Raw genomic sequence first — 55,558 nt, forward strand, 5'->3', positions numbered from 1 at the left:
AGCAGAGCACGAGTGACGCAGAGAACGGGTGACCCAGTGGCCGACCAGATCCGTCCGGTGAACCGCCCGCGGTTGTACGAGGTGATCGTCGAGCAGTTGTGCGACCACATCGCGGCGCGCGACATGCAGGTCGGAGAACGATTGCCGGCCGAGCGCGAACTCGCCGGCCAGCTCGGCGTCAGTCGCGCGTCCCTCAGCCAGGCCCTGGTGGCTCTCGAGGTGCAGGGCATCCTGTCCGTGCGGCACGGCGACGGAGCAGTACTGGTTCGTAGACCGGTGGGCGACATGGCCATTCGGGCGCTCCGCGAGCACGCCGATCGCCTTCCCGAGGTCATCGAGGCGCGTGAGGCACTCGAAGTCAAACTGGCCGAACTGGCCGCGGCCCGGCGCAGTGACGACGAGATGCGCGCCATCGACCACGCCCTGGACGTCATGGAGGCGGAGATCTCCGGCGGTGAGCGAGGAGTGTCGGGGGACGAACTGTTCCACCGGGCCGTGACGGCCGCGGCGCATTCCCCGCTCCTCGCCCGGTTGATGGGCGAGATCGCCGAACTGATTCGCGAGACCCGCATCGAGTCGCTGTCGCAATCGGATCGCCCACGATCGTCTCTCGAAGGTCATCGGCGTATCGCCGAGGCCATCCGGCGCGAGGACACCGTGAAAGCCGGACGTGCGATGGCCGATCACATCCGCCTGGTCTCCGACGTGGAACTACTTCGGGCCGAACGCTAGCGAGCGCGGTCTCGCGCGAGAGAGGCCGCGACGCAAGGGCTGGAGTCGCCGCCGCGCCGTTTCCGAACGACCGACACGGGTAGCCGACCAGGATGCCCGTCGTCAGAGTCGCGTCCGATCCCGGCTTCGCCGCCGCCGTCGCCGACTCCGTCGCGGCCGATCTCGACGGATCGGCCACGCGCGACGGCGACGTGCTCACCGTCGACCAGGTCGCGATCCCGTTGCCACCGGTACAGAGCGGCAGCCCCGACCTGGACACCTGGGCGTCCCTGCTCGGCCATACCGGGGGCAGCGAGGACATCCTCACCGTGTGCGTGTCCGAGATACCGCGGCGCGTGCGGTCCCGCCCCGTACTCGCCGAGATCGTCGGGCCGTCGATGGTGGTCGTCTACGTTCCGTCGTTCGGGACCCACCGAGTCGCGCCGCGGGCGCGCGCCGTCACGCTGGCCGCGCTGGAAGCGCTACGCGACGCCACCGGTGTCGACAGGCCCGATCCCGCCACGGGTCTCGCGCACTGGTCCACCGTGTCCGGCCACGACGCCCTGGTGGCGCCCGCCCTGCTGGGGCGTGCGCGGGTGGTAGCGGGCATGATCCGCACCAACCGCCCGTGGCGGTTGATGCCGACGTTGTCCGGCGCACTCGCCGCGGCGACCGCGACGTCCGCGTTCGGCCTCTTCTACTCGAGCATCTGGCAGATGGCGGCCTCGATGTCGATCGTGCGTCTGTCAGCGGTGTCCGCCACCGCCCTCGTGGCCGTGACGACATGGCTCATCGTGCCGAACGGACTGTGGGAGAGGCGCGCTCGACGCGAGCGTGGGTTCGATCGCACGATGTACAACCTCGCCACCCTCGGTACGGTCGTGTCCGGGGTGGCCGTCATGTACGCGGTCCTGTTCGCGGTGGTCGGCGCGGCGGCCGCGGTGGTGATCTCTCCGTCGTTCCTGTCCGAACAGATCGGGCGTGCGGCGAACCTCTCCGATTACGTTCGCCTGGCCTGGCTCTCGGCATCACTCGGCACCGTGGCGGGCGCCGTCGGCAGCACCGTGGCCGACCGGGAGCAGATTCTCCGTGCGACGTTCGGACACCGCGAGGTCCTTCGTCGACGCGCAGCTGCCGGCCGACTGGACGACACGCAGGACCACGTCGACTCGTGACCGGTCCCGAATTCCGATGAAAACATCAGGAGTGGCACCGACGCCTGTTACGTTGCCGCGGAGCCGGGGGGACGGCTTCCGCACACGGGGGGAACGACGATGGCGACACGACGACAGGCTCTGCAGACTCTGATCGGCGGAGGCGTGCTCGGCACGGGGCTGCTCGCGGCCACGGGACCGACGGCCTCGGCCGCTCCCACAGGCGCGTATCGAGTGGACCTACACGCGCACATGATCCCGCCGATGTATCGGGAGGCCGTGCTGCGCGCCGGGCTTCTGGTTCCGGGCGGCCTACCGCTGCCCGCGTGGTCGCCGGAGTCCGCTCTCGCGTTCATGGACGAGTTCGGCATCGCGGCCCAGGTGCTCTCGATCTCCGACCCCGGAGTGCGGTTCGTGCGCGGCCTCGAGGCGGTGCGCCTCGCGCGCTCCTGCAACGACTACGCGGCCGACCAGGTTCGACTGCATCCCACTCGTTTCGGCTCCCTGGTCACCGTGCCACTTCCGGACGTGCCGGCGTCCCTCGCCGAGATCGCGTACGGCCTGGACGTGCTGGGAATGGACGGGGTGGCACTGCTGTCGTCGTACGACGGCATCTACCTCGGTGACCCACGCTTCGAGCCGATCATGGCGTTGCTCGACGCGCGGTCCGCCCTCGTCTTCGTGCACCCCGGCGAGCTCCCCGCGGGTTCGGCTCCCCCACTGCCGCTTCCGAGCTTCCTCCTCGAGTTCCCGTTCGAGACCACACGGACCGCGGTCGAGATGATCGCGGCCGGCACCCTCGACCGGTATCCGAACATCCGCTTCGTCCTCGCTCACGCGGGTGGTTGCCTGCCGTACCTCGCCACGCGGCTGAATGCGCCCCGCGCCGTCGCACCGGATCAGATCCCGTCCGTGTCGCTGCTCGGCCTCGAGGGTGCACTGCGACGCTTCCATTACGACACCGCACTGTCCGCCTCGGCGTCGTCGCTGCGATCGGTGCTCGAAGTGACCGACATCGACCACATCGTCTTCGGAACCGACTGGCCCTTCAGCGGACTCACCTACTCCGCCTCGGACACGGACGACCCGGCCCCCGGCCTGTCCGACGTGTTCGACGGCGACGGCCGGGCACGGGTGGAACGCGCCAATCCCCTCGCGCTGCTCCCTCGGCTGGCGGCGGAGCTGCGGTAGCCGGTCGAGGTTCTGCCACCATGGGGGTATGGCCACGAGCACCACTGCCCCACTCACCGGATATCTCAGCGACAATGCCGCGGGCACCGCCCCGGAGATCCTCGCGGCCATGGCGCAGGCATCGACCGGGCTCGCAGCCCCGTACGGCAACGATCCGACGTCCGCTCGTCTCACGACGCTGATGGCCGACGTCTTCGAGCGTCCCGTCGACGTGTTCGTCGTCGGAACCGGTTCGGCGGCCAACGGACTGGCGCTGGCCGCGTGTACACCGCCGTGGGGCAGCATCCTCACTCATCCCGACGGCCACATCACCAACGACGAGGCCGGCGCTCCGGAGTTCTTCACCGACGGCGCCAAGATCGTCCTCGTGGACGGCCCCCGTTCGACGATGGATCCCACCGCACTGCGCGCCGCGGTCGTGCGACGACGCGGCGACGTCCACAGTGTCCAGCCGTCGGTGGTGAGCCTCACGCAGGTCACCGAGACGGGCAGCGTCCACACCCTCGACGAGGTGCGTGAGGTGTCGTCCATCGCGCACGATGCCGGACTCCGCGTGCACATGGACGGCGCCCGGTTCGCCAACGCGCTCGTGGCCCTCGAGTGCACGCCGGCCGAGATGACCTGGCGAGCAGGCGTGGACATCCTGTCCTTCGGCGCGACGAAGAACGGCACGATGACCGCCGAGGCCATCGTGTCGTTCGATCCCTCGTTGTCCACCGAACTGGCGTTCCGACACAAGCGCGGTGGCCAGCTGACGTCCAAGATGCGGTTCCAGAGCGCGCAACTGGTCGCGTACCTGGAGAACGACCTCTGGATGCGTCATGCGCGGAACGCCAACGCGATGGCCGCGCGGCTCCGAGACGGGCTCCGACAGATCGGGGGCATCGAGGTCGTGGGCGACGCGTCGGCGAACATGTCCTACTTCCGCTTCCCCGCTGCTCTGACACAGGCACTGCACGACCGCGGATTCACGTTCTACGACGACCGGTGGGAGCCGGGGGTCGTGCGTCTCGTGACGTCGTTCGCGCACACTGCGCGCGACGTGGACGCGTTCGTCGATGCCGTGCGGGCGCTCGCCATTATTGACTGATCAGTCTAGAATGGGTGCATGCCGAGACCGCGCGAGTTCGACACGGACACTGTGCTCGCGGCCGCCGTCGACACGTTCGTCCGTCACGGTTACACCGGCGCGTCCGTCGATCAGATCCTCGACGCCGTCGGCATCCGACGGGCGAGCCTCTACAACGCGTTCGGAAGCAAGCGCGGACTGTTCCTCACCGCACTGTGCTCGACGCACTCCACGATGCCTCTGCTTCTCGTCGCTCTCATGGATCTGGCCCCCTCCGATCCCTCGGTGAGGCAGGAGATCCGCGAGAAGTTGGTTGCCGAGAACATCGACGCACGGGCACTGGGCGACGCGATACTCACGCGCGCCTGCATCGAGAGAAAGGGCACAGCATGAACACCGTGACCATCGTCGACGGCCGACTGGTCGTCGAACCACGCGGCCTCGACAAGCTCTGGAGCTTCACGCGCCGACTCGACATTCCGCTGTCCGAGGTGAAGGGCGCCACCGTCGACACCGGTGTACGGCGTGAGCCCAGGGGCATCAGGGCTCCGGGCCTCTCGATACCGGGAAAGTACGCCGGCACCTTCCATCGTGACGGCGAGAAAGTGTTCTGGAACGTCGGGGACCCGGTGCGCAACATTGTGATCGAGCTCGACGGCACCGGACGGTTCGATCGACTCGTCCTGACGGTGGACGATCCGACCCGAACGGAGAACGCGGTCAACGCCGCACTCGCGACCTAGTTCTCACAGGTCCGCCCATGCCTCCGGATTGACGGCGTGGGGCGGCATCGTGCCGGCGGCCATCGCGACGGCGTTCTCCGCGCACAGACGCGCCATCTCGCTCCGCACCGACACCGTCGCGCTCCCGACGTGCGGCAGCAGCACGGTGTTGGCCAGCTCCGACAGGCCGGGTGCCGTGGCCGGTTCGTCCTCGTACACGTCGAGCCCCGCACCGGCGATCACGCCGTCCCGCAACGCCTCCACCAGAGCGGACTCGTCGACCACCGGCCCGCGCGCGGTGTTCACCAGAATCGCGGAGGTCTTCATCGCGCCGAGAACCCGAGCATCGACGAGGTGGTACGTCGCCTCGGTCAGCGGAACGTGCAGGGACAGGAAGTCGCTCGTCGCCACCAACTCGTCCCACGAGACGTGCTCGACGCGACCGCCGAACTCGTCGAGCTCCGCATCGTCGACGGGCCTGTCGGACGGGGGCCGTGGGCAGAACCGCACCGTCATACCGAATCCGAGAGCGCGCCGCGCCGTCGCGCGAGCGATGCGCCCGAATCCGGCCAGTCCCAGCACCCGTCCGGACACGTCCGTGCCGAGCATCAGGTCCGGTGCCCATCCGGTGAACTCACCGGCGCGCACCGTCCGGTCCGCCTCGAGCGCCCGACGCGCGGTGGCCAGCATCAGCAGGAGAGCGATGTCCGCCGTGGAGTCCGTCAGGACGCCCGGAGTGTTCCCGACGACGATGCCTCGGACGGTGGCGGCGCCGACGTCGATGTTGTCGACACCCACCGCGTAGTTGGAGATCCCACGCAGCCGCGCACCGGCGAGCAGTGCGCTGTCGAACCGGTCCCGGAGCTGGGCCACCACCACGTCGTAGTCGCCGGAGGCGCATCGCTCCGCCAGCGCGACGTGATCGAGCGCGATCACGTCGACGTCGACGTCGACGTCGGCGGCGCGGCGCAGAATCTCCATACCTGGTTCGGGAATCGGCAGGGTGACCAGAATCCGTGTCATGCGTCGTGCTCGCTCTCGGTGCGTCCCAACAGTTCCCGCAGTACTTCGGCGGTGTGCTCGCCGAGGTCCGGTCCGAGCGATCGGATGGGAACGGACGCGTCGCCGATGACGGGCACCACACCGACGAAACCCACGTCCACCGGAGTCTCACCACCGACGTCCACGGGGAACGTCTGAATCATGTTGCGCGCTCGGTACTGTGGATCCCGCACGATGTCGGCGGCCGTGTAGATGGGCCCCGACGGCACACCGGCCTGATCGAGCACCGCCAACGCCTCATCGCGGGAGTGCAGCATGGTCCAGGCGGAGATGGCCGCGTCCAGTTCGTCCCGACGTCGCCAGCGGCCGGCGTTGGCGGACAGCTCGGGATCCGCGCCGAGATCCGGCCGACCGATCGTCTCCATGTAGCGCTGGAAGATGGCGTCGCCGTTGCCGGCGATGATGATCGAGTGACCGTCGTTGCACGGGTACGCATTCGAGGGCGCGATGCCTTCCATCCGCCCACCGGTGCGTTCGCGTTCCACTCCGTAGGCGAGGTAGTCGGGTACCAGCGATTCCATCATCGACAGAATCGACTCGTTGAGCGCGACGTCGATCGAGCGTTGCTCGAGCGAGAGCTCGCTCGACGCGGTCTGGCGTCGGAACAGAGCCATGACACAACCGAAGGCGGCGTAGAGGCCGGCGATGGAGTCACCGATCGACACTCCGACGCGAACCGGTGGTCGGTCGGGGTCGCCGACGAGGTTGCGAAATCCCCCGTAGGCCTCCGCGACGGCGGCGAAGCCCGGACGCTCGGCCATCGGACCGGTCTGCCCGAAAGCGGAGATGCGGGTGATGATGAGATCGGGGTTCCTCTCGCTCAACTGCTCCGGCGAGAGTCCCCATTTCTCGAGAGTGCCGGGCCGAAAGTTCTCGAGCACGATGTCGCACTGCGCGGCGAGATCCAGCACGTCCTGCCGCCCCTGCTCGGTGCGCAGATCGAGCACGATCGACTTCTTGTTGCGGTTGATCGTCCGGTACAACATCGACGTGGTACCGGAATAGAGACGCCAGTTCCGGATCTCGTCGCCGGTGCCGGGTCGCTCGACCTTGATCACCTCCGCGCCGAAGTCCGCGAGCATGCGTCCCGCGGTCGGCGCGGCGATGTAGTTGCCGAGCTCCAGCACTCGAATGCCGGTCAGCGGTAGCGACATGGGGTCCTCTCCGTCAGTCCCGGTCGTCCGGGCGCACGTCCTGCTCGGGATACCGGTCCATCAGCATCCTGTGGACCGCCGGGTTCGCACCCTCGAGCACCCGGCCCGCGAGTCGCCCGAGCTCGAGTGCGTCCTCACGACCGAGGCGGTCGACGACCAGTTCTCGCACCTGCGCGACGTGACCGGGAGCCGCGCGACGAACGATCTCCATGCCCTCGTCGGTCAACGTCACCGCGGTCTGCCCACCGGGGCCTCCGCGTGGCCCCCGTTCGACCCACCCCCGCGACTCCATACGCGTGAGTGCGTGGGAGACCCGAGAAAGTGATCCTGCGGCGAAGGCAGCGATCTCACTCGTCGGCGAACTCCGACCAGGCGACTCGGACAGACCGGCCAGAAGCATGTATTCGAAGTGGTTGACCCCCGCGTCGTTCTTCAATTGCGAGTTCAGTACTGCGGGGAGCGCCTCGAGGAGGCCTGCGACCGCGAGCCACGCGCGTACCTCGTCGGGTCGCAGCCACTCGACGTCGTCGTTCACGCACCCAGCCTAGGTGTCGTGAACCTTCGCTACCCTCACTTGAAGGTTCAACTCGACGACACCACAGAGTGTTGACACTTCACTACATCGGCAGAACGGCACCAATGCACATCGGGATCGGCAACTTCGTGTCGGCCGTCGTCGAGTACGACACCGGCCACCGCGTCACCGCTCGCGAGCGGGTGGCGCATCTCTTGGACGGACCATGCTGCGGGGCATCGAGTTGCTCGGCACCGAGGTCGCGCCGCTGGTGAAGGCACGCGTGAGCGATCGCCTCCGAGCATCACGACCGGAGCGCCTCCGCCAGCATGGGCACCACGGTGTCGAGTGCGTACTGCAGCGAGAGCGCCGAGTTGGTGGAGTAGGACTTCGCCACCGCCGGGTCGTCGAACACGATCGCATGCCCCTGCGCCACGGCCGGGATGCTGCGGAACAGCGGGTTCTGCTCGATGTCCTGCGCAGTCTTGCCGATCGGAAACATGACGACGAGATCCGCGTCGAGCAGACCCAGCTGCTCGTCCGCGATCGGTACGGAGAACCGCACCGGGGTCATCGATGCGATGGTCGGGTTCTGCCGGAACCCGAGCCGCATCAGGAACTGCACCCGCTCGCTGTCCTCTATGTAGGCGCCGTAGCCGGTTCCGCTGAGGGCGCCCACCGTCACGGTCTTCTCTGCGAACTCCGGATGGTCCGCAGCGGCCGTGCGGAAGCCGTCGTCCAGCCCGGCGATCAGCTCGGCGCCCTTCTCGGGCACACCGAGCGCCGCGGCCACCATGGTGACCTGATCCTCGTAGGACGTCGTGTAGTTCTCCGCACCCTCCGGGATGCCGACGGTCGGGGCGATGGCCGCCAGCCGGTCGTGCCGGCCGACGTCGCCCGAGCTCTTGGTGTCGAGGATCAGATCCGGCTCGAGTGCCGCCACTGCTTCGTAGGACGGTTCCAGGGTTCCGATGATCTCGGGTGGTGTGTCGTAGAGACCCTCCGCCCACGGACCGACGCCCTCTCCGCCGAAGTCGAGCCAGTCGCTGGCACCGACCGGCTGGACCCCGAGGGCCAATGCCGTCTCCGCGTCCCCCCACCCCAGCGCCACGACGCGCGTCGGCGCCGATTCGAGGTCGACGGCGCCGAACGCGGTGTCGACCGTCGCGGGATAGACGCCGCCGGCCGCTGTCTGCGCCGCGTCGCGGCCGTCCTCGGTGGCGGCCGACGAGCACGACACGGTGAGGGCCACCGTCGCGACGAGTACAGGGATCAGTCGCCTCACGGGCGCACACACGGTGAGAAACATTGCGTTAGCCTAACCTCACCTGAGGCCCACGGGCGCACTGCGATCCAGCTCACAATCTGCATCACCGCAGGTGAGACCCGTTCTCGACTGGTCGCCGAAAAATATCTCGGCAGATCGGTAATGAAATTCGGGATGGGCGCGATTCAGTAGACATGAGCATTGCAACCGACTTCGCCACCGCAGACGTCACGCGCAACCACGGTGCCGACACCGCCCACGACATCGACTCCATGCACGACGAGATCGAGCGTCTCGACGCCCAGATCCTGGCCGCAGTGGCACGACGCACCGAGCTCACTCGCACCGTCGGCATGATGGAGCCCCGCTCGGCCGCATCGTCCGCACGCGAGATGTCGGTGCTCCAGCACTTCGGTGATCTCGGCCGCGAGGGCCGCACCCTCGGCATGCTCCTCCTGCGTATGGGCCGCGGACAGATCGCTCGCTAGTCCCGCCCGCGGTAGAACTACCGCATGGTGTGGTTCGTTCTGGCGGCGGCCGTGGTGGCCGAAGTGTCCGCCACCCTGTCGCTCAAAGGTTCCGAGACCCGTCCCGTCCTCTATGTCGTGGTGATCTTCGGTTATCTGCTGGCCTTCGTCGGACTCGCGTCCGTACTGCGCCGCGGTATGGCCCTCGGTGTCGCCTACGGTATCTGGGGAGCAGGCGGTGTCGCTCTCACCGCCCTTCTCGCCTCAGCGCTCTTCGGTGAACCGCTGACCATCGTGATGGGTCTCGGAATCGGACTGGTCATCGTCGGTGTACTCCTCGTCGAGACCGGGTCCCACCCCGCAGAGCGGGAACCGTGACGCAGTACCTCTTCCTCCTCGGCGCCATCCTCCTCGAGGTGTCGGCCACGCTGTCGCTCCGCGTGGCGGCCACCGGACGCCCCGCGTTCTACGGGGTCGTCGCTCTCGGCTATCTCCTCGCGTTCGTCGCCCTGCTCGGTGCGCTCCGTTCCGGTCTGGCCCTGGGAGTGGCCTACGGCATCTGGGCCGCGTCCGGAGTTGCCCTCACCGCCGTGGCCTCCCGGTACCTCTTTCGAGAACCCCTGACCCGCCGCATGCTCGGCGGGATCGCATGCATCGTCATCGGCGTCCTGCTCATCGAACTCGGTGCCGCGGCCGCTCGATGAACCTGCCGAGCAGTCAGTGACCGGTGACGTCGAGTGCGGCCCGGACGATCGAGTCGGTGTCGATCTGATGGTGGCGGTACACCTCGTCGAGTGCGCCGACCTGACCGAACTCACTCACCCCGAGAGACGTGGACGGCACCCGATTCACCGTCGCCAGGAACGCGAGCGTGTGGGGATGACCGTCGAGGACCGTCACCATCGGCGTCGCCCGCTCTGCCGGCAGCAGATGATCGAGAATCCACGACTCCGCCTCGAGATGCCCCTGCCGTGCCTGCACCGCCCGATACAGCTCCCCCGGACTCGTGACGCACAGGACGTCGGCAGCGAGCCCGATCTGTTCGAGCCGCTCCGCCGCGTCGAGGGCCTCGGTGACCATCGCGCCCATCGCCGCGATGGTCACCACCGCACCGTCCCGCCGCACCAGCGGGTATCCCCCGGCGACCACCTGCCGCCGTCGGCGCTCCCGCGCCGCCGGATCCGCCGGAACATTCGCCAGCGACTGATCGACCGGCCTGGTCGACAGGCGCAGATACGCCGACGTGCCGCCCGGGCGCCCCAACCGCCCGATCGCCGCCAGCAGAGTCCACTCGACGTCGATCGCGAACGCCGGTTCCCAGCTCACGCACCCGGGCTGCTCCAACCCGATCGACGGCGTCTTGATCGACTGGTGCGCACCACCTTCCGCCGCCAGGGTCACTCCCGAGGGGGTGCCGACGAGGATGGACTGTCCGCCTGCGTAGATGCCGTACGACCACGGCTCGAGCGCGCGCTCGACGAACGGGTCGTACATGACTCCGATCGGGAACAGCGGCTCTCCCCACCGGCTCCACGTCGCACCGAGCTCGCCCATCAGTCCGACGAGGTTGGTCTCGGCGATGCCCAGTTCCATGTGTTGCCCCGTGGGGCTCTCGCGCCAGTGCATGATCGTCTCGGCGTCGTCACCGAACCAGTCGTGGCGCTCCGAGGACGACCACACTCCGACCTTGTTCACCCAGCCGCCCAGGTTGGTGGTGGAGCTGACGTCCGGGCTGACGGTCACCACACGTCGGGCGGCTTCCGGCGCCGCTCTGGTCAGGTCGAGCAGGACGCGACCGAGCGCGGCCTGCGTCGTCGCCGTTCCCTTGGGCGTGCGCCCGATGTCGGTGGGCACCGAGGGAGGCTCGGCCGTGTGTATCGGTTCCCGGCGCAGCCGGTCCGCGGTGTCCGCGCACACCCGCCCGGCCGGACTGTCGTCCGAGAATCGTGCCCAGGGCGCGTCGGGGTCGGTGCCCAGCGTGCCGGCGAGTGCGGCGTACTCCTCGACCGTCAGCAACGACGAGTGATTCTGCGGATGACCCTGCGTCGGCAACCCGAAGCCCTTGACGGTGTACGCGATGATCACGGTGGGACGGGTGTCGTCGATACGGGCGAACGCGGCGCGCAGTGCGGCGAGGTCGTGTCCGCCCAGGTTGCGGACGGCCTCCGTCAGAGCGGCATCGTCCAGATCGGCGACGAGGGCACGAATCCGTTCGGCACCGGGCCCGGCGCCGGGCAGTCGGGTGCGCAGTTCGTCCGCCGTGCAGCGCAGGAGGCGTTGGTACTCCGGGTTCGGCATGTCGACGATGCGTTCGCGCAGGGCCTCGCCGCCGGGACGGGCGAACAATGCGTCGAGAAGGGTGCCGAACGAGACCGTGACGACCTGCCAGCCGGCGGCGTCGAACATCTTCTCCAGCCGCCGCGCAGCGAAGTTCGGCACCACTCGATCCAGCGATTGGCGGTTCAGGTCGACGATCCACACGATCTCGCCGAGGTCGGCGATTCCCGGGTCGATCACCGCTTCCCACACCGCGCCCTCGTCCAGTTCGGCGTCGCCGACGAGCGAGTACTGCCGCCCCCGGAATCCGGTCGCTGTCCGGGCGTCGTCGTGCGCGTCACCGAAGGCGGCGTCGACGTAGCGGCGCGACATCGCACCCCAGATCGGTGCGGTCGCTCCGATTCCCACGGACCCGGTGGAGTAGTCGACGGTGTCGGGGTCCTTGGCACGCGAGGGGTAGGACTGCAGACCGCCGTAGGACCGCAGCGTCGTCAGGTACTTCTCGTCCAACTCACCGAGGAGGTAGTTGATCGCGTGCAGCACCGGAGACGCGTGCGGCTTGACCGACACCCGGTCCCCGGGCTGCAACTGTTCGAACCACAGGGAGGTCATGATCGACACCATCGACGCGCACGAGGCTTGATGGCCTCCGACTTTGAGTCCGCTGGGGTTGGGCCGAATTCGATTGGCGTGGTGGATCATCGAGGTCGACAGCCACAACACACGCTGTGCGATCTCCTCCAGGGTCTCCACCGTCTGTGGCGCTCGATCGTCGACATGCTCGTTGCTGGTCATGGCGCTGCCCCCTCAGGACGTCATCTCCGGCTCGATGCTTCGCGGAGGTCCCCAGGTGACCACGGTCTTGCCGACTGCGCAAGATCCGGCTCCGCGACCGAGCATTCTGCGCACAGCACCGCATGTCGTCGTGGGTCTTCCGAGCGTGTCGACCACTCGGGTGACCGCCGACACCCGGTGAGTGGGCGCCCGTGTTCGAGGACACCGGCCGGATGTGGTGTGCGGAGCCGACGGACGGGTACACGATGAACGGCGAGACACACCCTCAGCTGCGGTCCACGAACCGGTTACACGAACGCAGCGAAGGACGCCCCATGGCATCGAACTCGGCCCGCGAGCCCCATCCACCCGACGAACGCGTCACGGGCGCCCTGCGGTCCGGACGCACTGCGGAGACATGGCTGGCCGCGTGCGTGCAGTGGTGCCGGGCGGACGGAGCCGCCGTGGTGGCGGAATCGGCGGCCGATGCCGACGTCCGGCTCGTCACGTACGCGACGGACGACCTGGCGGAGCGGCTGGCCGACCTCCAGTACCTGCTCGGCTGCGGACCGCACACCGAGTCGATGGCGGGAGCGGGACACAGCCGACTCGATGTCGAGGACCCTGACCACGGCGTCCGCTGGACCACTCTCGTCGACGAATTGGCGACCCTCGGAGTCGTCGAGGTCGCGACGTTCCCCATCGGTACACCCGCCACCCCCCTGGGAACGCTCCAGATGTACTGGCGTGGTCGACGCCGCAGCAGCACGCACTCCGACGCCGCCATCGCAGCGCTCGTGGAACGTCGCCCGGAGTTGCTGGCGCCGCGAGTTCCCCTGTGCGACGACCTGGACGGAGACACTGTCCTCACGGCCGTCGACGGCGGGCCCGACCACGGCTTCGACCTGTCGACCGTGCACCTGGCGATCGGCGTGGTGGTCGCTCGGCACCACCTCGGCGTCCAGGCCGCGTCGGCACTGCTGCGAGCACAGGCCTACAGCGCTGGGACCACGGTCACCGAGCAGGCTCGACGGGTGCTGGACGACCAACGAGGCTGACGACCGTCGTCGCCGACACCCACTAGGCTCCCCTTCATGCTGTCGAGCGACGTCCCCACCGCAGTCGGACTCACCACAGCGGAAGCGGAGACCCTCGCATCGCAGGGTCGGTCCAACGACGTGCCGGCCCGCTCCTCGAGGTCGGTCGCAGACATCCTGCGCGGCAACATCTTCACGCGCATCAACGCGATTCTGGCGGTACTTCTCGTCATCGTTCTGTCGACCGGATCGATCATCGACGCGATGTTCGGTCTGCTCATCGTCGCCAACAGCGGGATCGGCATCATCCAGGAACTGCGCGCGAAGCGCACCCTCGACGCGCTCGCCATCGTGGGCCAGAGTCGGCCCCTCGTGCGACGAGACGGCCGTGCACGGGACCTCGCTCCCCACGAGGTGGTGCTCGGCGACGTCGTGGAACTCGGTCCGGGCGATCAGATCATCGTCGACGGCGACGTGATCGAGGCGGACTCGCTCGACGTCGACGAATCACTGCTGACGGGTGAGTCCGACTCGATGACCAAGACCCCGAGCGACTCCGTGTTCTCCGGGTCGTTCGTCGTCGCCGGCCGCGGAGCCTACCGCGTCACCAAGGTGGGGAGGGAAGCGTACGCGGCCCAGTTGGCCGAGGAGGCAGGCAAGTTCACGCTCATCGACTCCGAACTCCGGTCCGGTATCGACCGCATCCTCCGCCACATCACCCGGGTGATGGTCCCGGCCGGCATCGTCATCGTCATCAACCAGCTCGTCGTCACGGGCCAGCCGCTCGGCCCCGCGCTCAACGGCATGGTGGCGGCGCTGGTCCCGATGGTGCCGGAAGGACTGGTCCTGCTCACCTCACTGGCCTTCGCCGTCGGCGTGGTCCGCCTCGGACGTCGACAGTGCCTCGTGCAGGAGCTTCCGGCGGTCGAGGGGCTGGCCCGTATCGACGTGGTGTGCGCCGACAAGACCGGAACGCTGACCGAGAACGCGATGGTCATGTCGGACCTCCTCGTGCTGTCGGCCGAGTCCGACGAGGACGTCCGGCGCGACCTGTCCGCCGTCGTCGCCGACGACGATCGACCGAACGCCAGCATGATCGCCGTCGCCGACGCGCTTCCGACCGCACCTGCCCGGACGGCGTCCGCGCGGGCTCCGTTCTCGTCGGAGAAGAAGTGGAGCGGAGTCTCCTTCCCCGACGCGGGCAACTTCCTGATCGGTGCTCCGGACGTGCTGCTGGACCCGGTATCGGAGGCCTCCGCACGCGCCACCGAGCTGGGTGCGGCCGGAAAGAGGGTGCTGCTCTTCGCCACCAGCGACCTCCCGATGGATCACGCCGACGCGCCGGGTGTCGTGACGCCCCGAGCCCTCGTCGTGCTCGAGCAGAAGATCCGGGCGGACGCCGGCGACACACTGAACTACTTCGCGGATCAGTCCGTCCAGGTCAAGATCATCTCCGGCGACAACGCGGTGTCCGTGGGCGCGGTGGCCGGGTCGCTCGACGCGCTGCCGTCGGGCGATGCGGTCGACGCTCGCAGTCTCCCGTCGAACACGGACGATCTCGCGGACACCATGGAGCGTCATGCCGTGTTCGGACGGGTACGCCCGGAACAGAAGCGGGACATGGTCACCGCCTTGCAGAGCCGTGGTCACACGGTGGCCATGACGGGTGACGGCGTCAACGACGTTCTCGCACTGAAGAAGGCCGACATCGGTGTCGCCATGGGCGCGGGAAGTCCCGCGGCGCGGTCCGTGGCGCAGATCGTGTTGCTGGACAACGCCTTCTCGACGCTGCCCCACGTGGTGGCCGAGGGTCGACGAGTCATCGGCAACATCGAACGGGTCTCCACGCTGTTCCTCACCAAGACGGTCTACTCGGTGGTGCTCGCGGTCCTCGTCGGGCTGTCCGGTCTGCTGTCCCTGGTCGTGAACGTCGACCCGCTGCCCTACCCGTTTCTTCCCCGCCACGTCACCATCGCGGCGTGGTTCACCATCGGCATTCCCGCGTTCCTGCTGTCGCTGGCGCCGAACAACGAACGGGCCCGCTCCGGCTTCGTCCCTCGGGTGCTGCGCAAGGCGGTCCCCGCCGGACTGGTGGTGGGTGTCGCCACGTTCGCGACCTACCTCGCCACCTACGACGGACCCGATGCCTCGCGGGCGGACCGGATCCAGTCGAGCACCTCGGCGCTCATCACGCTGATCGTCGTCGCGATGTGGGTCCTCGGGACGGTGGCCCGGCCCATGCAGTGGTGGAAGGTGACTCTGCTGACCGTGTCCGTGGCGGCCTACGCGGTCATCTTCACCGTGCCGCCGCTCGCCCGCTTCTTCGAGCTCGATGCGGGCAACGTGTCCTACACCGTGCTCGCCTTCGTCTCCGCGGCAGTGGGTATCGCGGTCCTGGAGGCGGTACGCCCCGCCATGCGGCGCCGCGCGCACCGCACGGCGTAGCGCGCACAGCACCGCGCGCTGCGCATGATTGGCGACGATGGTAATCGGGCATTTCACAGGTGTGCATTTCACGCCGGCCCGGGTCGAGCGCATCGTCGCAGTGGTGCCCGCCCACAACGAGGACGCGTCGCTGTCTGCGTGCCTCGATGCCCTGCGCACCGCTCGCACGCTGTCGCCGGTCCCCGTCCGACTGGTGGTGGTGCTGGACGCCTGCAGTGACCGCACCGCGGAGGTGGTGGGTGGGGGCGTCCGGTGCGTCACGACGGACGTCGCGAACGTGGGAGCTGCACGGGCCCTGGGGTTCCGGTCCGAGACGTCGAGCGCCGGATCGTCCACCTGGTACGTCAACACCGACGCCGATTCGCTGGTCGACCCCGGCCACTTCCGATCGATCGTGGCGTGCGCTGCGCAGGCACACGTCGTCCCCGGACCGGTGCGCGTCGACGAGGGCCTGCGTGATCCCGTCGTGCTCCGGCGATTCCGGCGCGACTACGCGGACCGTGAACGACGCGGTCTCCTGCAGGTCCACGGAGCCAACCTCGCGGTGCGCGCCGACGCCTACCGTGCGGTCGGCGGATTCCGTGCGCTCGCCGTCCACGAGGACGTCGATCTGGTCGAGCGACTCGGACGCCGGGGGTACCGCATACGCCGCACCGGCGCTCCGTGCGTGACCACGTCGGCCCGCACCAGTACGCGCACCACAGGTGGTTTCGCCACGTTCCTCGACGAGATGGCGACTCCCGTCACCGCCTGATCAGTGTGCGCCGGTACCCCGCGTGAAGACGTCGACGAGAACGTCGTCGTCGCGGTACTCCGCCCGGAGGAGCAGGTGCGGTGACGCGCGGAACGCGGTGTGCACCTCGGCCGCAGTGCTCGGGTACTCCGGAACGTCGTGGCGCCAGTGCGCGACGCACACGGTTCCGCCGGGCTCTGCCGCATCGACCGCCTTCGACACCAGAGCGTCGAGCTGCGTCGGGTGGACGTAGTAACACATCTCGCTCAGCACGACGAGATCGAACTGCTCGTCCGGCCACCCGTCGTGCAGCGACTCTCGGCGGAACTCCACGTTCGGAATCCCACGCTCCCGCGCGCGACGCAACGGTGCCTCCGCGATGTCCGTGGAGAGCAGGCGATCGGCTCGGCCCGCGATGAGTTCGGACAGAACTCCGACGGAACACCCCGGCTCGAAGGCCGACCGGTACCGCTCGTTCGGAAGCATTGCCATCGTGAGGGCGTACTTGCGTCGCTCGTACCACCGGCTCTCGAACCCCCACGGGTCCGGATCGGCCTCGTACATGCGCTCGAAATAACTCACCGGGACACCTCTGGCCTGCCCGCCCGATTCCGACCGGCCTCCGGCCTGCCCGCCCGATTCCGACCGGCCTCCGGCCTGCCCGCCCGATTCCGACCGGCCTCCGGCTTGCCCGCTCACACGAACACCGTCTCGCGAGAACGCAGGAGCCGCTCCAGAACCCACGGCGGGAGGATCTCGTCCTCGTTCCCGTCCCGAGTCGTCTGGCTGACGAATCTGCTCACCGCTACCTCCTTGCGCGCGATCGCGTCCGCGTCGAGCGTGATCGTGCGGGCCGATTCCCAGTCCACGGCCTCGTCCCCCGGTTCTGCCCAGTGCCACATCCACACCGGGTACTCGACGAGCGTGCACCCGTTCCGGCTCGCCGCCGCGGCCGACGCGCGCCCGACCGCTTCGTGATCGGGGTGGCCGTCGCCGCGCAGCGTCGTCGCGCACCACACCGTCGTACCGCGCCCCACGGTGTCGAGCACGTCGACGAGAGCGACGACGAGGGCGCGCTCGTACTCGGCCACCTGTCCGTCGGGCACGCTCAGCCGACGGACGTCGACGATACCGAGATCCACCAGCGCCGAGGCACTCTCGGCTCTGCGCACCGCTTCCAGGTCGGCGCGCGACCGCGCGGGCGTGGGGGTGTGAGACGCGCCCCCGTCAGTGACGGCGACCACCGTCACCGGGACACCGGACGCGGCCAGCATCGATGCCCAGCCGCCCAGACCGAGGACCTCGTCGTCAGGGTGCGGAGCGACGAGGACCAGATGCGCCAGCCCGTCGTGGACAAGGTCGGGGTACGTCGGACCGTTCTCGCGCCACACGGACTCCGGCGTTCCACGCTGTGCCACCGGGCGCTCCGCGAACCTGCCCACACTCACGATGCGGAACCCGACGCCGCGACCGCCCGGCCCAGGTTCTCCAGATCGACCTCGGCGTGGCTCTGGCGAAGATACGTCGTCAGGTCTGCCACCCGGCGGGAGTGCTCCGCGTCCAGACCGAGGGGTGCCGCACCCAGCGCGCGGCCGACCCGGTCGAGAACTTCGGTGCAGGCCCGCTCCACGATGGCGCGAACCCGCATGGCGCGGACTCTCGCCTCGTCCAGAGCCAGTGGGTCTCGGTCCACCTCGTCGGCAGCGACGTCGAAGGTGTTGACACAGGCCGTCAGTGCCGCGTCCACTGCTCCGAGGTGCGCGAGCGCATGCGGTCCGGCCCGGTCCGCAGCGGCCCGGCGGTAGAGCGGGTCGGCGACGGCGAGTGCCACCCCGAACCAGCAGGCGGCCACCCCGATCGCACCGTGCCAGAATCCGGCACGCGCGGTGTAGTCACCCGGTTGCCCCACCGCGACCGCGGGCGTTCCCGCGAGAGACACTGCGCCGGAATCGCTCTCGCGCATACCCGTCGCGTGCCACGTGTTCGGTTCAGGGGTCACGGTGCCGCTGTCCAGCGCCACGGCGAACAAGGCGGAGTCCTCCCCCGCCCGTGCCGTCACCAGCGCGTGCGAGCAACTGTGGGCGCCCGAGCACCAGATCTTCCGGCCGGTCAGCGACCAGGAACCGTGCTCGTCGGAGACCGCGTTGACGGGCGGCGGCGTCTCTGCGGCCCACACTCCCCACATCTGCTCGGACGAGGTCGCGGGACCACCCAGCTCCGCGCAGATGGCGACAGCGTCGAAGTGGGCTTCGAGCAACCGGCCGACCACCGCGTCGTCGCGGCACCACGCGGCCAGCAGATCCCAGCGTCGCCTGGTCGCACCGGACCCCGGTAGCGGGATCTCACCAGCGGACGCGATGCGGGACCGTACGGCCGCGGCGACACCGGGGTCGAGATCGTCCGTACTCACGTGAGTTGCTCCTGTCGTCGTTCCGCGGGGTACCCGATCAGCGTCAGGCCTACGCAGACCGGTCGATCGCTCGCTGTGCGGCTGCACAGCGCAGGCCGACCCGACGTGGAGTCACGCACCTGTCGCGGGGCTGCTCGCCGGGCGACGCTGAGGGGACCGCGAACGACGACCCGTGAAGGACAGCGCATGGCATCGATGGCAGGCAAGGTCGTACTCATCACCGGCGGTGCGTCCGGGATCGGTCTCGAGACCGGACGCCGACTCGCGTCGCAGGGCGCGCACGTGGTGCTCGTGGACCGATCCGACATACCCGCATCGGTGATCGGGAGCCTGGACACCAGCGCTCACGGCCGGCACCTGGCCGTGACCGCCGACGTCACGGACACCGCGTCACTCGAATCAGCTGTTGCACAGATCCTCTCGGAGTACGGGTGCCTCGACGTGGTGGTGGCCAATGCGGGCATCGCCGAGGCCGGCACCGTCGCCATCAGCGACGTCGAGACACTGACCCGCATCGTCGACATCAATTTGAACGGCGTCATCCGCACCGTGCACGCCACGTTGCCCGCCGTGACCGCACAGCGCGGCTTCTATCTGTTGGTCTCGTCCGCGGCCGCCCTGAAGACCGTGCCGGGCCAGTCCGCCTACGCGGCCGCCAAGACGGGTGTCGAGGCATTCGGCGGCGGACTGCGCCTCGAGGTGGCACACAAGGGCGTCGGCGTCGGGGTCGCGCATCCCGCATTCGTCCGGACTCCGATGTTCGAGTCGCAGCACAGCATCGAGTCGGTGCGGGCGAGCATCGAGGAACTGCCCTGGCCGTTCGATGTCGTCACCGACGTCGAGGACTGCGCCGACGCGTTCGTCGACGCCATCGTCCGGCGCCGCCGGAAGGTGTACGTGCCGGGCGCTCTGCGCGGCGTCGACAAGATCCGCGGTGTGTTCACCGGCTCGCTGTGGGACGCGATTCTCCGTCCGAAGATGCGGAAGACGGTTCCACTACTGGAGCGGGGGATCCTGGAGAGCCGAGCGCGCGCTGCGCTCACGCGTCAGTAGCCACCACGCGAGGACGAGATCGGCTGTCCGGTCGATGTCGAGGCCCGTCAGATCACCGAAACGCGCCACCCTGTTGCGCACGGTGTTGCGATGCACGAAGAGGGCGGCGGCGGTGTCGTCGACGCGCCGATCGTGGTCGAGGTACGCCGCGACGGTGTCCAGGATCTCGCGACCCGCCTCGCCGCGTTCGGCCACCGTGGTCAGATGCGCGGACGCGAGTCGATCCGCGGCCTCCTCCCCCAGCGCGAGGAGAGGAAGCGGTCCGAGTGCGGCCAGGTCGACCACCCCCGTCCTCGCGAAGCGGGTGGCGAGGTCGAGTGCGTGCCGGGCCTGCCCGTACGACGCGCGCGCGTCCGTGGCCGGTCGAGCATCGCCCAGACCGACCGCCACCGAGGCCGCGAGGCGGTCCGGAACCACGGGCAGCAGGGCGACGAGACAGCCGTCGATGACAGCGTCCACCACGCCGAGATCGTCGGTGCCGCAACGTAGTCGCAGCATCGACCGGATGTCCGACACGATCGACGAGTCGTTCCAGGTCACACAGGCGACGCTGTAGTGGTGATCGAGCGCGATACCGTGCTCACGGGCGTCCCGCTCGACGGACGCGGGCACGTACGACCCGTCGACGAGCTGCCGGATGAGATCCGCACGCCGGGTGGCACCCGTGACCGCTCGTTCCTGCATCACCGTGTTCACGGCGGCCGAGTACGACGTGGCCCACTCCCACATCATGTCCTGCATGTCGTCGATGACATCGGTCGCCAACTGCTGCTCGACGGCGTTGCGCCGGATCATCTTGAACAGCTCGCGGGCACCGAGCTGGATGCTGTGTGCGACGAGTTCGAGGGGGATCCGCTGATCAGCCCACCGCCGGACCAGGTCGGCGACGTCCCGCTCGTTCACGGCAGGCGCATCGCTGCGCACTCGCCACAGCACGATGTCCAGGACGGCGCGCGTGTTGCGCTGTACCTCCTCGTGCGCCACCGAGTCGTACACCGGAATGCTTCTGCGGTACAACGACGTCAGGTCCGACGCGACGGCATCGAGTTCCTGCTCGGCGTCGGTGACGAGGGAGGCGATGCGCGCGGCGATCTCCCGCTCCCGCGGAGTACCCGTCCGGTCGCTCATCGCGCCTCCTCTTCCACCACCCTGCCTGTCCGGTTCACGAGCGTCGCACATCCCGAGCAGCGAGCGCACGAATCCGCGGGGCTGCTGCTCGACTCCGCGCAGTGAACGGTGCCGTCGGGAGCGCGGCACGGAGGACGAGGAGGACGCGGCCGGCTCTCGGGTACACCATGCGCGACGACCGCCGCTCCAGCGCGCGGACGATGTGCGGAACGATGTCGTCGACGGGGCTGACCGCACCGAACGGGCCGGGAAGGGCGGCGAGCAGGGCCGCGAACGCGGGCTGCGCCATCTTTCCCGTGACCATCGACGTGTCGATCCATCCCGGGTGCAGGGATCCGACGCGCACTCCGGTGCCGCTGAGTTCCAGTCGAAGGGCGTTCGCGAACGCTTCCAGCCCGGCCTTCGCCGCGGCGTAGCCCGAGTGGCCGGGCTGATGAGCGAAGGACGCCCAGGAACACGTGAAGGCGATGTGGCCGCGCGAGACCAGGACAGCCGGGAGCGCGGCCCGCACGATGTTGTGGGCACCGACCAGGTTGATGTCGATCATGCGCTTCCACGCTCCGTCGGGCAGAAGGTCGAGCGGACCGTACTCCGACACACCGGCATTGGCCCACACGATGTCGACCCGCCCCCGCTCGGCGACGACGGTGTCGATCACTCGGCGGCAGGCATCGGCGTCCCGGACGTCGAGCACGTGGGTGTCGCACGGGCCCGTCAGCGACCGCGCGGTGCGGGTCAGACCGCCCTCGTCCACGTCGAGCAGGACGACGATCGCACCGAGGTCCGAGCACCGCCGCGCCGTCGCGGAACCGATGCCTCCGGCCGCGCCCGTGACGACGAGGACCTGGCCGTCGAGGTTGCTCACCATTCGACTCTCCCCTGTGACGTGGGCGGGAGGTCGACGACCGCCAGCGCGGATTCGGTGATGCTTCCGAGAATCAGCTGCGTGCCGCGTCGGACCACGCTGGTCACCATCGAGTACTCGGGAGATGCCGACTGCAGGTCGTGCACGACCGTGCCGCCGGAGTCGAGAGCGATCACCCACGTCGTGGACTCGCCCTGTCGCACACTCTCTGGGAGGCGGTACGCGAACCTCCGGACGATGCCGGGGAGCTGCGCGACCCGATCGTGCAGTGTGCTGCGCGGCGTCGCCAGGGCCACCCACAGAAGGTCACCGTCGACAGAGACGTTGTCGGGGAAGGCCGGCAGGTTGTCGGCGACGACATGCGGCGGTCCGGCGTGACCGTCGACGAGGGGGTACCGCAGTACGGCGAAGTCGCCTGTCGAGATCACGGTGACGGAATCCTCGTCGTCCGAGACCGCCAGCCCGTTGGCGAACTGGACACCGTCGACGAGCGTGCGCGCGGCGCCGTCGGGCGACACCACCGCCAGCCGGCCCGTGCCGGAGTGCTCGAGAAGATCGGCGAGGAAGTCGTGGAACCCGAACCGCCGGGTGGACACCGTGAAGTAGATGTTGCCCGACCGCCCCTGGACGATGTTCGACGCGAAGGTGATCGGTTCGCCGTCGAGTCGGTCGAGAAGGACGTCGACCACCCCGGTGCCGAGATCCACGCGGAGAACACCTCGTTCGGCATCGCACACCAGCAACGTGGCGTCGTCGACGACGGTGATGCCGAGCGGTCGACCTCCCGTGTGCGCGAGAGTCTCGACGCCGTGACCGGTGTCATCGATGGTGACCCGGACGATGCGCCCGTCCTCCAGGCCGGTGAGTACTCGCCCCCGCGAGTCCAGCCTGACGTCCTCCGGCCCGCGGCCCGGTAGTTCGAGACGCCGGATCGACGCCACCGGCTCCCTGCTCGTCACCTGCCGTGCTCGGGGCGGCGCGCTCGGTGGAGTCCACCGGACCGGGCGTAGTCGCGGAGCCACCGTGGAAGTGGGTCGAACGGCCTCGCTCGGGTGCGCGTCGCCGGCGATCACGGCGGCCACGGCACCGGCCGAACTCCACGGGGCACCGTGCCCCTCGCGCCGCAGCGGATACGCGGTGGTGCGCGGGCCGCCTGCACTGTCGGCCATCGCGGCCGGATCCACACGTCGGTCGTTCAGGCCGTACACCAGTGAGACCGGGACGGACAGTCTCGACAGTCGTTCTCTCAGCGGCGCTTCGGTCACGTAGTGGTCGATCGCCGTTGAGGACGCGCGGAACCGACGCAGTCCCGTCGCGACGAGGTCCCGCACGGCGAACTCGGGGACCGGACCACCGGGAACGAACGCCGACGCGAGACCGGACCGGAGCCTGCGCTCGGGCAGCATCGTCCACACGGCGGCGCCGAGGACCGGCACACCGAGAACCATCTCGGAGACACCTCTGGCCGTCAGCCGACTCGCCGTGGTCGGCGGAGTCGCGACCAGCACCAGACGGGTCACGAGGCCCGGGAACTGCTCCGCCAGGGACGTGGCGACGAGTCCGCCACGCGAGTGCCCCACCACGACAGCGGGACCTATGCCGGCGGCCCGGACCGCCCGGGCGATGTCGAGGGCGTCCTGCTCGATCGACGCGGTACCCGCGATCTCGGGCGCGAGCACCGTACCGGTGAGCAGCGGTCGAACGCGATCCCAGATCGCAGGCGACCCGCCGAGTCCGTGCAGGAGGACGACGGGCTCGCTCATCGCGGCACCGCGTCCGCGTGGACCGCGTGGTGCTTCTCGTCGAATCGCGTGGCACGGCGTCGATACCCGAGGATGCTGCCCGGCCAGAGATTGCTGTTGCGGCCGGCGGGGTCGAGGTACCAACTCGAGCACCCACCGCTCGTCCACACCGTCCCGTCGGTGAGGTCGTCGATGTCGGTCGAGTACTCGGCCTGCGCCCGGGCGGTCGGCTCGATGGAACCGCGTGCGGTCATCGCACGACGCATCGCCTTCTCGATGTATGCGATCTGAGACTCGAACATCAGGATCACCGACGTGTGGCCGAGTGCGATGTTCGGTCCGTGCATCAGATAGAGATTCGGGAATCCCGCGACGGTCGTTCCCAGGTAGGCCCGCGGACTGTCGCCCCACGTGTCCGCCATCGATCGACCCGACCCGTCGAAGACACTGTCCGTCAGCGGAAGTCGACTGGTGTCGAACCCGGTGCCGAAGATGACGGCGTCCACCTCGTGCGCGGTGCCGTTCGTGTCGATCACTCCGGTCGGAGTCACGGTCGCCACGCCCGCCGTCTCGACGGACACGTTGGGTTGCGCCAGGGCCGGGTAGTACTCGTCGGACAGCAGGATCCGCTTGCAGCCCATCCGATAGTCCGGTGTGAGTTTCTGCCGCAGAACAGGATCGCTCACGGCATGCGCGAGGTGCGCACGACCCTCGCGCTCTCCGATCGCCATCAATTCAGGATGGCGGAAGGCCAGGAGCTTCACCTCCCGCTCGAGGTAGACGGCCGCGCGCGCAGCACGCTGGTATCCGGGAACCGACTTCAGAAGGGTCCGCGTGCGTGCGGAGATGGGCTTGTCGTCGCGCGGCATCACCCACGGTGCCGTGCGCTGAAACAGGGTCAGGGACTCCACCAGCGGTTGGATTCTCGGGACGAACTGGATCGCGGAGGCACCGGTACCGACGACGGCGACGCGCATACCCGTCAGATCCGTGTCGTGGTCCCACTGCGACGAGTGGAACATCGGACCCGCGAAGGACTCGATGCCGTCGACGGCGGGGAGAGAGGGGTCGGCGAGGGACCCCGTGGCGAGAACGACGTGATCCGCGGTCGACGTCCCGCGCGGCGTCTCGAGAGTCCATCGCGCCGCGCTCGCGTCCCAGGTGAGGGACGTGACCGGGCACTGCGTCCGGAGTCGCGGGAGCAACCCGTGGTCCCGCGCCACCCGGTCGAGGTACTCGCGGATCTCGGGCTGCCGTGCGTAGGTGTGACGCCACCGGTGGCTGGGAGCGAACGAGAACGAATAGAGGAGGCTCTGGACGTCGCACGCAGCACCCGGATAGTCGTTGTCGCGCCACACCCCGCCGAGCGTCGCCGCACGCTCGAAGATGACGACGCTCCCCTGGTGCAACGGTGCCAGCCCGATCGCTGCTCCGACTCCCGCGAAACCCGAGCCGATGACCGCCAGCGTGTGGTGGTCGGAACTCGTGGTGGTCCCGGACGATGTCATCACTGACCCTCTTTCCCTGCGTGGTGGTGACGGGCGAACTCCGACCATTCCGCGATTGCTGTCGGGATGCGGTCGGGCAGCACGAACGTGCCGTCGAGAGCGAGGATCCGCGCCGGCGGCACCGACCCGCCGCCCCGATCGGTCAGTCGGACGGACACCACCGCGGTGGCATGGTCGACGTCGCGAATGTGGAAGACCTGCTCGAAGTACAGGTTCTTGGCATCGGTACCGATCAGACGGGTCCGCACGCGATACGCACGCGGGAAGGTCAGCGAGCGCCGGTAGGTGATGCTCTGCGCCGTGACGACGGGACTCCAGCCCCGCACGCGGAACTGGTGCCACAGACCGGTTCTCGCGTAGTACGCGATGCGGGCCGCGTCCAGAACGGACAGGTACCGGCCGTTGGTCATGTGCATCAGGATGTCGAGATCCGCCGGGAGTACGCGGAACCGTGTCTCGAGAGGATCACCCACTCGCGCCGTCCGTCCGAACGAGTGCATGCGGAGGACCCAGCGCAGCATCATGATCACGGGCCACTCCTCGCCGGACGACGGTATCGATCACTCGAGTGTGGCCTTCGGGAGCGTCGCGCACGATGGCTGTCGCGACACGGCGCCGCACGATGCGTTGTGCACGTGCCCACCGCCACGAGGGATGCGCGGCGTCAGTGCCCGGTGACCACGCCGAAGGCTCTCACCACGAGGTCCACGACGTCGTCGAGCGACAGGTCGTCGCGCTCGACGTACTCGTCGGCCGCCCGGTCGAGGAATCCCGTCCAGGCGACGACCGCCGTCTGCATCACCGGAGTCAGGGGCTGCCCCAGTCCGACGATGTCCGCCGCCTGACGCGCGCCTGCCGCGCGTGCCTCGCGGAGCGCCCGTTCGACGGCCGGATCGCCCAGCACGCCCTCGACGACGACGCGGACGTACAGCGTCCGATGGTTCTCCAGGAACTCGATGTGCCGTCGGACGAAACCGTCGAGGCGTTGCTCCGAAGTCTGCTCGTCCGCCCTCGGACTCTGGTGATGCACCAAGCGCGACAACACGTCTGCGAGCGCCGCAGCCACCAGGCCCTGCTTGTCGGTGAAGTAGTAGAACAGCAACCCGTGTGCCACGTCGGCCCGCCGGGAGATGGCGGCCGCGCTGATGTCCGCGTCGCCGCCCTCGCTCATGAGGGCGATGGCCGCATCGATGAGTGCCTGTCGACGATCCCGTCGCGGACGACGCGCGCCGTCGGGGGGGTTCGCGGACATGGCACCGAGGGTAGTGCACCCCGCCCTGCACCTCGAGCACGAGTCAATTTCTTGACTGACAGTCAAAGTGCTCGTAGCGTCGCGGTCACTTCCCCACGACGAGAGGCGACGATGAACGCGACGGGTGACCACACCGGCTCGGCCGGTCTCGGCAGTCACGGACCGGATCGCATCGCCCACTGGGTGGTGAAATCGACTCGCACCGACGAGATGGTGCGGTGGTACGGCACCGTCTTCGGGGCGCAGGTCGCGTATCAGGACGACGAGATCACGTTCCTGACCTGGGACGACGAGTCGCACCGCCTGGCGATCATCGCCGTGCCCCCGGTTCTGCGGCTTCTCTTCCCGCTCGCGAGGCTCAAGCGCAAGGTCTACGGCATCGACCACATCGCGCTGACCTTCACGTCCCTCGAACGGCTGCTCGAGAACTACGTGCGGTTGAAGCGCCAGGGCATCCGCCCGGTCTGGTCCATCAACCACGGCCCGACCATCTCCCTCTACTACGAGGATCCCGACGGCATCCGACTCGAGTTCCAGGTGGAGAACTTCGACCCGGATCACACCGCGGCGTTCTTCTACAGCGACGAGTTCGCCCGCAATCCGATCGGCGTGAACATCGATCCCGACTACCTGCTGAGCCGACTGCGCAACGGCGAGTCGCCGAAGGAGCTGCGGCGGCGGGAGGCCGGGACCAGGCCGGGCCGGCCGGTCGTGGCGAACAAGAAGACCATCTCGTTCCGTACCTTGTGATCCCTTCTCGAGAAAGCGAATCACCATGCCCGTGAACATTGTTCGCACTGCCGAGGGATGGTGGCGCCTGCACGGTGAGACCGCGGCCCGCATCGACACCACGGCCGACACCACCCGTGATCTGCTCGCCGATCGTGCGGCCGTCGAGAGCGCACACGGCGAGGACGCCGTCGCGGCGGATCTCGACGTCCTCTCGCCGATCACCGCACCGTGCCGCGTCGTGGCTCAGTTGCTCAACTACCGGTCGCACGCGCTGGACATCGGAGCCGACCCGGCAACGCTGTACCCCACGTTCTTCCGGAAATCGTCGGCCTCCATCAGCGGCCCCAACGACCCGATCCGCCAACCCGCCGAGGTCGCCCTGCTGGATCACGAGATCGAGCTGGGCATCGTCATCGGGGCGGACGTCCCTGTCGGGACCACGGTCACGCAGGACACCCTGCCGCACTACGCCGCGGGGGTGGTCGTGGCCGACGACGTGTCGGCGCGCGAGATCCAGCTGACCCGCGTCCAGGTCTACGAGAGCAAGTCCTATCCCACCTTCACGCCACTCGGCCCGCGACTCGTCCTGTTCGACGCAGCGGACTGGGCGCGGCTTCCCGAGTTGCACATGACCCTGTCCGTCAACGGCGACGTCCGTCAGGATCAGACCATCGGCGATGACCTGATCACGCCACCCGCCGAGGCACTCACCCGCCTGTCTCGTTTCCAATCCCTCTCCGCAGGAGACGTTCTCCTGACGGGCACGCCCGTCGGAACCGCCATCTCCGCCCCACCGAAGATCGTGCAGAAGATCGGCGAACTCCTTCCGCCGGCGGTCAAGTGGAAGATCTTCTTCGCTCGACAGGCGCGCAATCCCCACTATCTCTCCGTCGACGACGTCGTGACCGCCACCATCCGCACGGCCGACGGCACCATCGACCTCGGCACTCAGCGGACCGTCGTCCGATGACGACTCCGGTGGTGATCGTCGGCGCGGGTCCGGCAGGCGCCACAGCCGCACTGCTGTTGGCTCGCAGGGGTATCCGCACCACTGTCCTGGAGCGTCGAGCCACGCCGCTCTTCCATCCGGCCGCACACGTGATCAATGCCCGCACGCTCGAGATCTGGCACGAGTACAGCCCCGATCTCGCGTCGGCCATTGCGTCGATGTCGCCTCCGCACGACGAGGTGAACCTCATCAGTTGGTTCGGCGGCATCGGCGACGGCCCCATCGGGTCCATCGACCTGCTGTCCGATCCCGAGCGGAAAGCAGTCGTCGAGAGCCAGAGCCCGTACATGGTCTCGCACATCGGACAGCACCTGCTCATGCCCGTGCTGTGGAACGCGCTGGACGAGGACCCGCTCATCGACTTTTGCCGCGGCGTCACGGTTCTGGATGTCGAGTCCACACCCGAGGTCGCCCGAGTGCGAACGCGCAGTGGAGATGACGACGGAGAGCTGACCGCTCGGTACGTCTTGGGGTGCGACGGGGCCAACAGCCCTGTTCGCGATGCCAGTGGAATCGACCTCGACGGGCCGGTCCTGGCGAACATGGGCAGCGCGTTCTTCACCTCGCACAAGCTGTTCCCGGACGACGCTCGTCCACTTCTGAGCTGGATCTACACGCCGGATCTGTGCGGCGTACTGATCTCGCACGCCGATCACCGGTACATCCTCATGACGGCCTACCTGCACCCGGCCCAGGAGATCGCCGCGAACAGCCGCCAGTTCTGGGCCGACATGTTGCCGAAGGTGCTCGGTGACAAAGACTTCGAGCTGGAGTCGACCGGCACCTGGGTGATGACCTCGCAGACCGCGGACTCGTTCCGCCGCGGGCGGCTCCTGCTCCTCGGTGACGCTGCGCATCGATTCCCGCACACCGGCGGCTTCGGCCTGAACTCCGGGGTGCAGGACGCGCACAATCTCGCGTGGAAGCTCGACACGGTGCTGTCCGGCACTGCCTCTCCGACTCTGCTCGACACCTACGAGACGGAACGCCGACCGGTGGTGGAGAAGTTCGCGGAGCAGAGTGTGGCCAACCATTTCCGGCTCGACGACATCGGTGGACGCATCGGCATCACCAACAGGATGCTGGCGGTCGCGACCCGTGTCGCGGCGCGTGCACCGCTCGCGTCGCTCCCCGACCGGCTCGTCGCGCCGATGGCCACGGCGATGATGCGTCGGCAGATGCGTCGAGCGCGGCGACTGCATCCCGGGGCCCCAGGTTCGACGGCACTGCGCGGGCAGATCGCGGAGGCGTTGCCCGGTCAGATCGAACACTTCGTCTCCACCGGTCTGCAGTTCGGCTATCTGCACACGAGCGACCTCGTCGCCGACGACGACCCTGCAGTGCGGCCGCCCGAGGACGTGGTCGACTATCTCCCCACCAGCTACCCCGGCGCCCGGCTTCCCCACGCGATGATCTCGACACGCGGGCTCACCACGGGCATCCACGACGTACTCCACCGGACCTCGTTGACGCTCCTCGCGCTCGACGACGACGGGTGGGAGAACGAGCTCGGCACTCACCGCATCGCGGGCCCTGGCGTCGTGGTGGTCCCCGTCGACGCACCGGACCCCGCAGACCGGCGTCGACTGATCGACCTGCTGGAGGTCGGTGAGAAGGGAGCCGTGCTTGTCCGCCCGGACGGGCACGTGGCCTGGCGTACGACCTCGCCGGCGTCGTCGGGTGTGGCCGAGTTGACGAGATTCCTCGAACGCTGGCGCCAGCACTATCCGATGCGGTGACAGCGGCATGTCGAGGGTTCCGCGCTCCGATTCCTTCGGCAACACCGGAACCGACGGGGTTGACTGTGCCCATGACTGACACGAGGGTCGCCATCGTGACCGGCGGTGGACGCGGGATCGGACGGGCCATCAGCCTGGCCCTGGCCCGCGCCGGGTGGGACGTGGTGATCGGCTACCACTCCGACGCGGACTCGGCCGACGCCGTCGCAGCTGACGTCACAGCCCTCGGTCGCCGCGCGGTGTGCTGCGCGGTCGACATCGTCGACGAAGATTCCGTCGCCGCGTTCTTCGCGGCAGCGGAGACGTTCGGGCCGGTGACCGGGGTGGTGAACAACGCCGGCGCGGCCACCGCAGTGGGGCGGCTCGAGGACAACGACCTCGCGGCGATCCACCGGGACCTCGACGTCGACCTCTTCGGAGTGATCGTCTGCTGCAAGTTCGCGCAGGCAGCACTCATGAGACAGGGCGGTGGATCGATCGTCTCGATCTCGTCCGCGGCCGCGACGCTCGGAAGTCCGTCGAGGTACGTCCACTACGCGGCAGCGAAAGCCGGAGTCGACGCACTGACACTCGGACTGTCGAAAGAACTTGCCCCCGCGATCCGCGTGAACGCCGTGTCGCCCGGCACGATCTGGACCGACTTCCACCAGGAGCCGGACCGGCCCGCGCAGGTCGCCCCGACGGTGCCGCTCGGTCGAGCGGGCACCGTCGACGACATCGCGGGAGCCGTCGTCTGGCTCATGTCCGAGGACGCGAGTTACGTGACGGGTGCGGTGCTCCGGGTGGCCGGTGGACTGTGAACTACCTGCGGTGCGGACCCACCTTGTTCTCCGAGTTCTCGTAGTCCCCCCGGTAGAGGCGATTGCTGAACGGCTTCTCGTTCACGGGGATCTCGATGAGCCAGTCGTGCTCACGGATGTCACGCGGCCGATACGACCCCTTGAACGTCACGGTCACCGCGCCACCGCGTTCCGCAGCGGCCTCCTCGGTGGCCTCGCGACCGGTGTTGAACGTCTCGGCGAGGTCGCGACCGTCGTTGCCGACGATGATGGTCCCGTCGTGCACGAACTGGACGAAGGTGCCGTTCGTGGCCGCTGCGGTTCCGGCGACGGCCGACCCCAACTCCGGGTTCAGTTCGGCGACGAAGTCGGGGGTGCCCGGCGCGGCCTCGCGGTCGTCCGCTCGTACGTCCGCGTGGCGGGCCGGTGCGGGCGCGAGGGTGACGTACTGGCCGAGGGCACTGTGGCGTCCGCGATCAACGATGTCCCAGACGTGCGAACTCGAGGTGACCTTCACCCTCCCGTCGTGGAAGACGGTGACGCGGTCGGCGCCGTTGCTCAGAATCGTGCGCTTCGCGTTGGGGGGCATCCGGTAAGTATGCGCCCCGGGACCGTCCGCACTCACGCTCGGCTCCGAAGACATGGGCCGTGGTGAGGCCAGGCGCGATCAGTCGGCCGACGTGATGGTCACCGTCACCGTGCCACCGAGCGCACCGACCACGCCGACTCCCGACGGGTCCATGGTCCCGAGTACGACGATGCCGGGGAAGTAGCTCTGATCGCCGTAGTACAGAACGACGTCGTTCGACGGCGCGTAGTACCCGATGTCGCCGGGATCGGGATCCGCCCCTGAGGGAGACCCGTCCGTGCTCAGCACCGCCGGCAGCGGACCCGTCTTCTCCACGCCGCCGTGATCCGACATCTCCACCGTCACGGGCAGAAGTGCCGCGAGATCGCGGGCCGCCACACTGTCGTTCAGCGTTCCGATCACCGTGGTGCCCTCGACGTCGATCGCGATGCGCATCGTCTCTCCGTTCCGTTCTGCGGCGGTCGGCCGCGTGGTCGTCGGTGACGAGGCAGCCGCACCGACGGTGTCGCTCTCAGCCGAGCAGCCGGCGAGCAGAGAGACTGCGGACGCGAGGGCAATCGCTCCGCGGCGCGTCATCCACGCTCGTAGGTGGCCCGGAAGCCGTCGGCAGGATCGCTCGGTGTCGGAACGAGAGTGTCACCGTCCACCTCGTGAGCACGATGAAGGGTCTGCCCGATGAGATCGCGCGCCAGAGCCGACTCCACCGAGATCGTGAAGGTCCCCGAGGTTCCGTCGGACTCGGTCACGAGATCACCGTGGAACGACTCGTACCCCTGCAGGATCGAACGCCGAGCCCGGTCATGCGCCACTCCCCCACCAGCGGGCTCGCCTCCTCCGACGCCGTCCACGCCGCGCCCAGTGCGGGCACAGCGACCGCCGGCGCGGCAAGCACGAACGGTCTCTTCACGGTTGGTACCTCGTCACGTCGGAGGGTTGGTCTGGCCCCACCAACGCTAGAGACGTGATCGCACGCGAGGGAGTCCCTACGAGGGCACCCTTTGCGGTCTCCCGACGACACTCAGAAGTCGAGGCTGTCCACTCCGTCGGACGCACCACGTACTCGTCGAATGTGCACCCGTCGAACGAGGCGGATGACAGGCCGGACGAGCAACTCGATGCTCCCGACAAGGAAGAAGACTGTTCCGAGCTCGGTGGTCGACTCACTGAAGAACAGCACACTGCCCGCGATGAACCACACCGCGATCGCGATGTCGTTGACGATGCTGACCACTTCCCACCGCTGACGGACGATCAACTCGTCGTGTCCGATGGTGAGTGTCAGCGTCTTCCCGCTGGTGTCGATACCCACGGTCGCCGATCAGGAGTCGGTGTTCGCATCCCCGGGGTGCGGCACGTTCTCCTCGTCGACGTACGCGGTGTGCTCGGTGTCCTGCTCGTGCTCGCGCGGTCCGTCGTTGCTTCCGGCGGCGGGCACGGCGTCCGCAGCATCACTGGGCATCGTCATCGCGGGGTCCTGCTCTCTGATCGGTGGTCGGGTCACGCCCTGAATGCCCCGCGCCCCGATTCCGCAACCCTCAGGCGGGTGTGCCGTCGCCGACCAGATCACCCATGTCGAGCACGAACCGGTAGCGCACGTCTCCGGCCTCGAGGCGATCGAGAGCGATGCCGACGAGGGCCGACGGCAGCACCTCCACCTGCGCGGTGATGCCGTGGTCGCCGCAGAAGTCGAGCATCTCCTGCGTGTGCCGGCGACCACCGCTGCCGGACGAGCTCACCGATTTGCGACCGACCAGGAGATCCACCGTCTCGATCGAGACCGAGCCGAGGTGGCCCACCAGACAGAGGGTTCCGTCGAGCGCCAGGCTCGCGAGGTACGGCTGCGGATCGTGAGCGACCGGGATGCAGTCGACGACGAGATCCAGTCCGCCCTGCACCGCCGCCATCGCGGCGTCGTCGGTCGACAGTACGGTGTGGTGAGCACCCAGTTCCCGCGCCTCCTCCGCCTTGGCCGACGAGGTGGTGAACACGGTGACCTCGGCGCCCAGCGCCGCCGCGAATCGCACGGCGAGATGACCGAGGCCACCGATTCCGGCAACACCGACACGAGAGCCGGGACCGATGTTCCAGCGGCGCAACGGCTCCCACACCGTGATGCCCGCGCACATCAGGGGAGCGACCGCGGCCGCATCGAGGCCTTTCGGCCGGTGGTAGACGAACCGATCCCGCACGACGTACTCCGCCGAGAAGGCTCCTGCCGTCGTCGATCCGTCGACGCGGTCCCGCCCGCCGTAGGTGAGGGTGGGGAACTCACGGCAGTAGTTCTCCTGCCCCGCAGCGCACATGTCGCACACGTCGCACGAGTCGACGATGTTGCCGACGGCCACGGGGTCCCCAGGGGCGAAGTCCGTGACGCCGCTGCCCACGTCGAGCACCGTTCCGACGAACTCGTGGCCCGGGGTGAGCGGGAAGGACCCCGCGTCGTCCCGGAGCGCGTGCAGATCGGAATGGCACACACCGCAGTGGCTCACGAGCACGGCGACGTCGTCGGCCCGCAGGTCCCGTCGCTCCACCGAGTCCCGGATCAACGGGGCTCCGGGTGCGGATGCGCTGTAGGCGGCCACGGTTCTCACTGGATGTCCCTTCGACGTGGACCGGTCGGTGGCAACCAACTGGTTAGTTGGAAGCGTAACCGAGAACGATCGAAGTGACCAACCAGTTGGTCACTGCGTAGGCTCGACCCATGGGTGACGCCGCCGAGACGAGACGACGAATACTCCGTGCAGGGACGGCCGAGTTCGCCGAGCACGGCATCGCGGGGGCGCGCGTCGACCGCATCGCTGCGAACGCCGCCATCAACAAGTCGCAGATCTATGCGTACTTCGGCAGCAAACAGGCACTGTTCGACGCGGTCTTCGACAACCGGGTGGACGTCGACATGGCGGACGTCCCGCTCGACGCGGACGACCTGCCCGGATACGTCGCGGCCCTCTACGACATGTACCTCGGCGATCCCGAGCTGGTGCGCCTGGTGACCTGGGCGCGGTTGGAGCGGACTCCGATCGGCCCCCTCTTCGCGCACCGCGAGGATGACGGCCGCGCCGAGTTGGACGCCATCCGCGACGCACAGAAGCGGGGCACTCTCGTCGACGACGTCGCGGCGGAGGATCTCTGGTCGATGCTGGTGTCGCTCGCCGCCACGTGGGCGCAGTCCGCGATCGTCCACACCGCGCACGCGGGTGAGAGCGCGTCCGACCACGATCGCCGACGAGCGGCACTGGCAGCGACAGCGCGGAGGGCGTTCCACGCGATCTGAGCCGACGAGGCACCTGTCAGCCGAAGACCGTCTGCCGTTCGGTGTGGGTGAAGGTGAAGATCGTGGCACCGAAGCTGAACAGCGCGGCGAGCAGGAGCACCTGGGGACCGGTGATGACGACGCCGATGAAAGCGCCGATCGCACCGCCGAGCGAGAACGACCCCAGCAGCATGAGGTAGCAGAGCCAGTCGTAGCGGGTTCCGCCACCGCACAGATGGCGTTCGATTCCCTGCCCCAGCTTGACCAGCGTTCCGGTGACATAACTCAGCGGAATGTAGGTCTCCTCCTTCTTGGTGAAGGCAGTGTTCAACGCGCCGAGCGCGAAAGCGATGAGAAGGATCGGATAGAAGTTCACGTCGGCGGACGACCACCCGGACAGTGCGATGTCGATCGACCCCGCCACCGCGAGCGCGATCGTCGTCACCACGGTGGCACCGTGCGGATGGTTCGACCAGTACTTCCGTCGGCAGATCGACGCGATGACCACGCCGAGCAGGAACGATCCCATCAGAGCCAGTGCGGCCCAGGGAGATGCGCCCGGAGCCACCTCCTTGCCGGCGGGCTCACCGAAATGTCCCACGACCGCGCGTTCGGTATTTCCCGTCATGAAGGTGACGAAGTATCCGGCGGAATGCAGAAATGCGACGGCGCCGACCATCCCGGCGAGGCCCGACAGAATCCAGGACAACCGGGCTTCCGGGCCGACTGCTGTGTCACGGCTGATCGCCACAGATGAGGTCATACCTGTCATTCTCCGGACGGAATGTGCTCGGACGGCTCCGTGAGGCGTGTATCACAGAACAATAAAGATGCTTAACACCAGTGAAATGTGGTGGGTCACAACAGCGTTCTCCGAAGGCTGGAACAACACCGAAGGATTGAGGGTGGTCAGACTCGGGGCACCCGTGCTGCGTGGGCGGCAGTTCCGCCCCACGCCTGAGGAGGCCCCATGTATCTGCACGTACAGAAGCTGATTCACGACATCGTTCCCGACGAGCCCGATCCCGCCGCAGCGAACGCGCTGCAGGAGGGCCTCGGTGGCCAGTTCGGCGAGATGCGCACGATGATGCAGTACCTGTTCCAGTCGATGAACTTCCGCGGCGCCGCGGCCAAGCCCTACCGGGACCTGATCCAGGGCATCGGTACCGAGGAGATCAGTCACGTCGAACTCATCGGCACCACCATCTCTCGCCTGCTCGACGGGTCGCCGCGATACCAGGGCAAGCAGAACGATCCGCTCGACACACCGGGCGCGGGCGGCGCCGTGCCGCTGAACATCGCCCTGTCCGAGGGCAACATCCACCACTACCTCGTCGGTGCTCAGGGCGCGATGCCCGTCGACTCGGTGGGCAACCCGTGGAGCGGCAGTTACGTCTACAACTCGGGCAACCTCGTGCTCGATCTGCTGTACAACCTGATGCTCGAATCGACGGGCCGCCTGCAGAAGTGCCGCATGTACGAGATGACCGACAACAAGACCGCCCGGTCCACCATCTCCTACCTCATCGTTCGGGACCAGGCGCACGAGAACGGCTACGCGAAGGCACTCGAGACACTGGGTGTCGACTGGAAGAAGACGCTGCCCATTCCGAAGACGAACGCCGAGCAGTTCCCCGAGGTGAAGAAGCTCGTGGAGATGGGCCTGCAGAGCAAGCAGTACACCTTCGACCTCACCGGCGCGTCCGAGGCGGGCCGTATCTACCAGGGCATGTCGCCGTCGAAGGACGGAACGGATCTCGACGCGAGCGAACAGGCGCCGGCGGGTGCACCCCTCGACATCGCGCCCGAGCGACCGGAGGAGTTCGCACCCGGGCTCGATCCGGAGCTCATGGAGCTGATCCAGCAGACCGCAGAGATGGAGATGGCCGACATCGACGCCACCTTCGGCGAACTCGGGAAGTGATCTGACAGTTCACCGATGCGGCACTGCGCGACTCTCGTTCGCGCAGTGCCGCATCGGTGATCACGACACCATGCGTCGCAACAACCCGACAGCCTTTCTCATCCCGTAGGCCACGACGGTCCTGCGACCGTCCTCGTGCGTCCACTCGAGGAGAGCCGAACCGTCCTCCATCGATCCCTCCAACACGGTGGGTGCACCGACGAGAGGCAGCGGACCGACGACCTTGATCGACAATCCCAGTACCTCGGTCCAGAAGTAGTCGTCAGTCGGTGCGCACCGGGCCGGCACATCCAACACCGATGCCGCGGCGACCCTGCCCTGCGCGATCGCAGTGGACCAGAACGGGGTACGGCGAACCCGGCCGTTCTCGTCCGAGCCACGAGTGACGTCTCCCGCAGCGAACACTCCCGCCACTGCGGTCGCACAGCGGTCGTCGATGTCCACGCCGGCGCCGTCACCGATCCCGCTGCCGTCGAGCCAGTGCGTGCCGGGGACCTCACCGACACAGCTGACCACGAGATCGGCCGTCGACTCGATGCCGTCGATCCGGACCCCACCCACCGGATCGCCGATCAACTCGACAGGCCGGTCCACCCGGCGGACGTCGACCGAGCGTTCAGTCGCCCGTGCGGTGATCGCCTCGGACAGGAACGGGCCGAGTATCCGCTGCAACGGCGGATCCACGTCGATGACCGTGACCGGAACATCGCGTGCCGCACAGGCACTCACCACTTCCATCCCCAGGAACCCTGCGCCGACGACGATTGCGGACGTCGCATTCTCCAGCCGCTCGCGCAGCAGACGAGCATCGGCGAGGCTGCGCACCACCAGCTCACCGCTCTGGTCGGGTGCAGCCAGTCGGCGAGCGTCCGCCCCCGTCGCCACGATGAGAGCGTCGTACGGAACGTCGTCACCCTCCGCGAGAGTGATCACTCGTCGCTCGACATCGACTCCGGTCGCCAGCGCGGTGACGGCGGTCAGGTCGAGATCGGACAGGTCCCAGACATCGGACGCACCGATGCCCTCCGCGAGAACGCGTTTGGACAGCGGCGGCCGGGCATAGCAGCCGTCGGGATCGCATCCGATCATGGTGATCGGACCGTCGTGCCCGAGCGCGCGGAGTTCACGTGCGGCGGTACATCCGGCGATGGAATCACCGACGATCACCACCCGGCGTGCGGCACCGCTCACGCGCGCTCACGCAGCGCCGCGACCGGACAGACACTCACGGCGGATCGAGCACCGGGCACCAACTCGTCCGGGACGTCCGCGCCGTCGTAGGCATGGTACAGCTCGCCCTCGTCGTCGAGGCTGAACACCTCCGGAGCCTGCTCTGCGCAGATGCCGTGTCCCTCGCATCGATCCCAGTCGACATCGACGATCATGACGATCTCCTCTCTGCTGCGACCAACCTCATTGGGAGGCGGTCGAATCGGTGGATGACGTTGTTCACCGCACGCGACGGTGTACCTGTGAGTTCGATGCGCTCGACGCGCTCGGCCAGCACTCGCAGCATCGTGGACGCCTCGAGACGAGCGAGCCCCTGACCCGCGCATCCGTGCACGCCCGATCCGAAGCCGAGTTGACGGGTCGCATCGCGGGTGATGTCGAAGGAGTCCGGGTCGTGCCACTCGCGGGGGTCACGGTTCGCCGACGCGTAGAGCACCAGCACTCGCGCGCCCCGAGGAACGACCACGTCGCCGATGGTCTCCTGGCGCACCGCCCGGCGGGAGAACGCACGGATCGGCGACTCGTATCGCACGACCTCGTTGACCGCGTTGGGAATCAGGGTCGGATCCTCGCGGACCGCCTGCCACTGGTCCGGATGGGTCGCGAACAGGTGCAGTGCACCGGAGATGGCGCCGATGGTCGTGTCCAGCGACGGTCCGAGGTAGTCGATCATCAACGCCGGGCACTGCGATCTCTCGATGCGCCCCTCGTCGGCCGCGGCGAGAACGTCCGCACCCATGCTGCCCGGCAGCACCGAGCGTTCACGGACCACCCGACGGGAGTAGGCCATCATCTCCGACGCTGCTCGGGTCGCCGTCACCGCGTGCCGGTTCAGGGGACCGAGCGCATCGAATGTCGCTCCGGCCCAGCGCAGCAGGTCGTCACGGCCGTCCTCCGGCCACCCGACGAGATCGGGAACGATCGACGTCGGGAGCGCGGTGGCCAGGTCGTCGACTCCGTCGATGCACTGCTGCGTCAGCGCCGCGTCGACGATCTGCTCGGCCTTGTCCTGCACCGCCGACGCCATCTTCCGGACGGCCTTCGGAGTGAGACGATGTGCGAGCACGGATCGCTTCAACGCGTGCTCGTCGCCGTCACTGTTGAGCGTCGTTCCACGACCGAGTCTGTTGGCGACGGGATTCAGCGCGACACCGTCGCCGGAGACGAACGTGCCGTCGTCGAGCAGCGTCGACTTGCATTCCGCGTAGCGCGTGATCGCGTGAACCTTCTGGCGAGTCAGCCACACCACCGGACCCAGAGCCCGCATCTCCGCGTAGTGCGGGTACGGATCGAGAATGGCCGCGGTGGAGTAGATGTCCTCGGTGTAGCGAGGAAGTGCCGTGTCAGTTCTCATCGGCGCGTCCGATCGTGTTCGGGGGCAACGGGCTCGGCGACGGCGGTACAAGGGTGTGGAGTGCGGACAGTGACCGCGCTGTCGCCATCACCGTCCGGTCGGGGCGGACCAGAGCGGCGGACACTCGTCCGCGGCGTAACCATCTGCCGTGGTCGGAGCCGGGGCTGACCAGAAGGACCTCCGCGCCGCGGCGGGCGATCTCCTGACGTTGCGCTGGTTCGGGTTTCACGGTGGTGACCACTGTGAACCGGTGTGGTGCCACGGCATCGAAGCGAACACCGCGCTCGGTCGGCGCGTTGGGGCACAGCGTTCCCTCGAGCCGGCGCGGCGACATCGATCCACGTCGCACGAACATCGACGGGTGCAGACGCGGAGTCGCGCTGTCCGTGACGACGGAACTCAGTCCGGGAACACGTGTCACCACCGGGAACACCCGGCGACGCAGACCCGCGACCCTCTCACCGCCGCCGTTCATGGCCCATCCGACGGCGACTGCCTGGCGGATCATGGCGCGCGCGTGCGGTATTCGTTCCTGCTCGTAGCTGTCGAGAGCAGCCTCGGGCAGAGATCCGCCCAGCACCCCGGCCACCTTCCAGGTCAGGTTGTAGGCGTCGCGCAGACCGGCGCCCATCCCCTGGCCGATGAACGGCGGTGTCAGATGCGCCGCGTCGCCCAGCAGGAACACCCGTCGATCACGCCACCGGTCTGCGAGCTGGGCCCGGAACGTGTACTCGGTGACCCGGACGAGCTCGAGATCGGTGCGCGGTGCTCGGCGCAGCCACGGGTCGAGCAGCGGTGCGAGTGCATCCAGATCCGGGAAGTCGCCGACGGTCTCGTGTTCGAGAAGTTCGAACTCCCAGCGATAGCGGGTCTCGCCGATGCGCATGAACGTGCCCGCGCGGTGTGGATCGCACAGCTGATGCACCCCGTCCCACAGGCCGGGGTCGACGGGGCTCGACGCGTCGACCACCAGCCACCGCTGTTCGGGCGCGAGAGTCCGCATCGTCGTTCCGAGCGCGGCCCGCACCGCGCTGTTCGCACCGTCGCACCCGAGCACCACGTCGGCCGTGACGGCGCTGCGTTCGCCCGTGGCGACGTCCCGGACGATCACCTGCACGTGGTCCCTCATCGTGGCCACGTCGGTGATCTCCACGCCGCCGCGAAACTGCACGTGAGGATTCCGCGTCATCGCGGCTCGCAGGATGCGCTCGAGCTCCGGTTGGTCGAACATGTTGGCCGGAGGGAAGCCATGGTGACGGGAATCGGGATCACGCTCGAACTCGGCGATGGTGTCCATGGCGGGGTCCACCAGGCGCAGGCCGCGTCCGGGGCGGGAGATCTCGGTGAACGCCTCCGCGACGCCGAGGTCACCGAGGATGCGGTGGACCTCGTCGTCGAGGTGGACGGCACGCGGCTGCGGGAAGATGTCCTCCCACCGGTCGAGTACGAGGCACTCGATGCCGTGCCGTCCGAGCAGTGAGGCTGCCACCATTCCGGTGGGTCCCGCGCCGACGACGACGGCCGGGTGGTGCGTCACGCGTACCGCACCGTCGTGCGCTGCATCCCCAGGTCGAGCATCGCGTCGTCGGTGGCGATGGTCACCTCCACGACGTCACCGTCCTGCAGGTAGGCCGGGTTGCTCGCCTGACGCTTGAAGAAGGTCTTCCACTTCACGGCCGGCGGCAGCAGAGCGCCGATGATCTCGATGGGCTTCGGTGGCGCCTTCAGGGCCGTGCCTCCCGGAGTGCCGGTCAGGATCAGGTCGCCCGGGTCGACGCGCTGGAACCCCGTCAGGGTCCGCAGCGCTTCCGTGGGTCGGTAGATCATGTCTCGCACCGTACTGTTCTGCCGGATCTCCCCGTTGACGCGCAGCATCAACCGCAGTTGCTCGAAACGATCGAGGTCGCCGTCCTCGAGAACAAGGAGGACGGGGCCGACGGGGGTGAAGGTCGGGTACGACTTCGCCTCGTAGAACTGGGTCTTGGGCAGCTGGACGTCGCGGGCCGACACGTCGTTGGTGATCACCAGTGCCGCGATGTGGCGGGCGACCGTCGTGTCGTCGATCGTCGATCCGACGGGAAGGGTCGTCCCCACCACGAGCCCGATCTCCACCTCGTAGTCGAGCAGGGTGACATGGGCCGGCCGGACGATGTCGGCGGTCGGTCCGCTGATCGACCCCGACGACTTCCGGAAGAAAGTCAGTGGCACCGTCTCCGGATTCATACCGGAATCCTTCACGTGCGACACGTAATTGGTCATCTGTGCCACCACTCGGCACGGCGCGGTGACGGGCGAGACGAGCTCCAGCGATGCCACGGGGACGGTCTCGCCGCCGGCCGCGGCAGCGTCGACGGCCGACCGGTCTGCGAGCAGGTCCGCGGTGGTGGTCGCTGTGGTGTCCACCCGAACGGCACCCTCGCGGGTCTGCACCCACCATCCGTCGGCGGTGCGGAGAACGGCGATGCTCATGTCGAGGCTACTTTCATCAGGCCGAGAAGGCGTTCGGAGTCGAATTCGTTGTCGCTGCGCAGTCCGGTGAGGATGGATCGCAGTTCCGACAGGGACCGCTTGTTCGGTGCGATCCCCAGGAAGTCCTTGCTCGCGGGTGGTCCCCACTGCGCGAGACCGGACGCCGTCATCGGCGCCCAGCCCGGTTCGAGCGTGGCGTCGAAGCGGTCACCGTCGCTGAAGTGCTCGACGAGGAAGCCGTCCGGGTCGCGCCAGTAGTCGAAGATCTGACTGCCCTGGATGTGCCGACCGATCCCCCACGAGTGCCGGTAGCCGCGCTCGGTGAGATAGCGGCTCCCCGCACCGATGGCGTCGATATCGCACACCTGGTATGCCGAGTGGACGTAGCGGTCCGACGGCCCCAGCGTCATCGCGAGCGTGTGGTGGTCGGTCGGTTCGGACCCCCGGTCGCAGCGGATGAAACTCATGACCGGTCCGCGGTGACGCTGCCCGTCGTAGTAGAGGAAATCGCTGACGATCAGGCCCAGGTGTTCGAGGTACCAGGTCAGATTCTCGAGATAACGCGTGCGCTGCAGCACCACGTGACCGAGCCGCTCCACGAGGGCGGGCTCGTGCGGTGGCCGCTGCGTGGCATTGGTGCGCGTGATCCCCGCGTCGTCGAGCGCCCCGAAGTTGTAGTCGTGGGTGCGCTGACCCGGCAGTGGGCGACCGTCGTCGAGATCGGCGACCACCCGCACCGGCTGGCCGCTCGGATCCGTCACGGTCACCCCGATCCCCCCGATCGAGTCGGGCAGCCGCTCGACGCGATGACCCGTCGCGCGGGCGAGGCGCAGCACGTCGGCGGACTCGGCGGCACGGAAGGCGGCACCGACGTAGGACGTCCGGCGCCCCTTGCGGATGATGACGCACGGCGCTCCGTCAGCCAGCCCGCGCAGATGCAACTCGTCATCGGTCCGCACGGTGACTCCGAAGCCGAATGCTTCCGCGAACGTCTGCGCGCGGTCCAAGTCGGGCTTGCGGAACTCGAGCCAGGCGATGTCCTGGACCTTGATCACCGGGTTCACCGCACGACCGGGATGCTCACCCGGCAACGCACCCTGATCGACGTGCATCCCCTGATGCCCGTCGACGTCGCGAGTTCGGTGCGCGTGATCGATCGTCATGGCCGCTCCTGAAGTAGATGATCACATCGTCACTCATGATCGGATCGCCCGTCAAGACTTTCTGATGAAATCATCACAAAGTGCGGTTCGAGTGGGAAGCACGGTGCTCGAGCGCTGACTCGTGTGCAGTGATCCGCGGCATCCGCGGATCACTGCACACAGGTGGCTCGGGAGCGAGAGGTTCCCTGTCAGGGTCTCGTTGCGCCGCGAGGACGTCGATAGCGTCGACGACCGTGCCTTCCACCACCGAACGTCGACCGCTGCCCTTCCTCGTCTCCGTCCTGGCGATGGGCACGTTCCTCATGGGCACGTCCGAGTTCGTCGTGGCCGGGTTGCTGCCCGACATCGCCGGCGACCTGGCCATCGGGATCTCCGAGGCGGGTCTCCTGGTCACGGCATTCGCGATCGGCATGATCGCCACGCCGGCGGTGGCGGTGGCGGTGCTGCGAGTTCCCGAGCGCACGACGCTGCTGCTCTCGCTCGCCGTGTTCGCCGCCGGACATGTCGTCGTGGCACTCACCGACGAGCTCTCCGTCGTCCTCGTCGCCCGCTTCGTGACCGCGCTGGTCACGGGGGCGTTCTGGTCGATCGCAGCGTCCGTCGGTGCTCGAGTGTCCGGCCCGGACGACGCCGCGCGTGCCATCGGCATGGTCCTCAGCGGGGGCATCCTGGCGACCGTCATCGGCGTGCCCCTCGGGTCCGTCGCCGGTCAGCTCGTCGGGTGGCGTGGCCCGTTCTGGATCCTCGCCGGGCTGGCGCTGCTCGCGACTGTTCCGGTCGCTCGCATCGTTCCCGGCGGTCGCTCCGCCTCGACCACCGTCCCGCTGCGAGAGCAGACGGCGGCGCTGATGTCGCGGCGCCTGTGGGTGGTCATGGCTGCCTGCGTCCTCGTCACCTCGGCCGTGATGTCCACCTACTCGTTCATCGCCCCGCTGCTGACGGAGCGTGCGGGCCTGTCCGCCGAACTCCTCCCGGTGGGTCTCGCGATCTTCGGCGTCGGTGCCGTCACCGGCACACTCGGCAGTGGCCGGCTCGCAGGCCGCGCGCCGTACGGGACTGCTCTGAGCGGGGGCATGGCCGTCGTGGCGGCACTCGCCCTGCTCGGCGCGGTGTCGGGCCACGCCGCACCGTCGATCGCACTTCTCGCGATCGCCGGTCTCGCCGGTCTCGGTATGAACCCGGTCCTCATGTCGATGGCCCTCAGGTTCGCCGAGGGTGCACCCACCCTGGCCACGTCGCTGTGCACGTCCATGTTCAACCTCGGCACCGCGATGGGGAGTGCGGTCACCGCGCGGGCCATCGGTGTGTTCGGCCCGGCCTCGATCCCGGTCGTCGGCGCAGCGTTCGCCGCCGCGCTGCTCGTTCCGCTGGCTACCCTCGTGATCATGGCCAGGCCCGGACACGGCCACCGCGCCGGCACCACCCCGCAGCACGACGCACTGGTGTCCTGACTTCCACTCGATCAGAGGAGTAACGACCATGACCACGATCGCCATCATCGGTGCGGGTGAGGGACTCGGAGCCGCCGTCGCTCGCCGCTTCGGCCGCGAGGGGTTCTCGGTCGCCCTGATCTCACGAGAGCAGGGCAATGTCGACCGCATCGCCGACTCGCTGGGCGATGCCGGGATCACCGCCGCGGGCTTCGCGGCCGACGTCCGGAACCCCGAGTCCCTGACCACCGCGCTGGACTCGGCGGCCGAGCGACTCGGACCGGTCGAGGTGCTGCAGTACAGCCCTGTCCCGGCAAGGGAATTCATGAAGCCGGTCCTCGAGACACTTGTGGCCGATCTCGTCGGTCCGGTCGAGTTCTCCATCTACGGACCCGTCACCGCGGTGAACTGGGCACTGCCGGGAATGCGGTCGCTGGGACGCGGCACCGTGCTGTTCGTGAACGGAGGCAGTGCAGTTCGTCCCGGCGCGACCGTCGCCGGGACCTCGGTCGCCTTCGCCGGCGAGAGTGCCTACGCCCAACTGCTGCACGACGCACTCGCACCGGAGGGGCTGCACGTCGGCCAGCTGATCATTCCGCGGGGCATCGGCGCGGGTGAGCCGTCGCACGAACCGGACGCGCTCGCGGAACTATTGTGGACCATGCACACCGAGCGCGGCGAATTCCGCACGTTCGCAGCACCTCTGGACTGACCTTCTCGACGAGAGGTGCCCTGCGGGTACACCCTCCGTCAGGGACTCCCTCGACCGCTGATGCGGGTGTCGACTGGAGACATGACCACTTCCGTGAAGGCGTACGCCGCCACCGCAGCAGACGAGCCACTGTCCCCCTACACCATCGACCGCCGCGATGTCGGACCTCACGACGTCCGAATCGACATCGCTTTCGCCGGAATCTGCCATTCCGACATTCACACCGCCCGCGGCGAATGGGGCCCCGTTCCGTACCCCCTCGTCGTCGGTCACGAGATCGCGGGAATCGTGGCCGAGATCGGCTCCGAGGTCACGAAGCACGCGGTCGGCGACCGCGTCGGCGTCGGCTGCATGGTCGACTCGTGCGGCGAGTGCGCCCAGTGCGTGAAGGGCCTCGAGCAGTACTGCCTCGTCGGCAACATTCAGACCTACGGCAGCACCGACCGTGACGGCACGGTCACTCAGGGTGGCTACTCGCAGCAGGTCGTCGTCACCGAGCACTTCGTCGTCACGATTCCCGAGGGCATCGAGCTCGACGCTGCGGCGCCGCTGCTGTGCGCCGGCATCACCACGTACTCACCGCTCCGCCACTGGGGCGCAGGACCCGGCAAGAAGGTCGCCGTTGTGGGGATGGGTGGACTCGGGCACATGGCCGTGAAGCTCGCGCACGCCATGGGAGCCGAGGTCACGGTCCTGTCGCAGTCGCTGGCGAAGCAGGAAGACGGACTACGTCTCGGCGCGGACCACTACTACGCCACCGGCGATCCGGACACGTTCACCGAGCTCGCCTCCACGTTCGACCTGATCATCAACACCGTCAGCGCGTCGATCGATCTGAACGCACATCTGTCGCTGTTGGCCGTCGACGGTGCCATGGTCAACGTCGGCGCGCCGGCGGAACCACTCCCCCTGCAGGTCTTCTCGCTCATCCCGCACCGCCGTACCTTCGCAGGATCCGCCATCGGCTCGATCGCGGAGACTCAGGAGATGCTCGACTTCTGCGCCGAGCATCGTCTCGGAGCCGAGATCGAGGTCATCTCCGCAGACAAGATCAATGACGCGTGGGAACGCGTGCTCGCCTCCGATGTTCGCTACCGGTTCGTCATCGACACGGCGACGCTGGCCTGACCGCGCGAGGGGTGTCATGACAGGGCCTCCCTCATCGCCTCCGGTCGTCCTACGCTGAATTCATGGACACCAAGGCCGAGGTTCGCGAGTTCCTCATGACCCGCCGCGCGAGGTTGACACCGGAGGCAGCGGGCATCACGACCAGTGGTACCCGTCGGGTGGCCGGCCTGCGTCGCAGCGAAGTGGCGTCGTTGGCCGGCCTGTCGGTCGAGTACTACGCCCGCATCGAGCGGGGCGCCATCGGCGGTGCATCGTCGTCGGTGCTCGACGCGCTCTCGCGCGCCCTGCAGCTCACCGACACCGAACATGCGCATCTGCTCGATCTGGCTCGCGCGGCCGACGGTGTCCCCACGTCGGGACGCCCCCGTCGCAGGGCGGAGCGCATCACCCCACCGCGCATCAGCCTGCAGTGGGCACTCGACTCCATCACCGACGGCGTCGCATTCGTACGCAATCGACGGCAGGATCTGCTGGCCACCAACGAACTGGGAAAAGCGTTCTACGCGCCCGTCATCGGTGACGGCGGCCGGGTGCCCAACCTGGCTCGGTTCCAGTTCCTCGATCCGCTGTCGCGGGAGTTCTATCCCGACTGGGACTTGTTCGCGCAGATGTGCGTCTCCATCATGCGTGCGGAGGCCGGCCGGGACCCACACGACAAGGGCCTGCAGGACCTCGTCGGCGAACTGTCCACACGCGACGAGACCTTTCGCAGGCTGTGGGGAGCGCACGACGTCCGCACTCACGGCGCCGGGACCAAACGCTTCCACCATCCCGTCGTCGGCGAGGTCCACCTCGCCTACGAGGAACTGGTGATCACCGCGGACCCCGGTTCCGTCCTCATGGTCTACACAGCGGAGCCCGGATCCCCGAGCGCGGATCGACTGCGACTGCTGGGGTCCTGGTCGACTGAAGCAGCCCGTTGATCGTGGAATCGAGACTCCGGAATCCGGGGTCTCGATTCCACTGTCGTGATCGCGTCGCGACGGTTCAGGACGACGCCCACACACCCAGCACGGTGCCGCTCGGATCGGCGAAGTGGAAGCGTCGTCCACCCGGGAAGTCGTAGGGGCCGGACACCACCGATCCGCCTGCGGCCTCGACCGCCTCGGCCGATGCGTCCAGGTCGTCGGAGTAGAGCAGCACGAGTGGTCCTCCCGCCGGCGCGGGGGTCTCGACCACGGCCAGCCCACCGACCTCGGCGCCGTCGGCTCCCACGATGCCGGCGTACGTCGGGCCGTAGTCGACGAACGTCCATCCGAAGGCACCCGCGTAGAAGGCCCGAGCGACCGTCAGGTCGGTGACCGACAGCTCGATGTAGTCGATGCGGTGGTGCCTGGTCGTCGCCATTGCCCGATCATGCCGGTCGAGCACGCCCGGCGCGTGTCCTTCCGCGGGACCTCTGTCGCCGAGTGGCAACCCGCCGACCGCACGAGTAGTGTCCTCCCACGGTGTGCCGGGAAGTCTGGTCGGCGGTCGCTTCCGCGACCCCGAACGACGTCCAGCAGGAAGAGGCACCTCGACATGATGCTCGCCGTCGACACGGGCACGTACCGGACCACAGCAGGCCGAGACGCCGTGCAGGAATGGTGCCGACGCAGACTCGCCGACTGGTCCACGCCGCACACCGTTCGCCGGATCGACACCTCGCTCGGCTCGACCGTCGTCACGTCCGTCGTTCGACCCGACGCGCAGCGCACCGTCGTGGTGGTGCCCGGCGAGCTGTCCTGCGCGGCACTTCTGACGCCGCTGATCGATGCGATGCCCGACGCCACGGTGCATGTCGCCGACATGCCCGGCCAGCCCGGGCTCAGTTCGGGGGTGCGCCCGCGCCGGGGCCGGGCCTCGGCCGACTACGGTCGCTGGCTGGAGGACACCCTCACGCAGATCGGCGGCCCGCGGCCGGTTCTGCTGGGCATCGGGAGCGGCGCCGCGGCGGCCCTCTCCGCCACCTGCCGATCGTCGGTCGGCGCGATGGTGCTGGTCCGTCCCGAAGGCATCGTCCCGGTCTCTCGCCCCGATGGGCGGTTCCTGCGACGCCGCACGTCAGCGCACAGCACCTCCAGGGCGGTGGCCGCACTCTGCGGACAGCATTTCCGTCCGGACGACGACCTGGTGGAATGGCGACTTCTGGTGTCGACGCATTGCGCCGGAACGCGCGCGGATCGCCACATCTCGGAGCGGCGGCTCGCGGAGTGGAGCCGCGCGGTGCCGCTCGAAGTGGTGGCGGGATCGTGTGATCCGGTGCTCGACCACCGTCGACTGGACGACCAGGTGTGGGAGATCACCGGTCGGGACACGACGGTGCTCGACGACTGCGGTCACCTCCCGGAACACGAATGCCCGCGGGCGCTCACCGCCGCGATCGAGCGGGTCGACCGACTGGTCCGGACGTAGCGGATTCGCGTCCACCCCGGCCTCACCGCCATGATCGACTGACCGATCGTCTATTTCTCAGGATGTGAACAAGTGAATTCAGTACGATCCGCCTGGCGCGGAATACGCAAACCGGTATTCATTCCCGCGTCCGCGATCATCGTCGCCATGATCGTTTTCTCCGTCATTTTCGCGGGTACCGCGGCCGACGCATTCGAGGCCCTCAACGGGGCCATCACCGACGGTGTCGGATGGTGGTACATCCTGACGGCGACGGGATTCGTCGTCTTCGCCCTCTACTGTGGAGCCAGCCGTATCGGCAACATCCGCCTCGGCCGCGACGACGAGAGCCCCGAATTCGGCGTCCTCTCCTGGTTCGCGATGCTCTTCAGCGCCGGTATGGGCATCGGACTGGTGTTCTACGGCGTCGCAGAACCGTTGTCGCACTACATCACTCCCCCAGTTGCCGGGGGTGTCGACGGATCGACCGACGCGGCCGCCAACCAGGCCATGGAGCTCACCCTGTACCACTGGGGTCTGCACGCATGGGCGATCTACGTCGTCGTCGGTCTCGGACTCGCGTACATGACCTACCGCAAGGGCCGCCCCCTGTCGGTTCGCTGGCTCCTCGAGCCACTGCTCGGACGGCAACGGATCGAGGGCGGTATCGGTCACGCCATCGACGCGATCGCCATCATCGGAACGCTGTTCGGCGTCGCGACCTCACTCGGTTTCGGTGTTCAGCAGATCTCCGCCGGTCTGTCCTACCTCGGCTGGGTGGAGACGAACAATTGGCTGACCATCGCCCTCATTGCCTTCGTCACGTTGCTCGCCACGTATTCCGTCGTCTCGGGTGTGTCGAAGGGCCTGAAATGGCTCTCCAACATCAACATGGCACTCGCCGCCGGCTTGGCTGTGTTCGTCCTGATCGCCGGACCGACGCTGTTCCTCATGCAGTCGTGGGTGCAGAACCTCGGTGGGTACGTCCAGGCGCTGCCGGAATTGATGCTCCGTACATCGCCTTTCGCCGAGGACGGGTGGGCCGGCGCCTGGACCATCTTCTACTGGGGATGGTGGATGAGCTGGGCACCGTTCGTCGGCATGTTCATTGCACGGATCTCGCGCGGCCGCACGATCCGCGAATTCGTCTTCGGCGTGCTGCTCGCACCGACTCTCGTCGGCTCGCTGTGGTTCACCATCTTCGGTGACTCCGGAATCCTCCGTCAGCGCAACGAGGGCACCATGCTCGCCGACGACGGAACCGTCGGCACGGACACGAGCCTGTTCCAACTTCTCGACGGTCTTCCGCTCGCGACCGTCACGAGCGTTCTCGCCATCGCGGTGATCGTGTTCTTCTTCGTCACCTCCTCGGACTCCGGCTCGCTGGTCATCGACATCCTCTCCACCGGTGGTGATCTCGACACACCCAAGATCACCCGCGTCTACTGGACCGTGCTCGAGGGCGTCGCTGCCGCTGTTCTGCTGCTGATCGGTGGATCCGGATCACTCACGGCCTTGCAGACGGCGTCGATCGCGACCGCGGTGCCGTTCTCGATCATCATGGTGCTGGCGTGCGTGTCACTCCTCAAGGCCTTCCGCTACGAGGTGGCCACCACGCCGTCCTATGTCCGGATCACCCCTGCCGGAGATGCACCGCCCGTGGACGGCACGACACCGGCGAGACGGCCGGAGCGCGGCGGTATCTCCACCACGTTCGCCGGTCTGTCCCCGTCGAAGGACGGCCTGTCCACTCCGTCCGGGCTGCTCGCGGTCCAGTCGGTACCGCAGAGCCGACTACAGATCGACCCGGACACCGGCGCCGTCCAGTACTCGGAGCACGACGAGCCGGTCGATCCGCTCGGCGGCGAGGTCTTCGACACCCCCGAGTTCGCGGACTCCGCCGAAGGCGAAGCCCACCAACGCCGTACCGACGCCACCGCGTACGACAACTCCTGATCGTCAGAGCACCGAAGGGCACCCCATGACGTCATCCTCGCCACCTCCCACGCGTCGCAGTCTGCTCTCGCGGGGGTCGTGGTCCGAAGCCTCGCGCATCACCGACGTGCTGCGCAAGGAGACCGTCGGGGGTGCCCTGTTGCTGGTCGCCACGGTGATCGCTCTCGTCTGGGCCAACTCCCCGTGGTCGGCCGCCTACGACACGCTCATGGCGACACGAGTGGGCCCGTCCGCGCTCCACCTCGATCTCACTCTCTCCACGTGGGCCGCGGACGGCCTGCTCGCGATCTTCTTCTTCGTCGTGGGCCTCGAACTCAAGCGCGAGTTCGTCGCCGGCGACCTCCGCGACCCGGCGCGTGCGGCCCTGCCCATCGCGGCCGCGATCGGCGGCATGGCCGTGCCCGCACTGATCTTCGTCGTCGTCAATCTGCGCACCGGTGACGGCGCACTGCTGGGGTGGGCCATTCCCACCGCGACCGACATCGCCTTCGCGGTCGCCGTTCTCGCCGTCGTCAGCACGCACCTACCGCTCGCATTGCGCACCTTTCTGCTCACGCTGGCCGTCGTCGACGATCTCCTCGCGGTGACGGTGATCGCGATCTTCTACACCGCCGACCTGAACTTCGTGGCGCTCGGCGCCGCGATGATCCCGCTCGCCCTCTTCGCCGTCGCCGTGCAGCGACGGATCCGGTCGTGGTGGATTCTCGTTCCCCTCGCGGTCGTCACCTGGGTTCTCATGCACGAGTCCGGCGTTCACGCCACGGTCGCCGGCGTGCTGCTCGGATTCGCGGTGCCGGTGATCCGCAGCCGCGCCGCCGGCGGTCCGGAGGCCGGACCCGGTATGGCTGAACACTTCGAACATCGCATCCGACCTCTCTCTGCCGGTGTCGCGGTGCCGCTCTTCGCATTCTGCGCCGCCGGCGTGACCGTCGGCGGCGTGTCGGGCTTCTTCGAGGCGCTCGGCGACCCGATCGCCATCGGCATCGTCGCGGGACTGGTGGTCGGCAAGACCATCGGCGTGCTGGGCACCACGTATCTCGTGTCCCGCTTCACCCGTGCCACTCTCGATGCCGGACTCGCGTGGCGTGACGTGTTCGGCGTCGCCGTTCTCGCCGGCATCGGTTTCACCGTCTCGCTGTTGATCGGCGACCTCGCCTTCGGTGAGAGCACCGAGCGAGACGATCACGTCAAGGTCGGAGTTCTGACCGGATCGGTGATCTCGGCGTGCATCGCCGCCGCGATTCTGCGCAGCCGCAACCGCGCGTACAAGCTGATCCACGAGGAGGAGACTCGCGACGACGATCACGACGGCATCCCCGACGTGTATCAGCGCCGCGAGGAGAGCTGACTCAGAGTTCGGTGACCGGCGTGCGGGCCGCGAGCAGAGCTGCGAACTCCTCGCCGTAGGCAAGATGGCGTCGCAACGTCTCGCACCGGTCCAGCGCCTTGTCGTGGCACTGGTCGACGAACTGTGTTGCGGCAGCGCGGTCCTCGTCGTCGGCATCGCCGTTCCCGAGGACGTCGAGAGCTGCGAGCAGCTCGCCCATCTCGGCCAGCGTGAACTCCAGCGGCTTCATTCGCCGGATCACCAACAACCGCTCGACGTCGGCCTCGGTGTAGAGCCGGAATCCGCCGGCCGATCGCGCCGACGGGACGACGAGACCCACCGAGTCGTAGTGGCGCAGTGTGCGAATGGACAGTGCCGTGCGCTCGGCGACCTCACCGATCTGCATGCTCTCGCCCACTGTCCCGCTCCTTCGTCGTACGTCGAGTGTGCGTCGACTCTAGTTCCGACCCGGAGACCGGGCCCGATCAGTGTCCTGCGCCGAGGTTTCCGCTGAGCCGGTCCCGTCGTTCCACGGACGACGCGTTCAGCCCCACGATCTCGACCTTCTTGCCCCTCGCCGCGTACTTCGTGGTGACGGCATCGAGCGTCGCGACCGTGGAGGCGTCCCAGATGTGGGACTCCGACATGTCGATGACGATGTTCTCGGGGTCACCGACGTAGTCGAACTGGTGGATCAGATCGTTGCTGGAGGCGAAGAACAGCTCTCCCAGGACCTTGTAGACGCGCGTGTTCTCGTCCGGGTGCGCCACGTCGACCACCTCGGTGAGGTGCGCGACCCGCCGCGCGAAGAGCACCATCGCGGTGACGACACCCACGACGACGCCGTAGGCCAGATTGTGGGTCGCGACGGTCACGGCCACTGTGGCGACCATGACGAGCGTCTCGCTCTTGGGCATGCGCCGCAGGGTCGACGGACGGATGCTGTGCCAGTCGAACGTGCCCACCGAGACCATGATCATGACCGCGACCAACGCGGCCATCGGGATGAGTGCCACGATGTCGCCCAGTCCCACCACGAGGATCAGCAGGAACGTCCCGGCGAGGAAGGTCGAGATCCGGGTACGAGCGCCGGAGACCTTCACGTTGATCATGGTCTGGCCGATCATCGCGCAGCCGCCCATGCCGCCGGTGAAGCCCGTGACGAGGTTGGCGACACCCTGGCCCCAACCCTCGCGGGTCTTGTTCGAGCGCGAATCGGTGATGTCGTCCACCAGCTTCGCGGTCATGAGTGATTCGAGCAGACCCACCAGTGCGATGGCGAGCGAGAACGGCGCGATGATCGACAGGGTGTCGAGGGTGAACGGCACGTTCGGGAGCAGCAGCGTCGGAAGCGAGGACGGCAGCTCGCCCTCGTCGCCGACATCGGGAACCTGCAGCGCGAACACGAGGGTGGCGGCGGTGAGCATCACGATGGCGATCAACGGTGCGGGCACGACGGTCGTCAGCTTGGGAAGGAACACCATGACCACGAGACCCACTGCCACGAGGGGATACACCAGGGCGGGCACGCCGATGAGGTAGGGCAACTGCGACGTGAAGATGAGGATGGCGAGCGCGTTGACGAACCCGACCATCACGCTGCGCGGAATGAAGCGCATCAGCTTCGCCACTCCGACGACGCTGAGCACGATCTGCAGGACGCCACCGAGGATCACGGCGGCGATGAGGTAGTCGAGGCCGTACTCGCGTGACAGTGGCGCGACGACGAGGGCGATCGCTCCGGTGGCGGCGGAGATCATGGCCGGACGACCGCCGACGATCGAGATGGTGACCGCCATCGTGAAGGACGCGAACAGTCCGACGCGGGGATCGACACCGGCGATGATGGAGAACGAGATCGCCTCCGGGATCAGCGCCAGCGCGACGACCAGGCCCGCCAGCACCTCGGTCTTCAGACGTCGAGGTGAGCGCAGCGCGGCCAGCACCGAGGTGTCCTCGGGTGGGGCGACGGTCGAGCCGGCGTGGGACATGACGAGCCTCTTTCACGGTGCGGGACTGCCGGAGGCCGAGCACGGCCCTCCGCTGGGCGGAACCCTACTCTCACCGGAGAGTAGAGTGCGAATTGACCGAGACCATCGACAACCGTCAATATAGAAGAATGTCGAATCAGTCAGAGCCCGCCACGGGTGTCCGATGCTCGCCCCTGGTTCGTGAACCTCTGACCGAGCAGCAGTCGCACATCCTCGCGTCGATGTTCAAGGCGCTGGGCGACCCGGTCCGGTTGCGCCTGCTCAGTCTCATCGCGAGTCACGACGGTGGGGAGGCGTGCGTGTGCGACATCTCCGGATCCTTCGACCTGTCGCAGCCGACCATCTCCCACCACCTCAAGGTGCTTCGCCAGGCCGGCCTGCTCGACTCCGAGCGGCGCGGAACCTGGGTCTACTACCGCGTGGTTCCCGATGCGCTGCAGCAGTTGTCGGCCGTCATGGCCACCGTCGACCCGACGGTGGTGACCGCATGAGCACCGCGGCGAACACCAGCGACCACCCCGCCGTCGTCGGCAAGCTCTCCACCCTCGACCGCTTCCTCCCGGTGTGGATCGGCGTCGCGATGGTCGTCGGGCTGCTGCTCGGTCGCGTGATCCCCGGGATGAACGACGCCTTGTCGTCGATCTCCGTCGACGGTGTGTCCCTGCCGATCGCGATCGGCCTGCTGATCATGATGTACCCGGTGTTGGCCAAGGTCCGCTACGACCGGCTCGACACCGTCACCGGTGACAAGAAGCTCCTCCTCGGTTCTCTCGCTCTGAACTGGATTCTCGGCCCCGCCTTGATGTTCGCGCTGGCCTGGCTGTTCCTCCCCGACCTGCCCGAGTACCGCACCGGACTGATCATCGTCGGACTCGCCCGCTGCATCGCGATGGTCATCATCTGGAACGACCTCGCCTGCGGCGACCGCGAAGCCGCCGCCGTTCTCGTGGCGATCAATTCGGTCTTCCAGGTGATCATGTTCGCCGTCCTCGGCTGGTTCTACCTCTCCGTGCTCCCCGGCTGGCTCGGCCTCGACCAGACCACCATCGAGGCATCACCGTGGCAGATCGCGAAGTCCGTGCTGATCTTCCTGGGCATCCCGTTGATCGCCGGATTCGCCTCCCGGTACTTCGGCGAACGCGCCAAGGGCCGCGACTGGTACGAGACCTCGTTCATCCCCAAGATCGGGCCGTGGGCGCTCTACGGACTGCTGTTCACCATCGTCGTCCTGTTCGCCCTGCAGGGCGACCGCATCACCTCCCAACCCCTGGACGTCGTCCGCATCGCGCTCCCGCTGCTGGTCTACTTCGCCGTGATGTGGGGCGGCGGATACGCCCTCGGCGCCGCCATGGGCCTGGGCTACGAACGCACGACGACCCTGGCGTTCACCGCGGCGGGCAACAACTTCGAACTCGCCATCGCCGTCGCGATCGCCACCTACGGAGCCACCTCCGGCCAAGCCCTCGCCGGCGTCGTCGGACCCCTCATCGAAGTCCCAGTGCTCGTGGGACTCGTCTACGTCTCGCTGGCACTGCGCAGACGATTTTCACCCGCCCGACAGACGAAGGAATCCTGATGTACCGCAAGCCGAGTGTGTTGTTCGTCTGCGTGAAGAACGGCGGCAAGTCGCAGATGGCCGCAGGGCTGATGCGCACGGTCGCCGGTGACGATGTCGAGGTGCATTCCGCCGGGACTGCCCCCGGCAGTGCAGTCAATGCTCTGTCGGCCGAGTCGCTGCGTGAGGTCGGAGTCGATCTCACCGGTGAGCACCCCAAGCCGATCGATCCGGATCTGATGTCCCGGATGGACTTCGTCGTCACCCTCGGCACCGAGGCGACCGTCGACCCGGTCGAGGGACCGACCTA

General features: G+C 68.0%; 60 protein-coding genes (1 of these 60 only partly in view). 29 read left to right on the forward strand and 31 right to left on the reverse strand.

What is annotated here, in order from left to right:
- The first annotated feature begins 36 nt into the window (after nt 1-36).
- The 6 genes from OHB23_RS20865 to OHB23_RS20890 all read left to right on the forward strand — a co-directional run bounded on the left by OHB23_RS20865 (nt 37) and on the right by OHB23_RS20890 (nt 4,868).
- Nucleotides 37-732, forward strand: a complete 696-nt coding sequence (locus tag OHB23_RS20865; RefSeq protein WP_328810319.1) for a FadR/GntR family transcriptional regulator — start codon at nt 37-39, stop codon at nt 730-732.
- Between the two features lie 92 nt (nt 733-824).
- Nucleotides 825-1,886, forward strand: a complete 1,062-nt coding sequence (locus OHB23_RS20870) for a hypothetical protein (RefSeq protein WP_328810320.1) — start codon at nt 825-827, stop codon at nt 1,884-1,886.
- 99 nt (nt 1,887-1,985) lie between these two features.
- Entirely contained in the window at nt 1,986-3,056 is a 1,071-nt protein-coding gene (locus OHB23_RS20875; protein ID WP_222639623.1) for an amidohydrolase family protein, read from the forward strand.
- A gap of 28 nt (nt 3,057-3,084) precedes the next feature.
- Nucleotides 3,085-4,146, forward strand: coding sequence for a threonine aldolase family protein (locus OHB23_RS20880; RefSeq protein ID WP_328810321.1), 1,062 nt, complete (start codon nt 3,085-3,087; stop codon nt 4,144-4,146).
- Between the two features lie 18 nt (nt 4,147-4,164).
- Nucleotides 4,165-4,518, forward strand: a complete 354-nt coding sequence (locus OHB23_RS20885) for a TetR/AcrR family transcriptional regulator (protein ID WP_328810322.1) — start codon at nt 4,165-4,167, stop codon at nt 4,516-4,518.
- Complete coding sequence (locus OHB23_RS20890; protein ID WP_056446591.1) at nt 4,515-4,868, forward strand: hypothetical protein; 354 nt, start codon at nt 4,515-4,517, stop codon at nt 4,866-4,868. The genes OHB23_RS20885 and OHB23_RS20890 overlap by 4 nt, the downstream gene beginning before the upstream one ends.
- Before the next feature lie 3 nt (nt 4,869-4,871).
- Here the strand turns inward: OHB23_RS20890 and OHB23_RS20895 are convergent, their stop codons facing one another.
- The 4 genes from OHB23_RS20895 to OHB23_RS20910 all read right to left on the reverse strand — a co-directional run bounded on the left by OHB23_RS20895 (nt 4,872) and on the right by OHB23_RS20910 (nt 8,862).
- Entirely contained in the window at nt 4,872-5,870 is a 999-nt protein-coding gene (locus tag OHB23_RS20895; RefSeq protein WP_328810323.1) for a 2-hydroxyacid dehydrogenase, read from the reverse strand.
- Nucleotides 5,867-7,063 carry a CaiB/BaiF CoA transferase family protein gene (locus OHB23_RS20900; protein WP_328810324.1) on the reverse strand — a complete coding sequence of 399 codons (1,197 nt, stop codon included), beginning with the start codon at nt 7,061-7,063 and terminating at the stop codon, nt 5,867-5,869. The genes OHB23_RS20895 and OHB23_RS20900 overlap by 4 nt, the downstream gene beginning before the upstream one ends.
- A gap of 13 nt (nt 7,064-7,076) precedes the next feature.
- Nucleotides 7,077-7,598, reverse strand: coding sequence for a MarR family winged helix-turn-helix transcriptional regulator (locus tag OHB23_RS20905; protein WP_056446583.1), 522 nt, complete (start codon nt 7,596-7,598; stop codon nt 7,077-7,079).
- Between the two features lie 283 nt (nt 7,599-7,881).
- Nucleotides 7,882-8,862: an iron-siderophore ABC transporter substrate-binding protein gene (locus tag OHB23_RS20910; protein ID WP_308115495.1), complete on the reverse strand. Its 981-nt coding sequence runs from the start codon at nt 8,860-8,862 to the stop codon at nt 7,882-7,884.
- 176 nt (nt 8,863-9,038) lie between these two features.
- Between OHB23_RS20910 and OHB23_RS20915 the strand changes: the two genes are divergently transcribed.
- The 3 genes from OHB23_RS20915 to OHB23_RS20925 are packed head-to-tail and all read left to right on the forward strand — an operon-like array spanning nt 9,039 to nt 10,015.
- Nucleotides 9,039-9,332, forward strand: coding sequence for a chorismate mutase (locus OHB23_RS20915; protein WP_037184031.1), 294 nt, complete (start codon nt 9,039-9,041; stop codon nt 9,330-9,332).
- A gap of 24 nt (nt 9,333-9,356) precedes the next feature.
- Nucleotides 9,357-9,689, forward strand: a complete 333-nt coding sequence (locus OHB23_RS20920) for a DMT family transporter (protein ID WP_328810326.1) — start codon at nt 9,357-9,359, stop codon at nt 9,687-9,689.
- A complete protein-coding gene (locus OHB23_RS20925) occupies nt 9,686-10,015 on the forward strand; it encodes a DMT family transporter (RefSeq protein ID WP_328810327.1) in 330 nt (109 codons plus the stop codon). Before OHB23_RS20920 ends, OHB23_RS20925 begins: the two co-directional genes overlap by 4 nt.
- A gap of 13 nt (nt 10,016-10,028) precedes the next feature.
- Here OHB23_RS20925 and OHB23_RS20930 read toward each other — a convergent pair whose 3' ends face one another.
- Nucleotides 10,029-12,383: a transketolase-like TK C-terminal-containing protein gene (locus OHB23_RS20930; protein ID WP_328810328.1), complete on the reverse strand. Its 2,355-nt coding sequence runs from the start codon at nt 12,381-12,383 to the stop codon at nt 10,029-10,031.
- Nucleotides 12,384-12,697: 314 nt separating this feature from the next.
- Between OHB23_RS20930 and OHB23_RS20935 the strand changes: the two genes are divergently transcribed.
- From OHB23_RS20935 to OHB23_RS20945, 3 genes are all read left to right on the forward strand, one after another.
- Nucleotides 12,698-13,420, forward strand: coding sequence for an ANTAR domain-containing protein (locus OHB23_RS20935; RefSeq protein WP_222639662.1), 723 nt, complete (start codon nt 12,698-12,700; stop codon nt 13,418-13,420).
- Between the two features lie 36 nt (nt 13,421-13,456).
- Nucleotides 13,457-15,844 (forward strand): HAD-IC family P-type ATPase, encoded by a 2,388-nt coding sequence (locus OHB23_RS20940; protein WP_328810329.1) that lies wholly within the window; start codon nt 13,457-13,459, stop codon nt 15,842-15,844.
- Between the two features lie 61 nt (nt 15,845-15,905).
- The gene (locus OHB23_RS20945; RefSeq protein ID WP_222627990.1) at nt 15,906-16,598 is read left to right on the forward strand and encodes a glycosyltransferase; all 693 of its coding nucleotides are present in this window, start codon (nt 15,906-15,908) and stop codon (nt 16,596-16,598) included.
- Here OHB23_RS20945 and OHB23_RS20950 read toward each other — a convergent pair whose 3' ends face one another.
- The 3 genes from OHB23_RS20950 to OHB23_RS20960 all read right to left on the reverse strand — a co-directional run bounded on the left by OHB23_RS20950 (nt 16,599) and on the right by OHB23_RS20960 (nt 18,987).
- Nucleotides 16,599-17,141: a class I SAM-dependent methyltransferase gene (locus OHB23_RS20950; protein WP_328811682.1), complete on the reverse strand. Its 543-nt coding sequence runs from the start codon at nt 17,139-17,141 to the stop codon at nt 16,599-16,601.
- 131 nt (nt 17,142-17,272) lie between these two features.
- A complete protein-coding gene (locus OHB23_RS20955) occupies nt 17,273-18,025 on the reverse strand; it encodes a PIG-L deacetylase family protein (protein WP_328810330.1) in 753 nt (250 codons plus the stop codon).
- On the reverse strand, nt 18,022-18,987 hold the full coding sequence (locus tag OHB23_RS20960) for an acyl-CoA dehydrogenase (RefSeq protein WP_442972999.1): 966 nt from the start codon (nt 18,985-18,987) through the stop codon (nt 18,022-18,024). The genes OHB23_RS20955 and OHB23_RS20960 overlap by 4 nt, the downstream gene beginning before the upstream one ends.
- Nucleotides 18,988-19,173: 186 nt before the next feature.
- Here OHB23_RS20960 and OHB23_RS20965 point away from each other — a divergent pair, with 186 nt between their 5' ends.
- Nucleotides 19,174-20,040, forward strand: a complete 867-nt coding sequence (locus OHB23_RS20965; RefSeq protein ID WP_027504363.1) for a short-chain dehydrogenase/reductase — start codon at nt 19,174-19,176, stop codon at nt 20,038-20,040.
- Here the strand turns inward: OHB23_RS20965 and OHB23_RS20970 are convergent.
- From OHB23_RS20970 to OHB23_RS20995, 6 genes are all read right to left on the reverse strand, one after another.
- Complete coding sequence (locus OHB23_RS20970) at nt 19,984-21,168, reverse strand: PucR family transcriptional regulator (protein WP_328810331.1); 1,185 nt, start codon at nt 21,166-21,168, stop codon at nt 19,984-19,986. The two genes, OHB23_RS20965 and OHB23_RS20970, sit on opposite strands and share 57 nt — an antisense overlap.
- A gap of 34 nt (nt 21,169-21,202) precedes the next feature.
- On the reverse strand, nt 21,203-22,036 hold the full coding sequence (locus tag OHB23_RS20975) for an SDR family NAD(P)-dependent oxidoreductase (RefSeq protein ID WP_328810332.1): 834 nt from the start codon (nt 22,034-22,036) through the stop codon (nt 21,203-21,205).
- Nucleotides 22,030-23,796, reverse strand: a complete 1,767-nt coding sequence (locus tag OHB23_RS20980) for an alpha/beta fold hydrolase (RefSeq protein ID WP_328810333.1) — start codon at nt 23,794-23,796, stop codon at nt 22,030-22,032. The genes OHB23_RS20975 and OHB23_RS20980 overlap by 7 nt, the downstream gene beginning before the upstream one ends.
- Nucleotides 23,793-25,283, reverse strand: a complete 1,491-nt coding sequence (locus OHB23_RS20985; protein ID WP_328810334.1) for a flavin-containing monooxygenase — start codon at nt 25,281-25,283, stop codon at nt 23,793-23,795. The genes OHB23_RS20980 and OHB23_RS20985 overlap by 4 nt, the downstream gene beginning before the upstream one ends.
- Entirely contained in the window at nt 25,283-25,807 is a 525-nt protein-coding gene (locus OHB23_RS20990) for a thioesterase family protein (RefSeq protein ID WP_307097579.1), read from the reverse strand. The genes OHB23_RS20985 and OHB23_RS20990 overlap by 1 nt, the downstream gene beginning before the upstream one ends.
- A 140-nt stretch (nt 25,808-25,947) precedes the next feature.
- Nucleotides 25,948-26,535 carry a TetR/AcrR family transcriptional regulator gene (locus tag OHB23_RS20995; RefSeq protein WP_328810335.1) on the reverse strand — a complete coding sequence of 196 codons (588 nt, stop codon included), beginning with the start codon at nt 26,533-26,535 and terminating at the stop codon, nt 25,948-25,950.
- Between the two features lie 111 nt (nt 26,536-26,646).
- Between OHB23_RS20995 and OHB23_RS21000 the strand changes: the two genes are divergently transcribed.
- The 4 genes from OHB23_RS21000 to OHB23_RS21015 all read left to right on the forward strand — a co-directional run bounded on the left by OHB23_RS21000 (nt 26,647) and on the right by OHB23_RS21015 (nt 30,815).
- Complete coding sequence (locus OHB23_RS21000; protein WP_307109327.1) at nt 26,647-27,285, forward strand: VOC family protein; 639 nt, start codon at nt 26,647-26,649, stop codon at nt 27,283-27,285.
- A gap of 25 nt (nt 27,286-27,310) precedes the next feature.
- A complete protein-coding gene (locus OHB23_RS21005; RefSeq protein ID WP_328810336.1) occupies nt 27,311-28,237 on the forward strand; it encodes a fumarylacetoacetate hydrolase family protein in 927 nt (308 codons plus the stop codon).
- Nucleotides 28,234-30,015 (forward strand): FAD-dependent oxidoreductase, encoded by a 1,782-nt coding sequence (locus OHB23_RS21010; RefSeq protein ID WP_328810337.1) that lies wholly within the window; start codon nt 28,234-28,236, stop codon nt 30,013-30,015. Before OHB23_RS21005 ends, OHB23_RS21010 begins: the two co-directional genes overlap by 4 nt.
- A gap of 71 nt (nt 30,016-30,086) precedes the next feature.
- Nucleotides 30,087-30,815: an SDR family NAD(P)-dependent oxidoreductase gene (locus OHB23_RS21015; RefSeq protein ID WP_056446532.1), complete on the forward strand. Its 729-nt coding sequence runs from the start codon at nt 30,087-30,089 to the stop codon at nt 30,813-30,815.
- Between the two features lies 1 nt (nt 30,816).
- Here the strand turns inward: OHB23_RS21015 and OHB23_RS21020 are convergent, their stop codons facing one another.
- The 7 genes from OHB23_RS21020 to OHB23_RS21050 form a co-directional block, all read right to left on the reverse strand.
- The gene (locus OHB23_RS21020; protein ID WP_027504369.1) at nt 30,817-31,383 is read right to left on the reverse strand and encodes a hypothetical protein; all 567 of its coding nucleotides are present in this window, start codon (nt 31,381-31,383) and stop codon (nt 30,817-30,819) included.
- Between the two features lie 78 nt (nt 31,384-31,461).
- Nucleotides 31,462-31,818, reverse strand: coding sequence for a cyclophilin-like fold protein (locus tag OHB23_RS21025; protein WP_231476168.1), 357 nt, complete (start codon nt 31,816-31,818; stop codon nt 31,462-31,464).
- A gap of 137 nt (nt 31,819-31,955) precedes the next feature.
- A complete protein-coding gene (locus tag OHB23_RS21030; RefSeq protein ID WP_235578792.1) occupies nt 31,956-32,129 on the reverse strand; it encodes a hypothetical protein in 174 nt (57 codons plus the stop codon).
- Nucleotides 32,126-32,290 (reverse strand): hypothetical protein, encoded by a 165-nt coding sequence (locus OHB23_RS21035; protein WP_328810339.1) that lies wholly within the window; start codon nt 32,288-32,290, stop codon nt 32,126-32,128. The genes OHB23_RS21030 and OHB23_RS21035 overlap by 4 nt, the downstream gene beginning before the upstream one ends.
- Before the next feature lie 111 nt (nt 32,291-32,401).
- Entirely contained in the window at nt 32,402-32,692 is a 291-nt protein-coding gene (locus OHB23_RS21040; RefSeq protein WP_328810340.1) for a YrhK family protein, read from the reverse strand.
- Nucleotides 32,693-32,701: 9 nt separating this feature from the next.
- On the reverse strand, nt 32,702-32,848 hold the full coding sequence (locus OHB23_RS21045; protein ID WP_197027715.1) for a hypothetical protein: 147 nt from the start codon (nt 32,846-32,848) through the stop codon (nt 32,702-32,704).
- Nucleotides 32,849-32,918: 70 nt separating this feature from the next.
- On the reverse strand, nt 32,919-33,974 hold the full coding sequence (locus OHB23_RS21050) for an NAD(P)-dependent alcohol dehydrogenase (RefSeq protein ID WP_056446522.1): 1,056 nt from the start codon (nt 33,972-33,974) through the stop codon (nt 32,919-32,921).
- A 110-nt stretch (nt 33,975-34,084) separates the two neighbouring features.
- On the opposite strand from OHB23_RS21050, the gene OHB23_RS21055 reads away from it, so the two are divergent.
- Nucleotides 34,085-34,657 carry a TetR family transcriptional regulator gene (locus tag OHB23_RS21055; protein ID WP_328810341.1) on the forward strand — a complete coding sequence of 191 codons (573 nt, stop codon included), beginning with the start codon at nt 34,085-34,087 and terminating at the stop codon, nt 34,655-34,657.
- Between the two features lie 16 nt (nt 34,658-34,673).
- Here the strand turns inward: OHB23_RS21055 and OHB23_RS21060 are convergent, their stop codons facing one another.
- Nucleotides 34,674-35,399 carry a YoaK family protein gene (locus tag OHB23_RS21060; RefSeq protein WP_056446515.1) on the reverse strand — a complete coding sequence of 242 codons (726 nt, stop codon included), beginning with the start codon at nt 35,397-35,399 and terminating at the stop codon, nt 34,674-34,676.
- A 207-nt stretch (nt 35,400-35,606) separates the two neighbouring features.
- On the opposite strand from OHB23_RS21060, the gene OHB23_RS21065 reads away from it, so the two are divergent.
- Nucleotides 35,607-36,560 carry a manganese catalase family protein gene (locus OHB23_RS21065; RefSeq protein ID WP_027504374.1) on the forward strand — a complete coding sequence of 318 codons (954 nt, stop codon included), beginning with the start codon at nt 35,607-35,609 and terminating at the stop codon, nt 36,558-36,560.
- 60 nt (nt 36,561-36,620) lie between these two features.
- On the opposite strand, the gene OHB23_RS21070 is transcribed toward OHB23_RS21065, so the two are convergent.
- From OHB23_RS21070 to OHB23_RS21095, 6 genes are read right to left on the reverse strand one after another with little or no spacing between them, the layout of a single operon-like run.
- Nucleotides 36,621-37,751: an NAD(P)/FAD-dependent oxidoreductase gene (locus tag OHB23_RS21070; RefSeq protein ID WP_328810342.1), complete on the reverse strand. Its 1,131-nt coding sequence runs from the start codon at nt 37,749-37,751 to the stop codon at nt 36,621-36,623.
- Nucleotides 37,748-37,945, reverse strand: coding sequence for a ferredoxin (locus OHB23_RS21075; RefSeq protein WP_328810343.1), 198 nt, complete (start codon nt 37,943-37,945; stop codon nt 37,748-37,750). Before OHB23_RS21075 ends, OHB23_RS21070 begins: the two co-directional genes overlap by 4 nt.
- A complete protein-coding gene (locus OHB23_RS21080) occupies nt 37,942-39,144 on the reverse strand; it encodes a cytochrome P450 (RefSeq protein WP_328810344.1) in 1,203 nt (400 codons plus the stop codon). The genes OHB23_RS21075 and OHB23_RS21080 overlap by 4 nt, the downstream gene beginning before the upstream one ends.
- On the reverse strand, nt 39,134-40,681 hold the full coding sequence (gene mhpA / locus OHB23_RS21085) for a bifunctional 3-(3-hydroxy-phenyl)propionate/3-hydroxycinnamic acid hydroxylase MhpA (RefSeq protein WP_328810345.1): 1,548 nt from the start codon (nt 40,679-40,681) through the stop codon (nt 39,134-39,136). The genes OHB23_RS21080 and mhpA overlap by 11 nt, the downstream gene beginning before the upstream one ends.
- The gene (locus tag OHB23_RS21090; RefSeq protein ID WP_027504379.1) at nt 40,678-41,613 is read right to left on the reverse strand and encodes a fumarylacetoacetate hydrolase family protein; all 936 of its coding nucleotides are present in this window, start codon (nt 41,611-41,613) and stop codon (nt 40,678-40,680) included. Before OHB23_RS21090 ends, mhpA begins: the two co-directional genes overlap by 4 nt.
- The gene (locus OHB23_RS21095; protein WP_328810346.1) at nt 41,610-42,776 is read right to left on the reverse strand and encodes a VOC family protein; all 1,167 of its coding nucleotides are present in this window, start codon (nt 42,774-42,776) and stop codon (nt 41,610-41,612) included. Before OHB23_RS21095 ends, OHB23_RS21090 begins: the two co-directional genes overlap by 4 nt.
- A gap of 233 nt (nt 42,777-43,009) precedes the next feature.
- On the opposite strand from OHB23_RS21095, the gene OHB23_RS21100 reads away from it, so the two are divergent.
- From OHB23_RS21100 to OHB23_RS21115, 4 genes are all read left to right on the forward strand, one after another.
- Nucleotides 43,010-44,227: an MFS transporter gene (locus OHB23_RS21100; protein ID WP_328810347.1), complete on the forward strand. Its 1,218-nt coding sequence runs from the start codon at nt 43,010-43,012 to the stop codon at nt 44,225-44,227.
- Nucleotides 44,228-44,255: 28 nt separating this feature from the next.
- On the forward strand, nt 44,256-44,918 hold the full coding sequence (locus OHB23_RS21105) for an SDR family NAD(P)-dependent oxidoreductase (protein ID WP_328810348.1): 663 nt from the start codon (nt 44,256-44,258) through the stop codon (nt 44,916-44,918).
- An 81-nt stretch (nt 44,919-44,999) separates the two neighbouring features.
- Nucleotides 45,000-46,046 carry an NAD(P)-dependent alcohol dehydrogenase gene (locus OHB23_RS21110; RefSeq protein WP_328810349.1) on the forward strand — a complete coding sequence of 349 codons (1,047 nt, stop codon included), beginning with the start codon at nt 45,000-45,002 and terminating at the stop codon, nt 46,044-46,046.
- A 62-nt stretch (nt 46,047-46,108) separates the two neighbouring features.
- Complete coding sequence (locus OHB23_RS21115) at nt 46,109-46,969, forward strand: helix-turn-helix transcriptional regulator (RefSeq protein ID WP_056446493.1); 861 nt, start codon at nt 46,109-46,111, stop codon at nt 46,967-46,969.
- Between the two features lie 64 nt (nt 46,970-47,033).
- On the opposite strand, the gene OHB23_RS21120 is transcribed toward OHB23_RS21115, so the two are convergent.
- Nucleotides 47,034-47,393 carry a VOC family protein gene (locus OHB23_RS21120; RefSeq protein ID WP_222639723.1) on the reverse strand — a complete coding sequence of 120 codons (360 nt, stop codon included), beginning with the start codon at nt 47,391-47,393 and terminating at the stop codon, nt 47,034-47,036.
- A 174-nt stretch (nt 47,394-47,567) separates the two neighbouring features.
- Between OHB23_RS21120 and OHB23_RS21125 the strand changes: the two genes are divergently transcribed.
- The 3 genes from OHB23_RS21125 (at nt 47,568) to nhaA (ending at nt 51,723) form a co-directional block, all read left to right on the forward strand.
- On the forward strand, nt 47,568-48,440 hold the full coding sequence (locus tag OHB23_RS21125; RefSeq protein WP_285189754.1) for an alpha/beta fold hydrolase: 873 nt from the start codon (nt 47,568-47,570) through the stop codon (nt 48,438-48,440).
- Between the two features lie 147 nt (nt 48,441-48,587).
- The gene (locus OHB23_RS21130) at nt 48,588-50,375 is read left to right on the forward strand and encodes a BCCT family transporter (protein WP_374197695.1); all 1,788 of its coding nucleotides are present in this window, start codon (nt 48,588-48,590) and stop codon (nt 50,373-50,375) included.
- 25 nt (nt 50,376-50,400) lie between these two features.
- Nucleotides 50,401-51,723, forward strand: a complete 1,323-nt coding sequence (nhaA, locus tag OHB23_RS21135; RefSeq protein WP_328810350.1) for a Na+/H+ antiporter NhaA — start codon at nt 50,401-50,403, stop codon at nt 51,721-51,723.
- 1 nt (nt 51,724) lies between these two features.
- On the opposite strand, the gene OHB23_RS21140 is transcribed toward nhaA, so the two are convergent.
- Complete coding sequence (locus OHB23_RS21140; protein ID WP_051613077.1) at nt 51,725-52,108, reverse strand: MerR family transcriptional regulator; 384 nt, start codon at nt 52,106-52,108, stop codon at nt 51,725-51,727.
- Between the two features lie 79 nt (nt 52,109-52,187).
- Complete coding sequence (locus OHB23_RS21145; RefSeq protein ID WP_328810351.1) at nt 52,188-53,693, reverse strand: SulP family inorganic anion transporter; 1,506 nt, start codon at nt 53,691-53,693, stop codon at nt 52,188-52,190.
- 128 nt (nt 53,694-53,821) lie between these two features.
- On the opposite strand from OHB23_RS21145, the gene OHB23_RS21150 reads away from it, so the two are divergent.
- The 3 genes in view from OHB23_RS21150 to OHB23_RS21160 are tightly spaced (each overlapping or abutting the next) and all read left to right on the forward strand, a layout consistent with a single transcriptional unit that may run on beyond the window.
- Complete coding sequence (locus tag OHB23_RS21150; protein ID WP_328810352.1) at nt 53,822-54,184, forward strand: ArsR/SmtB family transcription factor; 363 nt, start codon at nt 53,822-53,824, stop codon at nt 54,182-54,184.
- Nucleotides 54,181-55,269: an ACR3 family arsenite efflux transporter gene (gene arsB / locus OHB23_RS21155; protein ID WP_328810353.1), complete on the forward strand. Its 1,089-nt coding sequence runs from the start codon at nt 54,181-54,183 to the stop codon at nt 55,267-55,269. The genes OHB23_RS21150 and arsB overlap by 4 nt, the downstream gene beginning before the upstream one ends.
- Nucleotides 55,269-55,558, forward strand: the 5' portion of a protein-coding gene (locus OHB23_RS21160) for an arsenate-mycothiol transferase ArsC (RefSeq protein WP_027504392.1). It continues 121 nt past the right edge of the window; 290 of the gene's 411 nt are visible here — the first part of the coding sequence; its start codon is at nt 55,269-55,271; the stop codon falls past the right edge of the window. Before arsB ends, OHB23_RS21160 begins: the two co-directional genes overlap by 1 nt.

The organism is Rhodococcus sp. NBC_00294, from assembly GCF_036163995.1.
GTDB lineage: Bacteria > Actinomycetota > Actinomycetes > Mycobacteriales > Mycobacteriaceae > Rhodococcoides.

Bases quoted from the DNA above. Each gene is read 5' to 3' on its own strand.
- OHB23_RS21090 (WP_027504379.1), bottom strand. From the start codon at position 41,613: ATGAGCATCGCCGTTCTCCGCACCGCCGACGGATGGTGGGTGCAGACC.
- OHB23_RS21005 (WP_328810336.1), top strand. From the start codon at position 27,311: ATGCCCGTGAACATTGTTCGCACTGCCGAGGGATGGTGGCGCCTGCAC.
- OHB23_RS21000 (WP_307109327.1), top strand. From the start codon at position 26,647: ATGAACGCGACGGGTGACCACACCGGCTCGGCCGGTCTCGGCAGTCAC.
- OHB23_RS20930 (WP_328810328.1), bottom strand. From the start codon at position 12,383: ATGACCAGCAACGAGCATGTCGACGATCGAGCGCCACAGACGGTGGAG.
- OHB23_RS21145 (WP_328810351.1), bottom strand. From the start codon at position 53,693: ATGTCCCACGCCGGCTCGACCGTCGCCCCACCCGAGGACACCTCGGTG.
- OHB23_RS20975 (WP_328810332.1), bottom strand. From the start codon at position 22,036: ATGGTGAGCAACCTCGACGGCCAGGTCCTCGTCGTCACGGGCGCGGCC.
- OHB23_RS21010 (WP_328810337.1), top strand. From the start codon at position 28,234: ATGACGACTCCGGTGGTGATCGTCGGCGCGGGTCCGGCAGGCGCCACA.
- OHB23_RS20990 (WP_307097579.1), bottom strand. From the start codon at position 25,807: ATGATGCTGCGCTGGGTCCTCCGCATGCACTCGTTCGGACGGACGGCG.
- OHB23_RS21115 (WP_056446493.1), top strand. From the start codon at position 46,109: ATGGACACCAAGGCCGAGGTTCGCGAGTTCCTCATGACCCGCCGCGCG.
- OHB23_RS20875 (WP_222639623.1), top strand. From the start codon at position 1,986: ATGGCGACACGACGACAGGCTCTGCAGACTCTGATCGGCGGAGGCGTG.
- OHB23_RS21060 (WP_056446515.1), bottom strand. From the start codon at position 35,399: ATGACCTCATCTGTGGCGATCAGCCGTGACACAGCAGTCGGCCCGGAA.
- OHB23_RS20995 (WP_328810335.1), bottom strand. From the start codon at position 26,535: ATGTCCGCGAACCCCCCCGACGGCGCGCGTCGTCCGCGACGGGATCGT.
- OHB23_RS21095 (WP_328810346.1), bottom strand. From the start codon at position 42,776: ATGACGATCGATCACGCGCACCGAACTCGCGACGTCGACGGGCATCAG.
- OHB23_RS21075 (WP_328810343.1), bottom strand. From the start codon at position 37,945: ATGATCGTCGATGTCGACTGGGATCGATGCGAGGGACACGGCATCTGC.
- OHB23_RS21055 (WP_328810341.1), top strand. From the start codon at position 34,085: ATGGGTGACGCCGCCGAGACGAGACGACGAATACTCCGTGCAGGGACG.
- OHB23_RS20940 (WP_328810329.1), top strand. From the start codon at position 13,457: ATGCTGTCGAGCGACGTCCCCACCGCAGTCGGACTCACCACAGCGGAA.
- OHB23_RS20880 (WP_328810321.1), top strand. From the start codon at position 3,085: ATGGCCACGAGCACCACTGCCCCACTCACCGGATATCTCAGCGACAAT.
- arsB (WP_328810353.1), top strand. From the start codon at position 54,181: ATGAGCACCGCGGCGAACACCAGCGACCACCCCGCCGTCGTCGGCAAG.
- OHB23_RS20920 (WP_328810326.1), top strand. From the start codon at position 9,357: ATGGTGTGGTTCGTTCTGGCGGCGGCCGTGGTGGCCGAAGTGTCCGCC.
- OHB23_RS21125 (WP_285189754.1), top strand. From the start codon at position 47,568: ATGATGCTCGCCGTCGACACGGGCACGTACCGGACCACAGCAGGCCGA.
- OHB23_RS20985 (WP_328810334.1), bottom strand. From the start codon at position 25,283: ATGACATCGTCCGGGACCACCACGAGTTCCGACCACCACACGCTGGCG.
- OHB23_RS21110 (WP_328810349.1), top strand. From the start codon at position 45,000: ATGACCACTTCCGTGAAGGCGTACGCCGCCACCGCAGCAGACGAGCCA.
- OHB23_RS21015 (WP_056446532.1), top strand. From the start codon at position 30,087: ATGACTGACACGAGGGTCGCCATCGTGACCGGCGGTGGACGCGGGATC.
- OHB23_RS21045 (WP_197027715.1), bottom strand. From the start codon at position 32,848: ATGACGATGCCCAGTGATGCTGCGGACGCCGTGCCCGCCGCCGGAAGC.
- OHB23_RS21130 (WP_374197695.1), top strand. From the start codon at position 48,588: ATGATCGTTTTCTCCGTCATTTTCGCGGGTACCGCGGCCGACGCATTC.
- OHB23_RS21105 (WP_328810348.1), top strand. From the start codon at position 44,256: ATGACCACGATCGCCATCATCGGTGCGGGTGAGGGACTCGGAGCCGCC.
- OHB23_RS21025 (WP_231476168.1), bottom strand. From the start codon at position 31,818: ATGCGCATCGCGATCGACGTCGAGGGCACCACGGTGATCGGAACGCTG.
- OHB23_RS20895 (WP_328810323.1), bottom strand. From the start codon at position 5,870: ATGACACGGATTCTGGTCACCCTGCCGATTCCCGAACCAGGTATGGAG.
- OHB23_RS20935 (WP_222639662.1), top strand. From the start codon at position 12,698: ATGGCATCGAACTCGGCCCGCGAGCCCCATCCACCCGACGAACGCGTC.
- OHB23_RS20950 (WP_328811682.1), bottom strand. From the start codon at position 17,141: ATGTACGAGGCCGATCCGGACCCGTGGGGGTTCGAGAGCCGGTGGTAC.
- OHB23_RS20890 (WP_056446591.1), top strand. From the start codon at position 4,515: ATGAACACCGTGACCATCGTCGACGGCCGACTGGTCGTCGAACCACGC.
- OHB23_RS20885 (WP_328810322.1), top strand. From the start codon at position 4,165: ATGCCGAGACCGCGCGAGTTCGACACGGACACTGTGCTCGCGGCCGCC.
- OHB23_RS21020 (WP_027504369.1), bottom strand. From the start codon at position 31,383: ATGCCCCCCAACGCGAAGCGCACGATTCTGAGCAACGGCGCCGACCGC.
- OHB23_RS20970 (WP_328810331.1), bottom strand. From the start codon at position 21,168: ATGAGCGACCGGACGGGTACTCCGCGGGAGCGGGAGATCGCCGCGCGC.
- OHB23_RS21120 (WP_222639723.1), bottom strand. From the start codon at position 47,393: ATGGCGACGACCAGGCACCACCGCATCGACTACATCGAGCTGTCGGTC.
- OHB23_RS20900 (WP_328810324.1), bottom strand. From the start codon at position 7,063: ATGTCGCTACCGCTGACCGGCATTCGAGTGCTGGAGCTCGGCAACTAC.
- OHB23_RS20980 (WP_328810333.1), bottom strand. From the start codon at position 23,796: ATGAGCGAGCCCGTCGTCCTCCTGCACGGACTCGGCGGGTCGCCTGCG.
- OHB23_RS20915 (WP_037184031.1), top strand. From the start codon at position 9,039: ATGAGCATTGCAACCGACTTCGCCACCGCAGACGTCACGCGCAACCAC.
- OHB23_RS20870 (WP_328810320.1), top strand. From the start codon at position 825: ATGCCCGTCGTCAGAGTCGCGTCCGATCCCGGCTTCGCCGCCGCCGTC.
- OHB23_RS20965 (WP_027504363.1), top strand. From the start codon at position 19,174: ATGGCATCGATGGCAGGCAAGGTCGTACTCATCACCGGCGGTGCGTCC.
- OHB23_RS21080 (WP_328810344.1), bottom strand. From the start codon at position 39,144: ATGAGAACTGACACGGCACTTCCTCGCTACACCGAGGACATCTACTCC.
- OHB23_RS21150 (WP_328810352.1), top strand. From the start codon at position 53,822: ATGTCGAATCAGTCAGAGCCCGCCACGGGTGTCCGATGCTCGCCCCTG.
- OHB23_RS21065 (WP_027504374.1), top strand. From the start codon at position 35,607: ATGTATCTGCACGTACAGAAGCTGATTCACGACATCGTTCCCGACGAG.
- nhaA (WP_328810350.1), top strand. From the start codon at position 50,401: ATGACGTCATCCTCGCCACCTCCCACGCGTCGCAGTCTGCTCTCGCGG.
- OHB23_RS21140 (WP_051613077.1), bottom strand. From the start codon at position 52,108: ATGCAGATCGGTGAGGTCGCCGAGCGCACGGCACTGTCCATTCGCACA.